Origin of the sequence: Herbidospora galbida, from assembly GCF_005233835.1 — a bacterium.
GTDB classification, from domain to species: domain Bacteria; phylum Actinomycetota; class Actinomycetes; order Streptosporangiales; family Streptosporangiaceae; genus Herbidospora; species Herbidospora galbida.
The window spans coordinates 331,273-388,243 of sequence record NZ_SZQA01000002.1 but is presented as its reverse complement, the minus strand read 5'-3'; the positions used below and the strand labels follow the sequence as shown (position 1 = coordinate 388,243).

49 protein-coding genes (2 of these 49 running past the window's edge) are annotated in these 56,971 nt (G+C 70.7%); 19 read left to right on the top strand and 30 right to left on the bottom strand.

Annotated elements, in window-relative coordinates:
- Window positions 1-229, top strand: the 3' portion of a protein-coding gene (locus tag FDA94_RS04810) for a hypothetical protein (RefSeq protein WP_137245772.1). Its footprint begins 143 nt before the window's first position; the window shows 229 of its 372 coding nt (coding positions 144-372); the start codon falls outside the window, past its left edge; its stop codon occupies window positions 227-229.
- On the opposite strand, the gene FDA94_RS04805 is transcribed toward FDA94_RS04810, so the two are convergent.
- The 4 genes from FDA94_RS04805 to FDA94_RS04790 form a co-directional block, all read right to left on the bottom strand.
- Window positions 226-2,085: a serine/threonine-protein kinase gene (locus tag FDA94_RS04805; protein WP_170990782.1), complete on the bottom strand. Its 1,860-nt coding sequence runs from the start codon at window positions 2,083-2,085 to the stop codon at window positions 226-228. The genes FDA94_RS04810 and FDA94_RS04805 overlap by 4 nt on opposite strands.
- A gap of 101 nt (window positions 2,086-2,186) precedes the next feature.
- Window positions 2,187-3,401: an NADP-dependent isocitrate dehydrogenase gene (locus FDA94_RS04800; RefSeq protein ID WP_137245770.1), complete on the bottom strand. Its 1,215-nt coding sequence runs from the start codon at window positions 3,399-3,401 to the stop codon at window positions 2,187-2,189.
- A gap of 67 nt (window positions 3,402-3,468) precedes the next feature.
- A complete protein-coding gene (locus FDA94_RS04795) occupies window positions 3,469-3,783 on the bottom strand; it encodes a DUF3017 domain-containing protein (RefSeq protein WP_137245769.1) in 315 nt (104 codons plus the stop codon).
- Window positions 3,784-3,893: 110 nt separating this feature from the next.
- A complete protein-coding gene (locus tag FDA94_RS04790) occupies window positions 3,894-5,015 on the bottom strand; it encodes a citrate/2-methylcitrate synthase (protein WP_137245768.1) in 1,122 nt (373 codons plus the stop codon).
- 181 nt (window positions 5,016-5,196) lie between these two features.
- Between FDA94_RS04790 and FDA94_RS04785 the strand changes: the two genes are divergently transcribed.
- The gene (locus FDA94_RS04785) at window positions 5,197-5,859 is read left to right on the top strand and encodes an FHA domain-containing protein (RefSeq protein WP_062344906.1); all 663 of its coding nucleotides are present in this window, start codon (window positions 5,197-5,199) and stop codon (window positions 5,857-5,859) included.
- A gap of 57 nt (window positions 5,860-5,916) precedes the next feature.
- On the opposite strand, the gene FDA94_RS04780 is transcribed toward FDA94_RS04785, so the two are convergent.
- The 3 genes from FDA94_RS04780 to purN are packed head-to-tail and all read right to left on the bottom strand — an operon-like array spanning window position 5,917 to window position 8,960.
- Window positions 5,917-6,777, bottom strand: coding sequence for a bifunctional methylenetetrahydrofolate dehydrogenase/methenyltetrahydrofolate cyclohydrolase (locus FDA94_RS04780; protein ID WP_137245767.1), 861 nt, complete (start codon window positions 6,775-6,777; stop codon window positions 5,917-5,919).
- A gap of 10 nt (window positions 6,778-6,787) precedes the next feature.
- Window positions 6,788-8,329, bottom strand: coding sequence for a bifunctional phosphoribosylaminoimidazolecarboxamide formyltransferase/IMP cyclohydrolase (purH, locus tag FDA94_RS04775; protein ID WP_137245766.1), 1,542 nt, complete (start codon window positions 8,327-8,329; stop codon window positions 6,788-6,790).
- 22 nt (window positions 8,330-8,351) lie between these two features.
- A complete protein-coding gene (gene purN / locus FDA94_RS04770; RefSeq protein ID WP_137245765.1) occupies window positions 8,352-8,960 on the bottom strand; it encodes a phosphoribosylglycinamide formyltransferase in 609 nt (202 codons plus the stop codon).
- Window positions 8,961-9,055: 95 nt separating this feature from the next.
- Between purN and FDA94_RS04765 the strand changes: the two genes are divergently transcribed.
- On the top strand, window positions 9,056-9,457 hold the full coding sequence (locus FDA94_RS04765; RefSeq protein WP_137245764.1) for a hypothetical protein: 402 nt from the start codon (window positions 9,056-9,058) through the stop codon (window positions 9,455-9,457).
- Here FDA94_RS04765 and FDA94_RS04760 read toward each other — a convergent pair.
- The 4 genes from FDA94_RS04760 to icmB form a co-directional block, all read right to left on the bottom strand.
- Window positions 9,454-10,989, bottom strand: a complete 1,536-nt coding sequence (locus FDA94_RS04760; protein ID WP_137245763.1) for a cell division protein PerM — start codon at window positions 10,987-10,989, stop codon at window positions 9,454-9,456. The genes FDA94_RS04765 and FDA94_RS04760 overlap by 4 nt on opposite strands.
- 177 nt (window positions 10,990-11,166) lie before the next feature.
- Window positions 11,167-12,042, bottom strand: a complete 876-nt coding sequence (gene sucD / locus FDA94_RS04755; protein ID WP_137245762.1) for a succinate--CoA ligase subunit alpha — start codon at window positions 12,040-12,042, stop codon at window positions 11,167-11,169.
- On the bottom strand, window positions 12,042-13,223 hold the full coding sequence (gene sucC / locus FDA94_RS04750; RefSeq protein ID WP_137245761.1) for an ADP-forming succinate--CoA ligase subunit beta: 1,182 nt from the start codon (window positions 13,221-13,223) through the stop codon (window positions 12,042-12,044). The genes sucD and sucC overlap by 1 nt, the downstream gene beginning before the upstream one ends.
- A 203-nt stretch (window positions 13,224-13,426) precedes the next feature.
- Window positions 13,427-13,828 (bottom strand): coenzyme B12-dependent isobutyryl CoA mutase small subunit, encoded by a 402-nt coding sequence (icmB, locus tag FDA94_RS04745; protein ID WP_137245760.1) that lies wholly within the window; start codon window positions 13,826-13,828, stop codon window positions 13,427-13,429.
- 182 nt (window positions 13,829-14,010) lie between these two features.
- Between icmB and FDA94_RS04740 the strand changes: the two genes are divergently transcribed.
- Window positions 14,011-14,844 (top strand): hypothetical protein, encoded by an 834-nt coding sequence (locus FDA94_RS04740; RefSeq protein WP_137245759.1) that lies wholly within the window; start codon window positions 14,011-14,013, stop codon window positions 14,842-14,844.
- Between the two features lie 3 nt (window positions 14,845-14,847).
- Here FDA94_RS04740 and FDA94_RS04735 read toward each other — a convergent pair whose 3' ends face one another.
- Together FDA94_RS04735 and pcrA are read right to left on the bottom strand one after the other, a co-directional pair.
- Complete coding sequence (locus FDA94_RS04735; protein WP_137245758.1) at window positions 14,848-15,771, bottom strand: amidohydrolase family protein; 924 nt, start codon at window positions 15,769-15,771, stop codon at window positions 14,848-14,850.
- Window positions 15,772-15,836: 65 nt separating this feature from the next.
- Window positions 15,837-18,053 (bottom strand): DNA helicase PcrA, encoded by a 2,217-nt coding sequence (pcrA, locus tag FDA94_RS04730; RefSeq protein ID WP_246059518.1) that lies wholly within the window; start codon window positions 18,051-18,053, stop codon window positions 15,837-15,839.
- 75 nt (window positions 18,054-18,128) lie between these two features.
- Between pcrA and FDA94_RS04725 the strand changes: the two genes are divergently transcribed.
- Window positions 18,129-18,848: a PIG-L deacetylase family protein gene (locus tag FDA94_RS04725; RefSeq protein ID WP_137245757.1), complete on the top strand. Its 720-nt coding sequence runs from the start codon at window positions 18,129-18,131 to the stop codon at window positions 18,846-18,848.
- Here the strand turns inward: FDA94_RS04725 and FDA94_RS04720 are convergent.
- From FDA94_RS04720 to FDA94_RS04700, 5 genes are read right to left on the bottom strand one after another with little or no spacing between them, the layout of a single operon-like run.
- On the bottom strand, window positions 18,837-19,538 hold the full coding sequence (locus tag FDA94_RS04720) for a CPBP family intramembrane glutamic endopeptidase (protein WP_246059516.1): 702 nt from the start codon (window positions 19,536-19,538) through the stop codon (window positions 18,837-18,839). The genes FDA94_RS04725 and FDA94_RS04720 overlap by 12 nt on opposite strands.
- Window positions 19,539-19,597: 59 nt before the next feature.
- Window positions 19,598-20,323, bottom strand: coding sequence for a neutral zinc metallopeptidase (locus tag FDA94_RS04715; RefSeq protein WP_246059515.1), 726 nt, complete (start codon window positions 20,321-20,323; stop codon window positions 19,598-19,600).
- 51 nt (window positions 20,324-20,374) lie between these two features.
- Window positions 20,375-21,832, bottom strand: coding sequence for a glutamate-cysteine ligase family protein (locus FDA94_RS04710; RefSeq protein WP_137245756.1), 1,458 nt, complete (start codon window positions 21,830-21,832; stop codon window positions 20,375-20,377).
- 27 nt (window positions 21,833-21,859) lie between these two features.
- Window positions 21,860-22,498 (bottom strand): response regulator, encoded by a 639-nt coding sequence (locus FDA94_RS04705; protein ID WP_030451408.1) that lies wholly within the window; start codon window positions 22,496-22,498, stop codon window positions 21,860-21,862.
- Entirely contained in the window at window positions 22,495-23,640 is a 1,146-nt protein-coding gene (locus FDA94_RS04700; protein WP_246059513.1) for an ATP-binding protein, read from the bottom strand. Before FDA94_RS04700 ends, FDA94_RS04705 begins: the two co-directional genes overlap by 4 nt.
- A 158-nt stretch (window positions 23,641-23,798) precedes the next feature.
- Here FDA94_RS04700 and FDA94_RS04695 point away from each other — a divergent pair, with 158 nt between their 5' ends.
- The 5 genes from FDA94_RS04695 to FDA94_RS04675 all read left to right on the top strand — a co-directional run bounded on the left by FDA94_RS04695 (window position 23,799) and on the right by FDA94_RS04675 (window position 30,062).
- The gene (locus FDA94_RS04695; protein ID WP_170990781.1) at window positions 23,799-25,274 is read left to right on the top strand and encodes a PspC domain-containing protein; all 1,476 of its coding nucleotides are present in this window, start codon (window positions 23,799-23,801) and stop codon (window positions 25,272-25,274) included.
- A complete protein-coding gene (locus FDA94_RS04690) occupies window positions 25,264-25,476 on the top strand; it encodes a hypothetical protein (protein WP_137245753.1) in 213 nt (70 codons plus the stop codon). Before FDA94_RS04695 ends, FDA94_RS04690 begins: the two co-directional genes overlap by 11 nt.
- Before the next feature lie 90 nt (window positions 25,477-25,566).
- Window positions 25,567-26,181, top strand: coding sequence for an SRPBCC domain-containing protein (locus tag FDA94_RS04685; protein ID WP_137245752.1), 615 nt, complete (start codon window positions 25,567-25,569; stop codon window positions 26,179-26,181).
- 111 nt (window positions 26,182-26,292) lie between these two features.
- Window positions 26,293-29,007 (top strand): CDP-glycerol:glycerophosphate glycerophosphotransferase, encoded by a 2,715-nt coding sequence (locus FDA94_RS04680; protein ID WP_246059511.1) that lies wholly within the window; start codon window positions 26,293-26,295, stop codon window positions 29,005-29,007.
- On the top strand, window positions 29,004-30,062 hold the full coding sequence (locus tag FDA94_RS04675; protein WP_137245750.1) for a glycosyltransferase: 1,059 nt from the start codon (window positions 29,004-29,006) through the stop codon (window positions 30,060-30,062). The genes FDA94_RS04680 and FDA94_RS04675 overlap by 4 nt, the downstream gene beginning before the upstream one ends.
- A gap of 40 nt (window positions 30,063-30,102) precedes the next feature.
- On the opposite strand, the gene FDA94_RS04670 is transcribed toward FDA94_RS04675, so the two are convergent.
- The 3 genes from FDA94_RS04670 to FDA94_RS04660 are packed head-to-tail and all read right to left on the bottom strand — an operon-like array spanning window position 30,103 to window position 32,987.
- On the bottom strand, window positions 30,103-31,149 hold the full coding sequence (locus tag FDA94_RS04670; RefSeq protein WP_137245749.1) for a sulfotransferase family protein: 1,047 nt from the start codon (window positions 31,147-31,149) through the stop codon (window positions 30,103-30,105).
- Between the two features lie 4 nt (window positions 31,150-31,153).
- On the bottom strand, window positions 31,154-32,155 hold the full coding sequence (locus FDA94_RS04665) for a sulfotransferase family protein (RefSeq protein ID WP_137245748.1): 1,002 nt from the start codon (window positions 32,153-32,155) through the stop codon (window positions 31,154-31,156).
- On the bottom strand, window positions 32,148-32,987 hold the full coding sequence (locus tag FDA94_RS04660; RefSeq protein WP_137245747.1) for a CDP-alcohol phosphatidyltransferase family protein: 840 nt from the start codon (window positions 32,985-32,987) through the stop codon (window positions 32,148-32,150). Before FDA94_RS04660 ends, FDA94_RS04665 begins: the two co-directional genes overlap by 8 nt.
- A gap of 229 nt (window positions 32,988-33,216) precedes the next feature.
- Between FDA94_RS04660 and FDA94_RS04655 the strand changes: the two genes are divergently transcribed.
- Window positions 33,217-34,674, top strand: coding sequence for a stealth family protein (locus FDA94_RS04655; protein WP_170990780.1), 1,458 nt, complete (start codon window positions 33,217-33,219; stop codon window positions 34,672-34,674).
- Here FDA94_RS04655 and FDA94_RS04650 read toward each other — a convergent pair.
- The 3 genes from FDA94_RS04650 to FDA94_RS04640 are packed head-to-tail and all read right to left on the bottom strand — an operon-like array spanning window position 34,671 to window position 39,822.
- Window positions 34,671-37,589: a bifunctional glycosyltransferase/CDP-glycerol:glycerophosphate glycerophosphotransferase gene (locus tag FDA94_RS04650; protein WP_137245745.1), complete on the bottom strand. Its 2,919-nt coding sequence runs from the start codon at window positions 37,587-37,589 to the stop codon at window positions 34,671-34,673. The genes FDA94_RS04655 and FDA94_RS04650 overlap by 4 nt on opposite strands.
- Window positions 37,586-38,878 (bottom strand): alpha-2,8-polysialyltransferase family protein, encoded by a 1,293-nt coding sequence (locus FDA94_RS04645; protein ID WP_246059510.1) that lies wholly within the window; start codon window positions 38,876-38,878, stop codon window positions 37,586-37,588. Before FDA94_RS04645 ends, FDA94_RS04650 begins: the two co-directional genes overlap by 4 nt.
- Complete coding sequence (locus FDA94_RS04640; RefSeq protein ID WP_137245744.1) at window positions 38,875-39,822, bottom strand: glycosyltransferase family 2 protein; 948 nt, start codon at window positions 39,820-39,822, stop codon at window positions 38,875-38,877. The genes FDA94_RS04645 and FDA94_RS04640 overlap by 4 nt, the downstream gene beginning before the upstream one ends.
- Window positions 39,823-40,018: 196 nt before the next feature.
- On the opposite strand from FDA94_RS04640, the gene dprE1 reads away from it, so the two are divergent.
- The 3 genes from dprE1 to FDA94_RS04625 all read left to right on the top strand — a co-directional run bounded on the left by dprE1 (window position 40,019) and on the right by FDA94_RS04625 (window position 42,939).
- On the top strand, window positions 40,019-41,323 hold the full coding sequence (gene dprE1 / locus FDA94_RS04635) for an FAD-binding protein (protein ID WP_137245743.1): 1,305 nt from the start codon (window positions 40,019-40,021) through the stop codon (window positions 41,321-41,323).
- On the top strand, window positions 41,320-42,054 hold the full coding sequence (gene dprE2, locus FDA94_RS04630) for a decaprenylphospho-beta-D-erythro-pentofuranosid-2-ulose 2-reductase (RefSeq protein ID WP_137245742.1): 735 nt from the start codon (window positions 41,320-41,322) through the stop codon (window positions 42,052-42,054). The genes dprE1 and dprE2 overlap by 4 nt, the downstream gene beginning before the upstream one ends.
- Window positions 42,055-42,123: 69 nt before the next feature.
- Window positions 42,124-42,939 carry a polysaccharide deacetylase family protein gene (locus tag FDA94_RS04625; protein WP_137245741.1) on the top strand — a complete coding sequence of 272 codons (816 nt, stop codon included), beginning with the start codon at window positions 42,124-42,126 and terminating at the stop codon, window positions 42,937-42,939.
- On the opposite strand, the gene FDA94_RS04620 is transcribed toward FDA94_RS04625, so the two are convergent.
- Genes FDA94_RS04620 through FDA94_RS04610 form a run of 3 tightly spaced genes read right to left on the bottom strand, consistent with a single transcriptional unit; the run spans window position 42,822 to window position 47,247 of the window.
- Window positions 42,822-44,078: an acyltransferase family protein gene (locus tag FDA94_RS04620; protein ID WP_246059509.1), complete on the bottom strand. Its 1,257-nt coding sequence runs from the start codon at window positions 44,076-44,078 to the stop codon at window positions 42,822-42,824. The genes FDA94_RS04625 and FDA94_RS04620 overlap by 118 nt on opposite strands.
- Window positions 44,079-44,103: 25 nt before the next feature.
- A complete protein-coding gene (guaA, locus tag FDA94_RS04615; protein ID WP_137245739.1) occupies window positions 44,104-45,651 on the bottom strand; it encodes a glutamine-hydrolyzing GMP synthase in 1,548 nt (515 codons plus the stop codon).
- Window positions 45,652-45,690: 39 nt separating this feature from the next.
- On the bottom strand, window positions 45,691-47,247 hold the full coding sequence (locus FDA94_RS04610; RefSeq protein ID WP_137245738.1) for a succinic semialdehyde dehydrogenase: 1,557 nt from the start codon (window positions 47,245-47,247) through the stop codon (window positions 45,691-45,693).
- 98 nt (window positions 47,248-47,345) lie between these two features.
- Between FDA94_RS04610 and FDA94_RS04605 the strand changes: the two genes are divergently transcribed.
- Both FDA94_RS04605 and FDA94_RS04600 read left to right on the top strand, forming a co-directional pair.
- The gene (locus FDA94_RS04605; RefSeq protein WP_170990779.1) at window positions 47,346-49,238 is read left to right on the top strand and encodes a protein kinase domain-containing protein; all 1,893 of its coding nucleotides are present in this window, start codon (window positions 47,346-47,348) and stop codon (window positions 49,236-49,238) included.
- Between the two features lie 38 nt (window positions 49,239-49,276).
- A complete protein-coding gene (locus FDA94_RS04600) occupies window positions 49,277-51,367 on the top strand; it encodes a beta-propeller domain-containing protein (RefSeq protein ID WP_137245736.1) in 2,091 nt (696 codons plus the stop codon).
- Here FDA94_RS04600 and FDA94_RS04595 read toward each other — a convergent pair.
- Together FDA94_RS04595 and FDA94_RS04590 are read right to left on the bottom strand one after the other, a co-directional pair.
- Complete coding sequence (locus FDA94_RS04595; RefSeq protein ID WP_137245735.1) at window positions 51,364-53,106, bottom strand: glycerol-3-phosphate dehydrogenase/oxidase; 1,743 nt, start codon at window positions 53,104-53,106, stop codon at window positions 51,364-51,366. The two genes, FDA94_RS04600 and FDA94_RS04595, sit on opposite strands and share 4 nt — an antisense overlap.
- A 107-nt stretch (window positions 53,107-53,213) precedes the next feature.
- Window positions 53,214-53,939, bottom strand: coding sequence for a MerR family transcriptional regulator (locus FDA94_RS04590; RefSeq protein WP_137245734.1), 726 nt, complete (start codon window positions 53,937-53,939; stop codon window positions 53,214-53,216).
- 57 nt (window positions 53,940-53,996) lie between these two features.
- Between FDA94_RS04590 and FDA94_RS04585 the strand changes: the two genes are divergently transcribed.
- On the top strand, window positions 53,997-54,455 hold the full coding sequence (locus tag FDA94_RS04585; protein WP_137245733.1) for a DUF6194 family protein: 459 nt from the start codon (window positions 53,997-53,999) through the stop codon (window positions 54,453-54,455).
- 7 nt (window positions 54,456-54,462) lie between these two features.
- Here FDA94_RS04585 and FDA94_RS04580 read toward each other — a convergent pair whose 3' ends face one another.
- Window positions 54,463-55,872, bottom strand: a complete 1,410-nt coding sequence (locus tag FDA94_RS04580) for a WGR domain-containing protein (RefSeq protein WP_137245732.1) — start codon at window positions 55,870-55,872, stop codon at window positions 54,463-54,465.
- Between the two features lie 130 nt (window positions 55,873-56,002).
- On the opposite strand from FDA94_RS04580, the gene FDA94_RS04575 reads away from it, so the two are divergent.
- On the top strand, window positions 56,003-56,566 hold the full coding sequence (locus FDA94_RS04575; RefSeq protein WP_137245731.1) for a dihydrofolate reductase family protein: 564 nt from the start codon (window positions 56,003-56,005) through the stop codon (window positions 56,564-56,566).
- A gap of 27 nt (window positions 56,567-56,593) precedes the next feature.
- Window positions 56,594-56,971 carry the 5' portion of an SIS domain-containing protein gene (locus FDA94_RS04570; protein ID WP_137245730.1) on the top strand. It continues 486 nt past the right edge of the window, so only the first 378 of its 864 coding nucleotides appear in the window; it begins with the start codon at window positions 56,594-56,596; the stop codon falls past the right edge of the window.

The following is a 56,971-nucleotide window of genomic DNA, read 5'->3' as shown; positions in this document are numbered from 1 at the left end:
GTGGGAGAAGGCGCTCGGCCTGCTGGTGTGGCCGCTGGGCGTGCTGTGGGTGTACGTCGTCCCGCTCGTCCTGTTCAACTGCGAGACCGTCGTGGTCGACGGCACGCCGTTCCGGACCACCTGCCCCGACCACGCCGAGTGGCTGACGCCGACGGTGATGGGGGCGGCGTTCGCGCTGGAGATCCTGGTGATGATCGTCCTGCTGCTGCGGCCGAGGCGACGGGGTTAACGGCAGGGCACCTTGACCGGGATGCTGCGGTCGGGGGTGAAGACGGCGTTGCCGAAGAACTCGGCCAGCAGGCTGCGGGCCGTGCCGGAGTCGAAGAGCTTGACGATGGCGTGGCGGACCGCCTCGCAGGTCTCGAAGTCGCCCTTCGGCACCCCGACGGAGTAGCGGGCCGAGCCGACGCCCAGACCGAGCACCCGGTATTTCACCGCCTCCCGGTTGGCGAACCCGGCGAGCATGATGTCGTCGCCGGGAAAGGCGTCGACCAGACGGGTGCGCAGCATGTCCATGCAGTGGCCCGCGTCGGTGCCCTTGACCGCCTCCATGGCGATCCCCTGGCCGGCGAGCCACTTCTGGATCTCCGTCGCGTTGGTGCCGGGCCGCACGCACAGCCGCTTGCCCCGCAGGTCGGCGGCTGACCTGATGTTCGAGTCGTCGGCCACCAGCACGTCGTTGCGGGCCTGGTAGTAGGGCCCCGCGAGGGTGGCCCAGTCGTTCCTGGACGTCTCCCAGGCGTAGGTCGCCACCACCAGGTCGACCGCCCCGCTGGTCAGCGCCTGCACCCGGTTGTACGCCGTCACCTCCCGGACCTCCACGCTCTTCGCGCCGAGCTCCTTGGCGAGGTAGCGGCCGACCTCGACCTCGAACCCCGTCGGCGGCTCGTCGCCGGGGCCGAACCCGACGCCGGGCAGGTCGCCCTTGACCCCGATCGTCAGCTTCCCCGTCCGTCTGGCCTTCTCCAGCACCGACGCGTAGGGAGCCGAACGGCTCGGGGCGGGACTCGCCTTCGTGGCGGCGTCGGGCGAGTTGACCATCAGGGTCACCACGACCGCGACCCCGCCGAGCACCAGCGCGGCGGCGGCCGCCATGGAGGCCGGCAGCCACCACTTCTTCGCCCGCTTCGACGGCGGCTTCTGGGGCGGCGGCACCCGGAACGCCCGGGTCTCGTCGTCGACGTCCTTGCCTGCGACGTCCTTCACGACGGGGAAGGGGCCGGTCTCGGGGTTGGCCACCAGGGCGCCCTGGGTCATCACCACGGTCGAGGCGTCGCCGGTCTCGGGGTGGCCGAGCAGCCGCAGCAGGATCTGCCCCGCCGTCGGACGGTCGGCCGGCCGCTTGCTCACACTCGCCGCCACCACGCCGCGCAGCGGTTCGGGCAGCGGGGTCAGGTCGATGTCGTGGTTGAGGATCCGGTTCAGCACCGCCGCGATCGATTTCGCCCCGAACGCGGCCTGCCCGGTGGCGGCGTAGGCGATCGTCGCGCCCCACGCGAACACGTCGGTGTAGGCGCCGACGTCGTCTCCGGAGACCTGCTCGGGCGCCATGTACGCCGGTGTGCCGATCGCCCGGCTGGTGATGGTGCCCGTGGAGTCGAGGATGCGGGAGATGCCGAAGTCGACCACCCGGGGCCCGTCGGTGGCGAGCAGCACGTTGTCGGGCTTGAAGTCGCGGTGGATGATGCCCGCCTGGTGGATGGCGGTCAGCGCGGTCGCGGTGCCGACGGCGAGCCGTTCGAGGTCGTCGCCGCTCATCGGGCCCGACCGGTCGATCTGCTCGCGCAGCGACGGGCCGTCGATGTACTCGCTGGCGATGTAGGGGGTGTCGCCTTCGAGGTCGGCGGCGATCACCCGGGCCGTGCAGAAACTGGCCACGCGCTCGGCGGCCCGGAGCTCCCGCGCGAAGCGGGAGCGGGCCATCGCGTCGCCGCTGAACTTGACGTGCAGCAGTTTCACCGCGGCCCGCTCACCCGAAGGATCGGTGCCGAGGTAGACGGTCCCCTGGCCGCCCTCGCCGATCCGCCCGGACAGGGTGAAGGGACCGAGCTGTTTCGGGTCCCCCGACCCGAGCGGCTCGATCATGAATGTTTCCCACCGTTTAGTCATTGATTGGCCAGGCTGACTTTACGGCAAACACAAGAGCCGCCCACCGGGGAAAGGCGAGCGGCTCAAGGGGGTGTACGTCAGGCCATCTTCTTCTGGAGGTTCTCGTCGAGGGTGGCCAGGAAGTCCTGGGTGGTCAGCCACTCGGCGTCGCCGCCGACCAGCAGCGCCAGGTCCTTGGTCATCTTGCCGCTCTCGACGGTCTCGACGCAGACCTCTTCGAGCTTCGTGGCGAAGTCGACGACCTCGGGCTGGTTGTCGAGCTTGCCGCGGTGCTGCAGGCCACGGGTCCAGGCGAAGATCGACGCGATCGGGTTGGTCGACGTCGGCTTGCCCTGCTGGTGCTGCCGGAAGTGGCGGGTCACCGTGCCGTGGGCGGCCTCGGCCTCGACGGTCTGGCCGTCGGGGGTCATCAGCACCGAGGTCATCAGGCCGAGCGACCCGAAGCCCTGCGCCACCGTGTCCGACTGGACGTCGCCGTCGTAGTTCTTGCACGCCCAGACGTAGCCGCCCTCCCACTTGAGGGACGCCGCCACCATGTCGTCGATCAGCCGGTGCTCGTAGGTGATCCCGGCCGCCTCGAAGTCGGCCTTGAACTCGCTCTCGAACACCTCGGCGAAGATGTCCTTGAACCGGCCGTCGTAGGCCTTCAGGATCGTGTTCTTCGTCGACAGGTAGACCGGGTAGTTGCGGGCCAGGCCGTAGCGCATGGACGACCGGGCGAAGTCACGGATCGACTCGTCGAGGTTGTACATGGCCAGCGCGACGCCGCCGCCGGGGAAGTCGAAGACGTTGAGCTCGATCGGCTCGCTGCCGTCCTTCGGGGTGAAGGTCAGGGTCAGCGTGCCCTCGCCCGGGACCTTGAGGTCGGTGGCGCGGTACTGGTCGCCGAACGCGTGACGGCCGACGATGATCGGCTTGGTCCAGCCGGGCACCAGGCGCGGCACGTTCGACATGATGATCGGCTCACGGAAGATGACGCCGCCGAGGATGTTGCGGATCGTCCCGTTCGGGGACTTCCACATCTTCTTCAGGCCGAACTCCTCGACACGGGCCTCGTCGGGGGTGATCGTGGCGCACTTGACGCCGACGCCGTACTGCTTGATCGCGTTCGCGGCGTCGATGGTGACCTGGTCGTCGGTGGCGTCACGGTGCTCGATGCCGAGGTCGAAGTACTTGAGGTCGACGTCGAGGTAGGGCAGGATCAGCTGGTCCTTGATGAACTGCCAGATGATCCGGGTCATCTCGTCGCCGTCAAGCTCGACGACCGGACCCGCTACCTTGATCTTGGGCATTCGTGGGGTTCCCCTTCTGAACGAACATTTGCCCCGAAGTCGGGCATGGCCTGCGTCCTTTTTGAGGTCACTGGCCGACGAGGCTATCGGACGGCCGTGCCTGGTCGACGATGAGGTCGGAGGGATGGAGGTCGACCTCCAGCAGGACCCCGGCCGCCACCATCAGCAGCCCGAACACGGTGAGGGTGAGGGTGTCGGTGAGGCGCGACCGGACCGACAGGCCGCCGGAGTGACGCCGGGGCAGCAGCAGTCGCAGCACCGCGCCCGCGAGAAAGGCGGCGCCGAGCACGACGCCGCCCAACCAGGGTTCCGGGAGCACGGCGATGAGGATCAGCCCGGTGGCCGCGCCCGCGGCCACCATGACGTAGGCCCCCCAGGCCATGCGCCTCGCGTTGGTGTTGATGGTCGGTTCCGTCTCTGGTCAGGTGCGGGCATATGTGGGCAGGTTCACATCGCGAGCCACGGCCGGCCTTCGGCCGTCCGCGTCTCGCTCTACCGCTCGTCGATGTGGACCCACTTCTGGTCGCGCGCGCCGATGTACTCGCTGTCCGGGCGGATCAGCCGGTTGTCGGCGTGCTGCTCGATGACGTGGGCGGTCCACCCCGCCATCCGGCTGACCGAGAACACCGGGGTGAACAGGTCGGTCGGGATGCCGAGGAAGTGGTAGACCGTCGCGGCGTAGAAGTCGACGTTGGGATAGAGGCCCTTCTCCGCGAAGACGACCTCCTCCATCTCCTTCGACATCCGATAGTAGGTGTCGTCGCCGGACGCTTCGCCCAGCTCCTCCGACATGCGGCGCAGGTGGGTGGCCCGGGGGTCCTCGGTCTTGTAGACCCGGTGGCCGAACCCCATGATCTTCTCGCCGCCGGCCAGCTTCGCCCGCACCGCGTCGGCGACGCCGGTGGGGTCGAGCGTCTCCAGGGTGCGCATCACCTGCTCGTTGGCGCCGCCGTGCAGCGGCCCCTTGAGGGTGCCGATGGCGGCGACCACGGCCGAGTGCATGTCCGACAGGGTGGCCGCGCAGACCCGGGCGGCGAACGTCGAGGCGTTCATCGTGTGGTCGGCGTGCAGCACCAGGCACTCGTCGAAGATCTCGACTTCCCGGGGCGTCGGCTCCTTGCCGGTGATCTGGCGCAGGAAGTTGGCCGCGATCGACTTGTCGGGATCGGGCTCGGGGGCCTCCACGCCCCGGCGGGCCGCGTGGAAGCGGGCCACCAGGATCGGCTGCAGCGCCGTCAGCCGGGCCGCCTTGCGCAGGTTCGCGTCGGCGGCGTTGGAGTCCTTGTCGGGATCGTCGGCGCTGGTCAGTGAGAGCAGCGTGCGCAGGGCCTCCATGGGCTCCTGCTTCTCGGCGATCTCCACGACGTTCTGCTCGACGAGACTGCCGAGCGCGCGCCCCCGCACGAGTTCCGCGCCGTATTCGGCGAGCTGGTCGCGGTTCGGGAGGGTGCCGTGCTGGAGAAGGTGGGCGGTTTCCTCGAATGTCGTACGGCCGGCCAGGTCGTGGATGTCGTATCCGCGGTAGAACAACAGACCGGCCTTGCCGTCGATGTCGCTGAGCGCTGTTGACGCGGCGACGACATCGGCGAGGCCTTTGGTGGGCTTGTCTGCCATGAGTGTTTCCTCCGCTTATCTACCGCGAAAGTCTACCCGTGAGCTGGTTAAGCACCCCTCCAGAGGCCTAGACCAATTAGGCGCCGGATCTGGTCAAGGCAAAGGCGATTCCCGATCCCCACGTTTGGGTAAGCCGCAGCTGATGTGAAAGTAACGGCGGGCTACCTGGGGAGGAACTGCCGTGGAGGGGCCGTTCATACGGATTGAGGACACCGGCGAGGTGGTGCCCTTGCGCCCCGAGATCACCACGATCGGCCGGGGCCGAGGCGCCGACATCCGGCTGACAGACCCGAGCGTGTCGCGTTTACACGCCGAGTTCGTCAGGCGGGGACCTTACCTGTATGTCGTTGACCTGGGCTTGTCCCGCAACGGCACACGGGTGAACGGCAGGCCGATCGCGCGGAGGGTCCTCGACGACGGCGACGTCGTCTCGTTCGGGGCCGCCCGTGCGCGCGTCGGCGGGATACCACGCGAAGACCTGGCGCCAGAGGTCGAGTTGCGGCGGGCCGCCGCACCCGAGCTCACCCGGCGTGAGGTCGACGTGCTGACGTCGCTCTGTCGGCCGGCGCTCTCGGACGAAGCGTTCGTGGCGCCCGCGACCGCTCGCGAGATCGCCGACGACCTGGTCGTCACGGAGGCCGCGGTGAAGCAGCACCTGCTGCGGCTCTACCAGAAGTTCCGCATTCCCGAGGGCACCAACCGGCGCACCCGCCTCGCCAACGAGGTGGTCGCGCTCGGGCTGGTCCGCCCGACCCCGGTCGTCCCGCCACAACGGGCGACCGAGGGAGGCGGAACTCCGGCGCATCCCGCCTCGGCGCCCGCTGCCGGGCGCCGGGCGAGCTGATGACCGGGCTGATGACCGGCTGACGGGTCGCGGAGCTCGGCGAGGGGTCTCCGCTTTCTAGCTCAGCAGACCCGCGTCCCGCTCCGCGGCCTCGACCACGTTGGTCAGCAGCAGGGCGCGGGTCATCGGTCCGACACCGCCGGGATTGGGCGCGACCCACCCGGCGACTTCGGCGACGTCGGGCGCGACGTCGCCGGCGATCTTTCCGTCGACCCGCGACACACCGACGTCCAGCACGGCCGCACCCGGCTTCACCATCTCGGCGGTGATGAGCCCGGGCACCCCGGCCGCCGCGACGACGATGTCGGCCCGCCGCACGTGGTCGGCCAGGTCACGCGTTCCGGTGTGGCACAGGGTGACGGTGGCGTTCTCGGTCCGGCGGGTGAGCAGCAGGCCCAGCGGACGGCCGACCGTGATGCCCCGGCCGATCACCACCACCTCGGCGCCGTTGATCGGCACGTCGTACTCCCGCAGGAGGTCGACGATGCCGCGCGGGGTGCAGGGCAGCGGCGCGTCCACCATGTGGACCAACCGGCCCAGGTTGACCGGGTGGAGGCCGTCGGCGTCCTTGGCCGGGTCGACCCGCTCCAGCAGCGCCATCGTGTCGAGGTGCCGCGGCAGCGGCAGCTGGACGATGTAGCCGTTGCACGCGGGGTCGGCGTTGAGCTCGTCGATGACGTCCTCGACCTGGCCGAGGGTCGCGTCGGCGGGCAGCTCGCGCTGGATCGAGTTGATGCCGACCTCGGCGCAGTCGCGGTGCTTGCTGGCGACGTAGATGTGGCTGGCCGGGTCGTCGCCGACCAGGACCGTGCCCAGCCCCGGCGTGACGCCCGCCTCGGCGAGCTTGCCGACGCGCAGCGCCAAGTCGAGCTTGATCTTGGCCGCGGTGGCCTTGCCGTCGAGAATCCCTGCGCTCATGTCTGGCCCCTTAGTGGAAGAAGTGGCGGGTGCCGGTGAAGTAGAGGCTCACCCCGGCGGCCTGCGCCGCCGCGATGACCTCGTCGTCACGGATCGAGCCGCCCGGCTCCACGATCGCGGTCACGCCGCCGTCGACCAGCACCTGCAGGCCGTCGGCGAACGGGAAGAACGCGTCGGACGCGGCCACCGAGCCGGCCGCCCGCTCCCCGGCCCGCGTGACCGCCAGGCGCGCCGAGTCGACCCTGTTGACCTGGCCCATGCCGACGCCGACCGAGGCGCCGTCGCTGGCCAGCAGGATCGCGTTCGACTTGACCGAACGAACGGCCTTCCAGGCGAACTCCAGATCGGCCAGCGTCTCGGCGGAGACCGCCGGACCGGCCTTCAGTTCCCACCCTGCGACGCCGTCACCGGGCGCGTCGACGCGGTCGACGGTCTGCACCAGCAGCCCCCCGTCGATGCGCCGGAACTCGGCGGCGTTCCGGGGGCCCTGCGGGCAGGCCAGCAGCCGGAGGTTCTTCTTCTCCTTCAGCACGGTCAGGGCGTCGGCCGCGAACGACGGCGCCACGACCACCTCGGTGAAGATGGGCGCGATCTGCTCGGCCAGCTCCCTGGTGACTTCGCGGTTGACCGCGATGACACCGCCGTAGGCCGAGACCGGGTCGCACTCATGGGCCTTGCGGTGAGCCTCGACAACGTCGTCGCCCACGGCGATGCCACACGGGTTGGCGTGCTTGATGATCGCGACGGCCGGGGCGTCGAAGTCCCAGGCCGAGCGCCAGGCGGCATCGGCGTCGACGTAGTTGTTGTAGGACATCTCCTTGCCGTGCAGCTGCTGGGCGCCCGCCAGGCCGCCCGAGCCCGTCGAGTAGAGGGCGGCGCGCTGGTGGGGATTCTCACCGTAACGCAGCACGTCTTTGAGGTTCCAGTCGGCTCCCATGAACGTCGGCCACTCGCCCTCGGGGGCGTAGACGTTGGCGAACCACGAGGCCACGGCCACGTCGTAGCTGGCCGTGTGGGCGTAGGCGGTGGCGGCCAGCCGGCGGCGCTCGGTGACGGTGAAACCGCCCTCGTCGATCGCGGCCAGCACCGAGGGGTAGGAGCGCGGGTCGACGACCACGGCGACCGTGCCGTGGTTCTTGGCGGCGGCGCGGATCATCGCCGGGCCGCCGATGTCGATCTTCTCGACGCAGTCGGCGTCGGAGGCGCCCGAGGCGACCGTCTCGCGGAACGGATAGAGGTTGACCACACAGAGCTGGAACGGCTCGATCTCCAGCTCTTCGAGCTGGGTGACGTGATCGGGGTTGGCGCCGTCGGCCAGCAGCCCGGCGTGCACGCGCGGGTGGAGGGTCTTCACTCGGCCGTCGAGGCACTCGGGGAAGCCCGTCAGCGACTCGACCTTCGTGACCGGGATGCCGTAGGCGGCGATGGCGGCGGCCGTGCCGCCGGTCGAGACGATCTCCACACCCGCCGCTTCGAGGCCTCGCGCGAGGTCTTCCAGGCCGGTCTTGTCGTAAACCGTGATCAGCGCGCGCCGGATGGCGATCCGAGTCACTGTGTAGCCTCCTGTGTTCTGTTCAGAGGGTCGTGCCGAGGCGCACCGTGCGCCCGGAGACCCGCCAGCCCTCGCGGGCCATCCGCCCGACCACCTCGACCAGCAGCCCGCGCTCGACGCCCTTGATCCGCTCGTGCAGCGTCGCCTCGTCGTCGCCGTCTTCGACCGGCACCGCCGTCTGGGCGATCACCGGGCCGGTGTCGACCCCGTCGTCGACGAGGTGGACGGTGCAGCCGGTGACCTTCACCCCGTAGGCGAGCGCGTCGCGTACGGCGTGGGCGCCGGGAAAGGCCGGGAGGAGCGCCGGGTGGGTGTTGACCACCGTGAACCGCGACAGCACGGCCGGACCGAGGATCTTCATGAACCCGGCCGACACCACCAGATCGGGTTTGTACTCGGCGATCTTCTCGGCCAGGGCGGAATCCCACGCCTCGCGGGCCGTATGATCACTTACCCGCTCGACGAAGGTGGGCAGGCCGGCGCGTTCGGCGCGGGCCAGCCCCTCGATCGCCGGACGGTCGGCCCCGACGGCCACGACGGTCGCTCCGTAGGCCGGATCTGCCGCCACGTCGAGAAGGGCTTGTAGGTTGGTCCCCGAACCCGAGACGAGGACCACGAGCCGGGAAGACAGAGCGGTCTCCTTCGGGGAAGTGAACGGGTGCGTGACAAAGGGTATCGGTCACGCCGTCGTGCGGCGTGAAGGCCCTATCAGCAAGGCGGGAGATCGTGACCACACCACTGCAGACGGCCGCGGAGATGGGCGGGCGCCGGGCGCTGGCCCTCGCTCTCATGGCGCTGATCTTCACATTGTTCGTGCCGACGATGGGCCTGGCCCTGTCGGTGTTCGGCCTCATCGTGGGCGTCCGCGACCTGCGGACCCTCAAGAAGGGCGGCCAGTCGACCGGGATGGCGACCGGCGCGTTGGTCATCTCCACGCTGGCCTTCCTGCTCGGCGGGGTCACCACGGCCGTGCAGGTCTACCTGGGGACCGAGCTGACGGCGTACACGGAGTGCCTGAAGGGCGCCGGCACCGTCACGGCGCAGACCGAGTGCTCCACCCAGCTGAAGACGGCGCTGGAGGCCAAGCTGGGCATGCCCTGGCCGGCGAACATGCCGCTGCCCGGCTAGTCGTTCTTGCTGTTCAGATAGGTGACGTGGGCGCCGGTCGGATCGTCGATCGGCTCCTCGTCGTCGTCGGGCCTGATCGGCGTTGAGCGTTTGCGGGCGAAGGTCTCGACGGCGTGGTCGTCGGGCTCGACGTCGCGGATCACCGGGATCGGGATGGTGTCGGCCTCGGTGGCGTCCATCCAGTGGCCGGGCAGGGGCTCCTTCTTGGCCTTGCGCTTCTTCTTGACCTTGGTGACGACCTCGGCGATCGGCTGCTGCGCGGGCGTGTGTGAGATCAGCCACCAGTTGGCCAGCCCGGCCGAGATGCCCGCCGCCACGCCCACTTCGAGCATGACCGAGAAGGCGACCTCCCAGGCCGAGGGGCCGACGGCGGCCATGCGGGCGCCGCCCAGCGGGCCGCCCGACAGCGCCGCCAGCAGCCCGGCGACCGCGCCGGAGCTCACTCCGCAGACGAACCCCCACAGCGGCGCCGCCTCCAGCGACGGCGTGGGCGCGATGCGGGCGACCACCACCCCGGCCACCGCCCCGGCCGCGAACGGGACGGCCACCACGGCCATCAGCCACGGCGGCACCGGGCCCGACTCGGGCAGCGCGCCCAGCAGCGGCAGCGACGGGATCGCGCCCAGCTTCACCCCGGTCGGCGCGACCAGCGTGCCGGCCCCGATGGCGAACCCGGGTCCGGTGATGTACGCCATCCCCCAGATCCCCGCGTTGAACAGGTAGAGCACCTCGACCAGCGCCAGCAGCGCCCCGCCCACCAGCCCGGGGCTGAGCGCGTCGGTGAGGGCCCTGATCTCGCCGAACTTCACCGCGATCATGCCGAGCACCAGCAGCAGCCCGGCCGCCAGCATCAGCGACACGGCCACGAAGGTGCCCACCACGACCGAGCGCAGCCGTTCGGGCAGCAGCCGGACCATCGCCCGCCACGGCCCGATCGTGCGGGCCACCGCCACCGAACCGGCCAGGAACGCCAGCAGCAGGTGGCTGATCAGGGCCTCGGCCACGAACGGCTGGGTCACCTCGTTGCGCGCCACCAGCGCGATCATCCCGGCCAGCAGGGCGTAGGGCGCGGCCAGCGAGATGCCGGCGCGGGCGATCAGGATGAGCTGGGCCTTGCGGCGGGCGTTCGCCAGGTCTTTGGACGAGCCCTTCGGCAGCCGCGCGGGCAGCCGCAGCCGCAGGTCGGCGTCTCTGGCCATCCACAGCCCGGCCCGGTAGAGCAGGGTGCCCGGCAGGATCATCAGGCCCAGCGGGAGCAGGCCCACCCGGCCGCCGCCCGGGATCTCGAACCCGGCGTGGTGGGCGGCCAGCCACAGCTGGCAGGCGGTCCGGAACACCCCCGGCAGCCCCGCGCCAAACGTGCCGCGCGGCGCCGCGATCCAGCCGATCAGCGTCAGCGTGGTGAGAACCGCCAGGCCGATGCCGAGCGTGCCCGCCGCGGCCAGCATTCCGGAGACCGGCAGCGGACGCCGGTCGTCGTCGCCGAAGACGGCCCGGGGGACTGTCCGAATCTGGTCGAGAAGCGCCGTCACAGTAGCCGATGCTCTCAAGGGCGGGCCGTAACAGGGTCACGCCGCGCCGAAGGGCCGTCCCGTTTGTCCTTACGAAAACGAGAACCCCGGCGCTTGGCGCCGGGGTTCTCGGGCGCGAGACGCGGACGGCCGAAGGCCGGCTGTGGCTCGCGCTTGGAATCTGCCTGAACAACAGGACTAGCGGTTCTGCATGATCTCCCGCATCAGGCGGGCGGTCTCGCTGGGGGTCTTGCCGACGCGGACGCCGACCTTCTCCAGCGCTTCTTTCTTCGCCTGGGCGGTGCCGGCCGAACCCGACACGATGGCGCCGGCGTGGCCCATCGTCTTGCCCTCGGGGGCGGTGAATCCGGCGACGTAGGCCACGACGGGCTTGGTCACGTTCTTCTCGATGTAGGCCGCCGCGCGCTCCTCGGCGTCGCCGCCGATCTCGCCGATCATGACGATGGCGTCGGTGCCCGGGTCGTCCTGGAACGCCTGGAGGGCGTCGATGTGGGTGGTGCCGATGACCGGGTCACCGCCGATGCCGACCGCCGTCGAGAAGCCGAAGTCGCGCAGCTCGTACATGAGCTGGTAGGTCAGCGTGCCCGACTTCGAGACCAGGCCGATGCGGCCCGGGGTGGTGATGTCGGCGGGGATGATGCCGGCGTTGGAGGCGCCGGGCGAGGCGATGCCGGGGCAGTTCGGGCCGATGATCCGGGTCTTGTTGCCCTTGGCGGTGGCATAGGCCCAGAACTCGGTCGTGTCGTGGATCGGCACGCCCTCGGTGATGACGACCGCGAGCGGGATCTCGGCGTCGATCGCCTCCTTCACCGCGCCGGCGGTGAAGGCCGGCGGCACGAAGATGACGCTGACGTCGGCCTTGGTCTTCTCCATCGCCTCGGCGACGGTCGCGAACACCGGCAGGCCCTCGTGGGTGGTGCCCGCCTTGCGCGGGTTCACGCCGCCGACGACGTTGGCGCCGGAGGCCAGCATCCGCAGGGTGTGCTTGGTGCCCTCGGACCCCGTGATGCCCTGGACGATGATTCGGCTTTTCTCGGTGAGCCAGATGGCCATTACGCACCTACCGCGGCGAGTTCGGCGGCGCGCTTGGCCGCGTCGTCCATGGTGTCGACCAGTTCGACGCCCGGGAGGGCGGCGTTCTGCAGGATCTCGCGGCCCAGCGCCGCGTTGTTGCCGTCGAGGCGGACCACGAGCGGGCGGGTGACCGCCTCGCCCCGGTCGCCCAGCAGCTTGAAGGCGCTGACGATGCCGTCGGCGACCGCGTCGCAGGCGGTGATGCCGCCGAAGACGTTCACGAACACCGACTTCACGGCCGGGTCGGACAGGATGATCTCCAGCCCGTTGGCCATCACCTCGGCCGAGGCGCCGCCGCCGATGTCGAGGAAGTTGGCCGGCTTCGGCGAGCCGGGGAACTGCTCGCCGGCGTAGGCGACCACGTCGAGGGTGGACATGACCAGACCGGCGCCGTTGCCGATGATGCCGACGTTGCCGTCGAGCTTCACGTAGTTGAGGTGCTTCTCCTTGGCCCGCGCCTCGAGCGGGTCTTCGGCCGCCTTGTCGACGAAGACCTCGTGGTCCTTCTGGCGGAAGTCGGCGTTGGCGTCGAGCGTGACCTTGCCGTCGAGCGCCTTCACCTGGCCGTCGGCCGTGAGGATCAGCGGGTTGACCTCGACGAGCGAGGCGTCTTCGTCGACGAAGACCGCCCACAGGCGCTCGATGAGCTCGGCGGCCCCGTCGAGCGACTTCTCGGGCAGCCCGCCGGCCTGGGCGATCTCACGCGCCCGCGCCCGGTCGATCCCGTCGATCGGGTTGACCGGGACCTTCGCCACCTTCTCGGGGGCGGTGTGCGCGACCTCTTCGATGTCCATGCCGCCGGCGGCGGAGCAGATCGCGAGGAAGGTACGGTTCGCGCGGTCGAGCAGGAAGGAGAAGTAGTACTCCTCCGCGATGGCGCTCGCCTCTTCGATCAGGACCTTGTGGACCGTGTGGCCCTTGATGTCCATGCCGAGGATGGCCTTGGCCTTCGCCTCGGCGTCGTTCGCGTCGTCGGCCACCTTCACGCCGCCGGCCTTGCCACGGCCACCGGTCTTGACCTGGGCCTTGACCACGACCCGCCCGGTCAGTTGTTCGGCCGCCGCCCGTGCTTCAGCCACGGTGTGCGCGACGATTCCGCGCGGCACCGGGATGCCGTACGCGGCGAAGAGCTCCTTCGCCTGATGTTCGAACAGGTCCACGAGGGTCCGTCCCTTTGAATGTCGAGGGCGCCACTGGACAGGGCGCCGTCGTCCTGCCTGGCATTTCCGCGCAGAAAGCCTAGCCCCAGGCCGTGCGTGGCGCGGTCATAGGGGGGCGTTTGGGGGTTGCCGACTTTACCGTTATGTACTAGACGTCCGGGATGGGGGTGTGCGGGCTCCCGGATACGTACCGAATGGGCGACTCAGACGGAGGCGGGGATCGTCGCCTTCACCCACTCGACGATCTCTTCGGTGGTCGCGCCGGGGGTGAAGATGCCGGCCACGCCCATGCTCTGCAGCTCGGGGATGTCCTCCTCGGGGATGATGCCGCCGCCGAAGACGACGATGTCGGTGGCGTCCTGTTCACGGAGGAGTTCCATCACCTTCGCGAAGAGGGTCATGTGGGCGCCGGAGAGGATCGACAGCCCGATCGCGGCGGCGTCCTCCTGGATGGCGGTGCGGACGATCTGCTCCGGGGTCTGGTGCAGACCTGTGTAGACGACTTCCATGCCCGCGTCACGCAGGGCGCGGGCGACGACCTTCACCCCGCGGTCGTGACCGTCGAGCCCGGGTTTGGCGACGACGATCCTGATCCTGGATTCCATGGTTCGCACTGTAACCCGGCTGCCCGGACGTCTCGGTGGAGCCTCGGCCTGACGGGCTTTGTTGGTGTTTCGAGTGTGAACTTTGTGAAAAGACGCGATAAGTGATCGATTTGAGATAAACGGTCCGGCAGAATCCTCCCCGCCCCCTATCCCATATAGGGACTTATCCGGAGGAACCCCCAATGAGGCGAATCCTCGCCATTGCGGCGTGCACCGCGGCGATCACAGCGGTCGGCGCGGCGCCCGCGCAGGCCGCCCCCAACCCCGTCGCGGCGCTCAAGACGCAGTACAAGACCGGGTACGGAGTGAAGTACTCCGACACGTTCCGCCGGGGCACGGCGATCTTCAGCCGGCGGACGGGGACGTTCCAGTTCGGCCGGGCCGGCGTGACCGCCTCCGACATCAGCAGCAGGTTCCCGCTCAAGGCCGCCGACATGGCGGCGTTGCCGGAACATCTGCGGGCCGTGCTGAAACCGGAACGGGTCATCAAGATCGGCGCCACCGCTTACATCAAGGGTGGCTTCCTGGCCACCTTCCTGCCCGGGGACAAGACGTGGCTGCGCTTCCCCGGCGGCCCGGCGGCAGGCGTGCCCGGCGTCTTCGGCCAGCTCATCAACCCCCTTGAGGCCACCACGCTGCAGCGACTCCTGCAGAAGAGCAACCGGGTCGGTTCGGTGTACGTCGGCAAGATCACCCTTGGCGAACTCTGGACCAGCTCGAAGTGGCTGCAGGGGTTCGGCGCCTTCGGTGGCCCATCGCCGGCCCAGAAGAGGGCCGCGCTGTCCTTCAAGCTCTACGTGAACGCGAAGGGCCTGGTGACCCGCATCGTCACCACCACCAAGGCCTCGACGGTCGGCCTGACCGGCCCTGCGGTCTCGGCCGACAGCCGGTTCGTCTCATGGGGTACGAAGGTGTCGGTCAAGCCGCCGGCCGACGGAGTCGTGGACCGCGACGACGTCGACTTCCAGGGCCTCGACTTCCGGCGGGCCAAGCCGGTGGGCCGCGTAGCGGCCTGAACCTCAGCGGTCGAGCAGCCGGCGGGCGTTGGCCGTGGTCAGCGCCCGCCAGGTCGCGTCGACCGACGCCACCTGAGCCGCCACCGCCGGAGGCGGCGTGAAGCAGTAGTCGCTGCCGTAGAGGACCCGCTCGGCGCCGAAGGCCTTCTCCAAGGCGGGCACCTGCCGGGGGAAGGGCGTTCCGGCGATGTCGAACCACAGCTTCCCGACCTGCTCGACGACCGACGCGTCATCGGGCGAGCCGCCGAAGAAGGCGGTCCGGAACAGCTCCATGCGGTCGGACAGCAGCGGCAGGGTCCCGCCGCCGTGGGTGAAGATCCACCTGATGCCCGGATGCCGGGTCAGGACACCCGTGAACACCAGGTCGGAGACGGTCCGGGTGGTGTCGAAGATGAACTCCAGCATCGGCCTCGGCCGCCCGATGGCGACCTGCTCGTGGTTCACCGGCGAGGTCGGGTGGACGAACACCACCGCCCGCCGCCGGTCGAGCTCCTCCCACAGCGGCTCGTAGGCCGGGTCGCCGAGATAGCGGCCGTGGGCGTTGCTCATCAGGGCCACCCCGTCGCCGCCCAGCTCGTCGAGGGCGTGGGCGAGCTCGGCCAGCGCCCCCTCGACGTCGGGCAGGGGCAGCGAGGCGAAGTGGCCGAAGCGGTCGGGGCGCCTTCTGGCCAGGTCGGCGGCGTACTCGTTGACCTGCCGCGAGAGCTTCCGGGCCGCCACGTCGTCGCCGAAGTGGGTGCCGGGCGAGGAGACGGACAGGAACGACTTCTGGATGCCGTTGACGTCCATCAGGCTCAAGTGGTCTTCGGGCGTCCAGGCCGGCCATCGGGGCATGCCGTCGGGGGTGACGTGCCCCGCTTCGGTGGCGGCGGCGATGTAGTCACCGGTCACGAAGTGGGCGTGCACGTCGATCAGTTCGCCGGCCATGTGATCCTCGTCTCTCGGGTGTACGCGTCAGGAAATATCGCATTTCGCACTCCCGGATCTTGCTTTTACAGCTTTTCGAGGCTCTTCGCGTAGTGCGTCATGAGGGTCTTCACGCCCGCGCTGCCAAAGTCGATCTTCGCCCGGGTCTTCTCGTCTTCGCCCTCGACCTCGAGCACCGTGCCCAGCCCGAACTGGTCGTGGGTCACGCGGTCGCCCGCGGTGAACCGGACGGCGGGCTTGCCGCCGCCGCGGCTCGCGAGCGGGCGGGTCTCGCGCTTGGTCGCGGCGCCCCACGCGTTCTTCTTCGGGTCGTTGCGCCACTCGACCAGGTCGTGGGGGACCTCGGCGAGGAAGCGGGAGGCCGGGTTGAAGGAGGGGGCGCCCCACGCGGTGCGGACGGCGGCGCGGGACAGGTAGAGGCGCTTCTCGGCGCGGGTGATGCCCACGTAGGCGAGGCGGCGCTCCTCCTCGAGTTCCTTCGGGTCGCTCAGGGATCGCATGTGGGGGAAGACGCCGTCTTCCATCGCGGTCAGGAAGACCACGGGGAACTCCAGGCCCTTGGCGGTGTGGAGGGTCATCAGGGTCACCACGCCGCCGCTCTCGCCGTCGGGGTCGGGGATCGAGTCGGCGTCGGCGACCAGGGAGACCTGCTCCAGGAAGTCGACCAGGGTGCCCTCGGGGTTGGCCGCCTCGAACTCGGAGGCGACCGAGATCAGCTCGTTGAGGTTCTCGATGCGGCTCTCGTCTTGCGGGTCGCCGGAGGTCTCGAGCTCGGTGCGGTAGCCGGTCGAGGTCAGGATCTCCTCGGCCAGGTCGGAGATCGGCAGTTCCTTCGCCCGCAGATCGTCGAGCAGGGTCACGAACTCGCGGATCTGGTTGAGCGAGCGGGTCGCGATGCCGTGGGCCTCCTCGGCGCGGCGCAGGCCCTCCCAGAAGGAGATCCGCTCCCTGGACGCGAACGCCTCGACCATCGACTCGGCGCGGTCGCCGATGCCGCGCTTGGGCACGTTGAGGATGCGGCGCAGCGAGACCGTGTCACTCGGGTTCGCCAGCACGCGCAGGTAGGCCAGCAGGTCTTTGACCTCTTTGCGCTCGTAGAAGCGCACGCCGCCGACGACCCGGTAGGGCAGGCCGGTGCGGATGAAGATCTCTTCGAAGACGCGGGAGGCCGAGTTGGTGCGGTAAAAGACCGCGACCTGGCCGGGGGTGACGCCCTCGTCGTCGGAGAGGCGGTCGACCTCTTGGGCGACGAAGGTGGCCTCGTCGTGCTCGTTGTCGGCGACGTAGCCGATGATCTTGGGGCCGGCGCCCTGGTCGGACCAGAGGTTCTTGGGCTTGCGGCTCTCGTTGCGGGAGATGACCGCGTTGGCGGCGTTGAGGATCGTCTGGGTGGAGCGGTAGTTCTGCTCCAGCAGGATCGTCTTGGCCGACGGGTAGTCGCGCTCGAACTCCAGGATGTTGCGGATCGAGGCGCCGCGGAAGGCGTAGATCGACTGGTCGGCGTCGCCGACCACCACGAGCTCGGCGGGGGCGATCGCGTCTTCGCCGGCCGGCTTCAGCGGCTCGACGCCGACGAGCTCCCTGACCAGCGTGTACTGCGCGTGGTTGGTGTCTTGGTATTCGTCGACCATGACGTGGCGGAACCGGCGCCGGTAGTGTTCGGCGACCTCGGGGAAGAGCTGGAACAGCGTGACCGCGAGCATGATCAGGTCGTCGAAGTCCATCGCGCCGGCCTCGGTGAGGCGGCGCTGGTAGGTGCGGTAGGCCTCGGCTAGCGTCTTCTCGAGGTGGGTCTGCGCCTTGTCGGCGGCGGTCTCGTAGTCGATCAGCTCGTTCTTCATGTTGCTGACCTGGGCGGAGAACGACCTCGGCGGGTAGCGCTTGGGGTCGAGGTCCATCTCGCGGCAGACCAGGGCCATCAGCCGCTGGGAGTCGGCCTGGTCGTAGATGGAGAAGCTGGTGGTGAAGCCCAGGCGCTTGGCCTCGCGGCGCAGGATGCGGACGCAGGCGCTGTGGAAGGTCATCACCCACATGGCCTTGGAGCGCGGGCCGATCAGCTTGTCGACCCGGTCTTTCATCTCGCGGGCGGCCTTGTTGGTGAAGGTGATCGCGAGGATCTCGCCCGGGTGGACGTCGCGCTCGGCCAGCAGGTAGGCGATGCGATGGGTCAGAACCCTGGTCTTGCCGGACCCGGCTCCCGCGACGATGAGGAGCGGGCCGCCCTGGTGGACGACGGCCTCCTTCTGCTGGGGGTTGAGGCCGTCAAGCAAGGGATGGGTCACCCGTCTAGCGTAGGGCCGCGCAGCGACAGTTCGCTCAAGTGAACGAACATCGGCAATCGACTTCTTGGAGGACCCATGTTGGACGCCGCGGAGATCCGGACCGTGCTGGTGGTGACCGCCCACCCCGACGACATCGACTTCGGCGGCGCGGGCACCGTGGCCTCGCTCACCGACCGGGGCGTCCAGGTCGTCTACCTCCTGGCCACCTCGGGCGACGCCGGGGGCTTCGACCGGGCCGTCGACGGCGTGGGCATGGCCGAGCTCCGCCGCGCCGAACAGGCCGCCGCCGCCAAGCAGGTCGGGGTGACCGACATCCGCCACCTCGGCTATCCCGACGGGGCCGTCGAGGCGACCCTGGGGCTGCGCAAGGACATCACCCGGGTGATCCGCCAGGTCCGGCCCGACCTGGTGATCACCTCGACGCCGGAGCGCAACTACGTGCGGCTGGGCCCGACCCACCCCGACCACCGCGCGGTCGGCTCGGCCACCCTCGACGCGGTCTACCCCGACGCCCGCAACCCCTACGCCTTCCCCGACCTGCTCACCGAGGAGGGCCTGGAGGCCTGGACGGTCCGGGAGGTCTGGATGATCGGCTCCCCCACCCCGAACCACTGGGTCGACGTGACCGCGACGCTCGACCGCAAGCTCGCCGCCCTGCGCGCCCACGAGTCGCAGACCGGCCACATGGACGACATGGAGGGCTTCGTCAAGGGCTTCCTGTCGGCCAACGCGCAGGCCGGGGGGCTGCCGGAGGGGACGTACGCGGAGTCGTTCCACGTGATGTCAACCGGCTGAGCGGCGGATCCTCCTGGCGTCCATCCGGCGGGCCCCCCGGGCCGCGACGAAGCCGAGCGAGTTGGTCGCCAGGTGCAGCAGCGCGGGGGCGAGCAGGCCTCCGCGCCGGCGCAGTTCGTGGAAGCCCAGGCCGGCCAGGGTCGTGGTGGCGACGGTCCCGGCGACCAGGCGGGGGGTGCCCGCCCTGGCGGCGGCCGGGTTGGCGCGGGCCATGTCGAGGGCGGGCAGCACGTGCCACAGCCCGAACAGCAGGTTGGAGGCCACCGAGGCGGTCCGGGGCTTGAACGAGTGGCCGAAGAGCTCCGGGAGCACACCCCGGAAGGCGACCTCCTCCAGCAGGACCGTCCCGACCGGCACCTGCAGCAGCGCCTCCTCGAACAGCCGGGCCCTGGTCAGGGCCAGCGCCCGTTCGTCCATGAACAGGCGGCGCGTCGGGGGCAGCAGCACGCCGCCGGTGTAGCCGGCCGCCACGGCGGCGGCCAGGCCGCCGCCGATCAGCGCGCCCTTGACGGGTGAGGCGAAGCCGAGGTCACGGGCCCCCGTCCCGGCCCGGCGGGCGATCAGGAGCAGCGCGCCCGTCGCCACCGCCGAGGTCAGCGGCGCGTAGCGGCGGGCCACCGTGTTGTTGAGGACGTTGGCCACGGCCAGCACCCCCACCGCCGCCCCGAGCGCCGCCCCCGGTCGCCGCACCCGTCGCCGTCGGGCCTGTCCACTCGCCATCGCGTGAGCCATCAGGTAGGTCTGCCCTTTCAGCAGGCCCCGACGCCACTTTCGAGGCCCCGCGCGAAGTTGAGCTGCCGCTGCTGCGCGGTCCCGTGCGCGCCCGGCTCCCACCACGCGTCGGTCGGGTCGCCGGCGTTCTCCAGGTTCGCCATCAGCTCGGCGTCGTCGCCCTCCTGCGCCTGCAGCCGCTTGCCGTCGATCAGGCCCTTGAGGGTCCCGCCGGCGTAGCAGTCGGCCTGGAGCTCGGCCTGGACGGAGAACTCGAAGTTCGACATCAGCTGGTTCTGCACGGAGTGCCCGAACTCGTGGGGGATCACGACGTAGACGGCGCCGTCGCCGAGCTGGTCGTACAGGCCCTGCAGCCAGGTCGCGTCGTAGGCGATGAAGTGGCCGTCGGGGCAGTAGAAGGCGTTGTTCGGCACGGAGGGCTGCCCCCCGCAGTCGGGGCCGTCGTCGCCGTTGTACTCCACGAACCGGGTGATCGGCTGGTAGGTGCCGCCGGAGGCGGTGAACTGCTCGGTCCAGAACTCCTCGGTCAGGCACCGGGCCAGGCGGACGTCCTCGGAGAAGTTCTCGCCCTTGACGTCGCAGTCGGAGGCCGGAGGGTCGGTGGGCGGGTCGAGGTCGGTCTCGATCTGGTCGGGCGTGGTCACCTCGGGAGCCGCTCCGGCTCCGGGATCGGGGGCGGTCACGGAGCCGCACGACATGGTCAGGGCCAAGAGGGAGATCGCCAGGAGCCTGCGTAATTGCACGCCCTCATCCTGCACGCCCAAAGGCGGATATTTCTTGAGAAGCCCGGAGTTCTAGCCCCACTGGTGAACGGGTTCGTTGGTGTGCATGTTGGCCATGTACTCCAGCGTCATCCGGCGCAGTCCCTCGTGGCCGCCGCCGTGTTCGCGCACCTTGCGGACCTGCCACGTCGCGCCGGTCACCCCGGTCAGGCAGCGCTGCTCGACGATGCCGAGCAGGCGGTCGCGGCACTTGGGGTCGCAGCCCCACAGGTTCAGGCCGTCGTGCGCCAGCGGCAGCAGGCGGCGCAGGATCAGCTCGGAGGCGGTGACCTCGCCCAGGCCGGGCCAGTAGAGGCGGGCGTCGATGCCGTGCCGGGCCGCGGCCCGCAGGTTGTCGGACGCGGCCGAGAACGACATCTGCGTCCAGACAGGGCGTTCGGCGAAGGGCAGCACCCGCATCAGGCCGTAGTAGAAGGCCGCGTTGGCCAGGATGTCGGCCACCGACGGGCCGGCCGGCAGCACCCGGTTCTCGACGCGCAGGTGGGGGAGGCCGCCGGAGATGTCGTACACGGGGCGGTTCCAGCGGTAGACCGTGCCGTTGTGCAGGGTCAGCTCACTGAGTGTGGGCACTCCCCCGGCCTCCAGGACCATCGCCGGGTCTTCGTCGTCGCAGATCGGCAGCAGCGCCGGGAAGTAGCGGGCGTTCTCCTCGAACAGGTCGAAGACCGAGGTGATCCACCGGTCGCCGAACCAGACGCGCGGGCGCACGCCCTGGGCCTTGAGCTCGTCGGGGCGGGTGTCGGTGGCCTGCTCGAACAGGCTCAGCCGGGTCTCGCGCCAGAGCTCCTTGCCGAACAGGTAGGGCGAGTTGGCGGCCACGGCGACCTGCGGCCCGGCGATGGCCTGGGCGGCGTTCCAGTGGGCGGCGAAGTTCCGCGGGCTGACCTGGAGGTGCAGCTGGACGCTGGTGCAGGCCGCCTCGGGGGTGATGCTGTCGGCGTAGGTGTGCAGGCGCTCCACGCCGTCGATCGCGATGCGCAGGTCTTCGCCCCGGGCGGCGAAGATCTGCTCGTTCAGCAGCTTGTAGCGCGGGTTGGCCGACAGCGTGGCCTCGGAGAGGTCGCTCTCCTTCAGCGTCGGCAGGATGCCGACCAGAACCATGTGGCCGCCGACCGTCCGGGCCTGTTCCTCGGCGTGGTTCAGGCTGTTGCGGACGGTCTGCTCCAGCTCGACCAGGCCGGACCCGCCCAGCTCCCGGGGCTCGACGTTGATCTCGACGTTGAACTGGCCCAGCTCGGTGTCCCAGTCGGGCGCCGAGATCGCGTCGAGGACCTCGGCGTTCTTCATCGCCGGCTCGCCCTGGTCGTCGACCAGGTTCAGCTCGATCTCCAGCCCGGCCAGCGGCCGCTCGGCGTCGAACCGGGCCTCGCCGAGCATGCGGGCGAGCACGTCGAGCGAGCGCTTCAGCTTGTCGCGGTAGCGCCGCCGGTCGTCGCGGCTGAACTGCGTCGCGGGTACGTCACGCCCCATTTGTGAAGCGTGTCACACCCGGCGCTCTCAGACCAGTCGGCGTGCGGTGGCCCAGCGGGACAACTCGTGGCGGTTGGACAGCTGGAGCTTGCGCAGCACCGAGGAGACGTGGGTCTCCACGGTCTTCACGCTGATGAAGAGCTCCTTGGCGATCTCCTTGTACGCGTACCCGCGCGCGATCAGCCGGAGCACCTCCCGCTCACGCTGCGTGAGGGAGTCGAGCTCGGGATCGATGGGCGGGGCCTCGGTCGAGGCGAACGCGTCGAGCACGAACCCGGCCAGGCGGGGCGAGAAGACCGCGTCGCCGTCGGCCACGCGGGTGATCGCGTCGGTCAGCTCGGCGCCGCTGATCGTCTTGGTCACATAGCCCCGGGCGCCGCCCCGGATGACGCCGATGACGTCTTCTGCGGCGTCGGAGACCGACAGGGCCAGGAACCGGACCTGCGCCCCGGAGCCCAGCACCCGGCGCAGGACCTCGACCCCGCCGCCACCGGGCATGTGCACGTCGAGCAGGACCACGTCGGGTTCGAGCTCGGCGATCGTGGCCACGGCCGACTCCACGTCCTCGGCCTCGCCGACCACCTGGATGGAGGGGCCGAGCTCGGCCCGTACACCCGACCGGAACAGCCGGTGGTCGTCCACGATCAGCACTCTTACCGTTTTCATGGGGTGGTCCTCTTCATCGTCAGCGTGATCTCGGTGCCCTCGCCGGGGGCCGTCTTGACGCGGGCCGTGCCGCCGAAGCGCTCCATCCGGCCGATGATCGACTGGCGGATGCCCATGCGGTCGTCCGGTACGTCGTCAAGCACGAACCCCTTCCCGCGATCCCGGACGAAAACGGTGGCCTCGCCGGGTTCGACCTCAAGGTAAACCGATACCACGGGCGATTCGGAATACTTCGCCGCGTTGACCATCGACTGCCGGGTCGCGTGGACCATCGCCCGCAGGCCGTCGTCGAGGTCGCAGTCGCCCACGCAGACGATCTCGATCGGGACGCCGTGGGCGTCCTCCTCCTCGGCCGCGGCCCGCCGGACGGCGGCGGCGAGGGTGGCGTCGGCGTCCTGTTTCGGCATGTAGAGCCAGTTGCGCAGGTCGCGCTCCTGGCTGCGGGCCAGGCGGGTGACCTCGCGCGGGTCGTGGGCGGCGCGCTGGATCAGGGTCAGGGTGTGCAGCACCGAGTCGTGGACGTGCGCGGCGACCTCGGCGCGCTCCTCCTGCCGGATCCTCTCGGTACGCTCCCGCTGCAGCTCCCGCCACAGCCCGGCCAGCCACGGCGCGGCGATCAGCGCGACGCCGCCGAGCACGACCGCGGTGAACACGAGCCCGGTGCTGGCCTGGGCGAGCTGGTCCTGCGCCGCGAGGAACCCGATGACGCCGACGCCGACGAGCAGCAGGCCGATGCCCGACCGCACCCAGGTGGCGCGCACCCGGCCGACGGTCGAGGTCATCCACTTCTGCCGCCGGCCCGGCTCGGCCTGCTGCCACAGGATGAGGGAGCCGATCCCGCCGACGGCGATCGGCCACATGGCCAGGCCGCCGGCCGCCGCCCCGCTGACCAGGGCGAGCGCCCCGAACGCGAACCCGAGCAGGCCGTAGGCGGCCACCTGGCCCCAGTCGCGGCTGCCGTGCGGGTGCTCGGTCTGCTCGGTGGCGGTGAACATCCACAGCGCGGCGTACGCCACCACCCCGACCCCGTCGAGGATCGTGAGCAGCACGAACGCCAGCCGCAGCACGACCGGGTCGAGGCGCAGCTGAGCCGCGGCCCCTTGGGCGACTCCGGCGACCACGCGCCCCGCCCGGGGCCTCATCAATCTGGGGGACGCCTCGGCGGCGCCAGGGTTATCCGACATTGCTCCTGCATCGTCACATGTCGTCTCGCGCGTACGCATCAGGGCGAGTCCCTGAGACGGCTTTCAGGGACGTCCCCGATGGCGGTCATCCCAGGAAAACGGACAGGATGGGCACCATGACCGAGGCACCACCCGAGGAGATCCAGCTCGCCCGTTCGTCCGACGGGCGCATGCTCGTCGGCGTCTGCGGCGGCATGGGCAGGTTCACGGGCATGGACCCGGTGCTGTTCCGCGTCGGTTTCGCGGTGCTGCTGCTGGGGTCGGGCATCGGCTTGTTCCTCTACATCGCGGCCTTCCTGCTGATGCGCGAGCCGGGCGGGGGGCCCGGCTACGTGGAGCAGTGGACGCGCAGGATATTCGACCCCGAGACCGTGATGGCCCTGCTCGTGGCGGTCTTCACGCTCGGCTTGATCATCAACCTGGCCTCGGGCGGCATCGACCGGGGGACGATCGTGGTGGGGGTGCTGCTGGCGATCGCGCTGCTGGCGGCCCACGCGCGGGGGGTCGACGTGCTCGGGCTGATCACGTCGATTCCCGAACGGCTGTCCGGGCGGCGGGGCACCACCAAGATGGAGTCGGTGCCCGCCGCCGCCCCGACGATCACGGTGGCGGGTTTCACCACGGGGGCGACGGGCGGCAACCTCCGGGAGACGGTGCGGGAGTCCTTCCGCGAGTCCTACCGGATGTCGTTCGGCCGCTACCCGTCGACGAGCTCGGCCGACGACGGCCCCGAGGCACGGGAGCCGGCGCCCGAGGCGCAGGCGCCCACCCGTGACTATCCGCCGCCCCCTCCCCGCCCGAAGGCGCCCGACGGTTATCGCCGGTTGTCCGACCTGGCCTATGAGGCGAGGCAGGCGGCCTACGCGGCCGGCGACGCGTTCGCGCCGCACGGTCCGTTCGCCAAGAGGGCGCCGGCGCCACCGCCGCCGCCACCGCCCGTCAGAGCGCCCAAGGCGCCCAAGGCGCCGAAGGTCAAGAAGCGCAGGTCCTTCGTCGGCGTCCTGACATTCGTGCTCGCAATGATCGTTGGAGGGGTCATGGTCGCCGTGCAGCAGCCCGGGACCGAATCGGTGAGTCTGCCGATGGTCGGCGGGGCGGTGCTGGCCGTCATCGGAGGGGGTCTGCTCGTCGCCGCCTGGTTCGGGCGGGGGGCCGGGCTGATCGCGCTCGGCGTGATCGTCGCGGTGGCCCTGGTGGTCGGCACGTCGGTCACCGGCATTCCGAAGAGGGTCGGCAGCTACGCGTGGCACCCGACGACCGTCGCGACCGCCCAACGCACCTACGCCGTCGACGTCGGGGCGGGCGAACTCGACCTGACCGACCTCGAACTCGCGCCCGGCTCCCGGATCAGGTTCGACGCCTCGGTGTCGCTGGGACAGCTCACGGTGGTCGTGCCACCCGACGCCGTCATCGAGGTGCACGGGACCACCCGCCTGGGCGACGTCAAGATCGACCACCACGTCAGCGACGGCACCGACGTCTCGATCAGCCGGGTCCTCAACCCCGTGACCAGCCCCGACGGCCTGGCGGCCACGATCGAGCTCTACGTCTCGGCGGGCGTCGGCGACGTGGAGGTGCGCCGTGGCGCCTGACGTGCCGGAGCGCAACGACCGGAAGAGGGGCCACCGGACCGACTGGATGGCGCTGTTGTGCGGCCTGCTGTTCGTGGGGGTCGGGGTGCGCTATCTGACCGACCCGACGCCCGATCCGGCGATCATCGGGCCCATCCTCATCGGGGGTCTGGGACTGGCGGGAATCGCGGGCATCCTGGCCAAGGTGATCCGGAAGCGGTGACCCGGGGGTTGATCTGGGACTTCGCAGGCGTACGTTCGGAGTTTGGCGGTAGTTGTCTCCGGAGCGGCTTTGAGAGAACGGAGTCGAGCCATGCGATTCGAGCACGAGTTCACCGTGCCGGTCCCGGTCGACCAGGCGTGGTCGGTCCTCCTCGACGTTGAACGGCTGGCCCCCTGCCTCCCCGGCGCCACACTCGACTCCGTCGAGGGCGACACGGCCACCGGGAGGATGCGGGTCAGGGTCGGCCCGCTCACGGTCGACCACCGGGGCACCGTCCGGATCGCGAGCGCCGACAAGGACGCCCGGAGCGTCGAGGTGGTCGTCGAGGGCGTCCACGCGACCGGCGCCACCGACGCGGCCGTGGCGGCCCGCCTGGTGGACGACGTCGCGGGCACCCGGGTCACGCTCGTGACGACGTGCGCGACCGACCTTCCGCAGCCGGTCCTCGACGACATCGGCGCCCGCTTCGCCGCCAACCTGGCCGCCCTGATGGAGGGGCGGCCGCATCTGACGGTGGTCCCCGATCCCATCCACGAGTTCCACCCGTCGGGCACGCTGCGCACCTCCCGGACGGCCGAGGAGGAGGCGTTCGACCTGCGGGAGGCCGCCGGGGCGTCTCTGGTCAAGCGGCTGGCCCCGGTGGTGGGCGGGCTCGGCGCGATGGGACTGATCGTTTACGTCGTCCGGCGGTGGGGTCGCCGGTAAGTCGTGGGCAAAAGATGACTACAGAGGGCAATCGTCCGATTTCGTCAGGGAACATCCCATATCAGTGATTTTCATCTGATGTGGGGGGTGGGTATGGCGGCCCGACCGGCTGTGACTGTGGTCGTGATCACCTACAACGACGCGGCCCGCCTCCCGAGGGCCGTCCACTCCCTCTACGCCCAGACCCTCCGCGACCTCGAGATCATCGTCGTCGACGACGCCAGCACCGACGACACCGCCGACGTGGCCGGCCGTTTCCCGGGGGTGCGCTACATCCGGCTTGAACGGAACTCCGGCGGCTCCGGCGCGCCGCGCAACGCCGGGCTCGACGCGGCGCGGGCGCCCTACGTCATGTTCCTCGACAGCGACGACGAACTGCCCAGGCACGCGTGCAAGGCGCTGCTGACGGAGATCGAGCGGACCGGCGCCGACTTCGTGGCGGGCCAGATCATGCGCCACTACGAGGCCGGCGGGACGAGCGCGCCCTACTACCCGGAGCTGTTCGCGCGCAGACGCGTGGTCGAGGGCATCCGGGCCGAACCCGGCCTGTTCCTCGACGGCTTCTCGACCAACAAGATCTACGACGTCGACTTCCTGCGCCGCCACGACCTGCGCTTCCGCGAGGACCTGCACTACGAGGACCACGTCTTCACCGCCCGCCTCTACGCCCGCGCCGAACGGTTCGCGGTGGTGCCCTGGCCCGTCTACCTGTGGCACCGGGCGGCCGGCGAGAACCCGTCGATCTCGCTGAGCCTGCGCGACGTCGCCAACGCGCGGGCCCGGGTCTCGGCCGCCGAGAGCGCCGACCAGGCGCTGCGCGACGCCGGGATGGGCGACCTGGTCGCCCATCGCCAGGCCCGGTTCGTCCAGCACGACCTGCGGGTCTACCTGAACGCGCTGCCGAGGTTCGACGCGGTGTGGGCCAAGGAGATGGCCGCCGTGGTGCGCCCCTACCTGGAGCGCCTGGAGGAGGGCGTACTGGAGCGGGCCGACCCGATGACGCGGGTCTGCGGCGAGCTGGTGCTGCGCGACCGGGTCGAGGACCTGTGCGTGGCCGCCCGCAGCCTGACCGGCCCGAAGGCGCCGCCCCGGCACGCGGTCAGGGTCGACGGCCTGACCTACTGGGGCACCGAACCCGACCCGGCCTTCGAGATCACCGCGATGCGGCTGGCCGAGCTCCCCTTTTCCGAGGCCCGGCTGCGCAACGAGGTCACCGAGATCTCCGCGAGCGGCTCGGTTCTGTCGATGTCGATCACCACCTACGACCCGTTCGGCATCGTCGGGCTCGACACCGTGGCCGACCTCATCGCCAAGAAGCACCGGATCCGGCTGATGCCGCGCCGCCAGCCCGACGGGACGATCCAGACCGAGGTCGCCCTCGACCTGGCCACGATCCCGCCGGGCCGCAGCTGCGCCTACGAACCGCGCCTGGGCTTCACCCGCCCGCTCGACGGCCACACCACCAGCGACCCGCTGCTGGTCGGCGCGGGCCTGGAGCCGCTGGCGCTGAAGACCAAGGGGTACGAGATCACCGCCCGCCCCTTCGGCGACACCGCGACGCTGCGGCTGCACTGGCGCAGGACCGGCCTGCTCCGGACCCTCGCGCGGCGGCCGTCCATCCGGCCGCACGCCCTGCGGGCCGCCGGGCTGCCGATGCGGCTGCGCAGGCGGCTGGCCGTCAGAGACGTGAAGCTGGCCGTCTACAAGGTGCTGATCCGCGTCGTCCCGCGCAAGAAGGACCTGGTCCTGTTCGAGGCCGACTGCGGCCGGGGCTACACCGGCCACCCGCGCTACATCCACGAGGAGCTGGTCCGCCGAGGGTCGCACCTGCGCGCCGTCTGGTCGCGCTCCTCGGGCGCGTTCCCCGGGCACGTGACGACGGTCCGCCGGATGAGCTGGCGGCACATCTGGACCATGGCCCGCGCCGGCTGGTGGGTCGACAGCCACGGCATGCCGCTGGGCTTCCCGAAGCCGCGCGGCACCCGCTACCTGCAGACCTGGCACGGCCAGGGCGTCAAGTCGATCGGCCTGGACGCCCCCGACCTGCGCGGCGACTTCCCCGGCCCGCGCGAGGAGTGGCGCGCGAACGTGGCCCGCTGGGACGCCCTGGTCTCCCCCGGCGCCGAGTTCGAACGCACCTTCGTGCCCTCGAACGAGTACGCCGGCCCGATCCTGCGCCACGGCTCGCCGCGCTGCGACGTGCTGTTCCACGGCGACCCCGAGGCGGCGGCGCGGGTGCGCAGGACTTTGGAGATCCCCGCCGCCAAGAAGATCGTCGTGTACGCGCCCACCTACCGGGACCACTCCCCGGGCGCCTCGGTCCGCGCCGACCTGCGCGCACTGGCCGCCGAACTGGGCGACGAGTGGATCCTGGTGCTGCGCACCCACCCGATCGAGAAACACGTGATCCCGCAGGACCTGCGCTGGTTCGCCCGCCAGGCCGGCGGCTATCCCGAGGTCAACGACCTGCTGCTGGCCGCCGACGTGCTGGTGACCGACTACTCGTCGCTGATGTGCGACTTCGCCGTGACCGGCAAGCCGATGGTCTTCCTCGTCGATGACTGGGAGACCTACCGGAAGACCGAACGCGGCAGCTGTTACGACCTGCCCGAGATCGCCCCCGGCCCCTGCGTCACCACGACGCGGGACCTGGCCGCCGCCATCCGCGACCCGTGGAGCCCCGAACGCTACGCGGCCTTCCGCCGGACGTGGTGCGCCGAGGAGCGCGGCCACGCGGCGGCCCGGGTGGTGGACGCGTTCTTCGAGGGCGTGACGCCCGAGATGCCGGTCGCCGTGATCCCGCAGCCGACGGAGGCCGCCCTGTGAACACCGTCTCCTTCGCCTGCCTGGACGCCGACGCGCTCGGCGGCATGCAGCGCGTCACCCACACGCTGGCCCAGGGCCTGGCCCGGCGCGGCTACGACGTCCACGTGATCGGCCTGCACGCGTCGGCCGACCCGGTGACGTACATCGAAGACCCGGCCTACGGCCACCACGAACTCAACCCCGGCCCGCGCTGGCGCTTCGGCGCGACGAAACGCGCCCGCCGGCTCTTGGACGCGATCGCCCCCGGCCTGCTCGTGATGACCTCACCAGGGGTGGTGACCCGCCTGTCGGGCCACCTGGGCGGCCACCGGGGCATCGGCCAGTACCACGGCTCGTTCGCCCACGCCCGGGGGACCTGGCATCTCGGCGCGGTCAAGGCCCACTACGGCGACCTCGACCAGGCCGTCTTCCTGAGCGAGGACGACGCGTGGCGCTTCTCGGAGGCGGCGCTGCTGCCCAACACCTGGCACATCCCGAATCCGCTGGCCGGCTGGCCCCACCGCCCCTCTCCGCTGCGGAAGCCCCGGATCCTGGGCGTGGGCCGCCTGACCGGCGTGAAACGCTTCGACCGCCTGATCTCGGCCTTCGCCCGAGCGGGCCGCCCCGACTGGGAACTCCACCTCATCGGCGACGGCCCCGACACCGACCGCCTGATGTTCCACGCGGTGACCGAGGGCGTGTCGCACCAGGTCATGTTCCGCGGCCGGATCCCGGCGGGCGAGATGCCGACCGAATACCGCGCGGCCTCATTGGTGGCCCTGTCGAGCGACCACGAGGGCTTCCCCCTGGTCTTGGGCGAGGCGGCGGCCTTCGGCATCCCGGCCATCGCCTTCGACGTGTCGGGCGGCGTCAGGACCCTGATCGACGACGGCGTGACGGGGGTCCTGGTCCCGCCGGGCGACGTGACCGCCCTGGCCACGGCCCTGACGGAACTGATGGACGACGAACCGAGACGCGCCGAGATGGGCGCCGCCGCACGGGCCCACGCGGACGCCTTCCGCCTGGAACCCGTCCTCGACCAGTGGGAACTCCTCTTCGCCCACCTCAGCCGCTGAACGCGGAAACGCCCCGCCGGGAAGGGCGGAGCGTTTCCGATCAGGACGATTCGACCAGTTGCTGTTGCGGCAGGGGCGGGAGACCGGCCAGTTTTCGCTGGCCCGAGGTCAGCAGGGCCGGGATCGGGCCCGGTTCCCACAAGCGGATCAGGCGTTCGCGGCCCGTGCGTTTCAGCCGGGCGCCGCGTCTCTTGGCCGCCGTCGTCCGGAAGGCCGTCCGGTGGGTGCGGGCCGCCCTGGGGGCGCCGCTCAGGTCGTAGCCGTGGGCCTCCAGGCGGGAGCCCAGGACGGTCTCGCACAGCGAGATCTGCCAGGGTTCCAGCCTGCTCGACCAGCTGCCGCTGCGGGCCGTCGTGACGGCCGTGTGGGTGTTGGCGTGCCAGACCTTGTGGGCCGGCACGGCCACCTGGGCGACGTGCCGGGGCTCGCACATCGCCGGGTCGTAGTCCTCGCCGATGAAGCCGCACAGGCGCTTCAAGGACAGTTCCGGGTCGGCCGTCAGGTCCTCGTACCGGAGTTCGTAGTAGGAACCGGCGGGGAGGTGGGCGGCGTGGTGGCGGCCGAAGTCGATCGCCTCGGCCCAGTTCGCGATCGCGTGGTAGACGTCCAGTTTGTACCAGGGCATCTCCATCAGCGACGCCACGCAGTCGCGGCCGTCGCGGACCAGGTGGATGAACTGGGCGTCCGGGAACAGGCGCAGCAGCATGCCCACGTGCTTGAAGTAGCTCGGGCGCTTGTCGCCCCACCTCGGCTTGCCGAAGCGGGCCGCGTAGTCGCGGAACACCGTGCCCAGGACCGAGCCGAGGCTGCCGGGGGCCTCGACCGCGTGCCGGACGTACTCGGCGCGGTCGAGGCCCAGTTCGCGGAACTTGGTGTCCCGGCCTCCGGCCACCCATTCGGCCAGGCGGCGCCGGTTGTCGGGGCGCCGCATGTCGCCGTGGTCGCGGCGTGCGTGGTAGGCCTGGATCATGAAGCGGGTCTCCGGCGGGACCGCGATCCGCGGGTGACTGTGCAGCATGAGCTGCAGCATCGTGGTGCCCGAGCGGGGGCAGCCGATGACGAAGACCGGCCTGTCCGGGGTCTCCATGGGGTCAGGAGCCCAGCCCGGACAGCTCTCGCTGACCGTCGGTGAGCTGCGCGGCGACCGGGCCGGCCTCGCGGAAGCGGTTGAACCACTCGGTCACGGCCCGCTTGCGGTAGCGGCGCTTCCAGTAGGCGGCCGTCTTCTCGTACTGGGCCACGTGCTTGCGCTCGGCCTTCGGGGCGCCCGACAGCTCGTAGCCGTAGGCGGTGAGGCGCTCGCCCATCACGGTCTCGCAGAGCGAGATCTCCCACGGCTCCAGGCGGGTCGCCCACGTGCCCTGGCGCGCGGTGGTGACCTCGCCTCGGGTGTTCTCGTGCCACGACTTGTGCGACGGGATCGTGTCGGCGACCTTCGACGGCTCCGTCATCGCCGGGTGGAACTCCTCACCCAGGAACGCGCACAGCTTCTTCAGTTCGAGCTCGGGGTCGGCCGTCAGGTCCTCGTACCGCATCTCGTAGTAGCTGTCGGGGCCGAGGCCGCACTTGCGGCCGAAGTCGATGGCCTCGCACCAGCGGTTGACCGCCTGGTAGATGTCCTCCTTGAACCAGGGCATCTCCTTCAGCGACGAGACGCAGTCGCGGCCGTCCCGGACGATGTGGATGATCTGGCAGTCGGGGAACATCGCGATGAGCGCGTCCATGTGCTTGATGTACGGCGGCCGTTTGTCGCCCCAGCGCGGCTTGCCGTGCTGCTCGCCGAACATCTTGTAGACCAGGCCGACGACCGAGCCCAGCGAGCCGGGCCCGGCCACGGCGCGCTCGATGAACTCGTGCTTGTCGATGCCCAGGTCGCCGAACTGGGTGCGGTGGCCGCCGGTGACCCACTGCGCCATCTCGCGGCGGCGCTCGGGGTTGCGCAGGTCGCCGAAGCGGCGGCGCTTGAGGTAGGCCTGCACGAGGATGCGCGTCTCCGGCGGGATCGCGATGCGCGGGTGAGCGTGCAGCATGAGCTGGAGGAGCGTGGTTCCCGAGCGGGGGCACGCGACGATGAAGATCGGCCGATCAGACAAGCACTTTCACCCTTTCCGGTACGACCCGGTCGGCCTCACGGGCCGCCAGCCAGGTGCGGTAGACGAGAGCGGCCTCGAACGCGGCCAGCAGCGCGCCCGTGGCGAGCGCGGTCCAGAGCATCGCGGCCGCCCCGAGCAGGGGCGCGACGACGAAGATCGCCGCGTGGAACTCGATGCCGCTCATGAGATGGGTCCGGACGCGGTGCCGCCCGAGGAACAGGCGGAACCGGTCGAACCAGGGGAATCTGCGGCGGAAGGCCGACTGGAGATCGACGACGGAGTCGTCGCGGACGTCGGCCAGCGGGTCGGCCAGCAGGACGTCCTCGACGAACACGGGGTCGCCGCCGGTCGCGGCGCGCACCCGGTCGCGCGAGGCCTCCCTGACCCTGAGGAGCTGGGGCCCGTTGACGTACCGGAACAGGTCCAGGACCACGATCCCGGCGGCCAGCCACAGGGCCTCAAGGGTGCCCTCGCCGGCGGCGAAGCCGAACGCGCATCCCGCCACGCGCACCCGGTCGCCCACGTAGTCGAGCCAGAGGCCGAACGAGGTCCCGCTGCCCTTCAGCCGGGCGATCTTGCCGTCCATGCAGTCGACGGTGAAGCTCAGGTAGAACAGCGCCGCGCCCGCGGCCAGTTCACCGGCCGCGAAGCAGGCGGCCGAGGCGACGCCGAGCAGCATCGACAGGCCGGTCAGCCCGTTGGGCGTGATCGAGGTGTGGTTGGCGGTCAGGAGCGCGAGCCGGCACGCGACCGGGTCGACCGCGAAGACGGTCCACCAGGAGTCCCGTGGCTTGCGCGTCGCCAGTATGTCGTCGAGCGTGAAGCCCCCCATGAACGTAAGAATGACTACGTTCGGTAGTCGGCAACGGCTTCTTCTGGGCTCCCCAGAGCATCTCGTTGCCACTTCTTGACCATTGCCCTGACGTGGGCAAAGCCCCCGCCAACGCGCTCAGGCGTCCGGTAGGGTCGCCGCATTCTTCGGGGGGAGAGCCATGCCGGTGTCTACGTTGTACCGTCAGCTTCACAGCCGCCTGACAGCGCGCGAGCCGATGCCGCCCAGGGTGGCTCTGATCAGGCAGGACGCCAGTCCCGCGCAGGCTTCGCGGGAGACGTTCGACCTGATCTGCCGATCACTGTCCGGATCGGCGATTCCGTTCTTCTGTGTACGGCCCATGCGCGGCCGTCCACCGGTCATCGCGGTGCGCACGACGTACCGGCAGAGGGCCATCACGTCGCTGTCCCGTCACGGGCTCTACGGCGCGCGGTTGCCGGGAGGCCGGCACAAGGTCAACGAGCTGGGCAAGATCCGGCAGTTGCGCCGCAACGACATGGCCGACGCCAAGGCGGTCCGCCTGTGGCTCTACTACGCGAGCCCGTCGCGCACGCTCACGCTCGGGCCCGAGTCGGGCGTCGACCTGGAGTTCTGGCAGCGTGAGGGCGAGCTGCTGGTGGCGCCTCGGCCCAACCGCGTGTGCGAGGCGGTGCCCGTGCACGAGGAGACCGTCGACGCGCCCGAGTCGCTGTTCAACCGGCTGGTGTCGGAGTCGGCGCGGGTCTATCCGACGCGCCCGGAGTTCGCGCGGCGGCTGGTCGACGACGTCGACTTCCCGATCGACGCGGTCTACACCTGGGTCGACGGCAACGACCCGGAGTGGCGGGCCCGCAAGGAGCTGGCGCTGACCGGCGGCCTGAGCGACCTGGCCACGAGCGAGGCCCGGTTCGTCAGCCGCGACGAGCTGCGCTACTCGCTGCGCTCGCTGCTGACGTACGCGCCCTGGATCAGGAACATCTTCATCGTCACCGACCGGCAGAAGCCGTCGTGGCTGGTCGAGGACGACCGGATCCGGATCGTCGACCACAGCGAGATCTTCTCCGACGCGTCGGCGCTGCCGGTGTTCAACAGCCACGCGATCGAGTCGCGGCTGCACCACATCGAGGGCCTGTCGGAGCACTTCCTCTACCTGAACGACGACTTCTTCCTGGGCAAGGTGCTCTACCCGGAGACGTTCTTCGAGGGCAACGGCATCACCCGGTTCTTCCCGTCGATCGCGCAGGTCCCGTTCACGCTGAACGAGGACAACCCCGTCCACCAGGCCGGCATGAACAACCGCCGGATGCTGGAGGAGCTGTGCGGGCGCACGCTGACGCAGAAGATGAAGCACGTGCCCTACGCGCTGCGCCGATCGCTGCTGTTCGAGCTGGAGGAGCGCTTCCCGGCCGAGTTCAAGACGGTCTCGGCCAGCCGGTTCCGGCGGGCGAGCGACATCTCGACCGCGTCGTCGCTGGCCCACTACTACGGCTATCTGACGGGCCGGGCGCTGCCGGGCCAGATCGACTACACCTACGTCGACCTGGCGCTGCCGAAGACCCCGGCGAAGCTGCGCCGCATGCTGGCCAACCGTGAGCACGACGCGTTCTGCCTGAACGACACGGCGCCGACGACAGCGGACCAGGACTCCGCCCTGGCCCGCTTCCTCGACGCCTACTACCCGACGCCCACGCCGTTCGAGGCCCTCTAAAGAGAGCCGCTGAGCAGCAGGTCGACCACCCGGGACGACGCCCTCCCGTCGTCCCACGGGCAGAACTTCTGCCGGAACGTCCGGTAGGCCGCGGGCACCGCGGCCTCCCTGATGGCGTCGATGGTCTCGTCGGTGGTCCTGGTCAGCGGCCCCGGCGCCTCGGCGGTGAAGTCGAAGTAGAAGCCGCGCAGCGTGTCGCGATAGCGCTCCAGGTCGTAGGTGAAGAACACCATCGGCTTGCCGGTGCAGGCGAAGTCGAACATGGCCGAGGAGTAGTCGGTGACCAGCACGTCGGCCGCCAGGTACAGGTCGGCGATCTCGGGGTAGCCGGTCACGTCGATCGCCGGGGCCTTGATCTTCGGCCGGTCGGTGATCAGGTGGTGCGCTCTGACCAGCACGACGTGGTCCTTCAGCGCGAACTGCATGCGGGCCAGGTCGAGCTCCATCGACAGGCGGCGCTTCTTGCCCCGGTGGAGGTCGTCGCGCCACGTGGGGGCGTACAGGACCACCTTCTTGCCCGGCGGGACGCCCAGCCGCCTCCTGATCGCCGCCGAGCGGTCGGCGAACAGCAGGTCGTTGCGGGGGTAGCCGGTCGACAGGACCACGCCCCGGTAGCCGAACGCGCGCCGCATGATGGGCGTCGAGAACGGGTTCGGGGAGATCAGCAGGTCCCACTGCGGCACGTCGCGGGCCATCCAGTCGAGCAGCTCGGTGCGCCGGAACGGCAGGTCGCGCAGGTCGTGGCCGAGCTTCTTGAGCGGCGTGCCGTGCCAGGTCTGCAGGTAGGTCTGGCCGGGCGGCTTGGTGTACCAGTTCGGCTGGGTGCGGTTGCCGACCAGGTAGCGCGCCGTCGCCAGCGCGTGTTCATGCTCCTTGGAGCCGTGCAGGACGACCCGGGAGTCCTCCGGCGTCTCGAACGAGCCGTCGCGGGTGACCCAGACGTACTCCAGCGGCAGGTCCCGCGACCGCATCTCCTCGAAGATCGCGCGCGGGTTGCAGGAGGCCAGCCGGCCGCCGTAGGCGTCGAAGACGACGGTCTCCCTGATGGGATTCCGCTTGAAGTGCCGCACGGTCCCCCGAAGGCGGCGTTCGGCGAACCGGCCCCGTTCGTCGTCCTCCAGCGCGGGCTGCACGACCACCAGGACCTCCCCTTCGAGTTCGGTACGGAACGACACCAGGTGCACGCCGATCCGGCGCGGAGACGGCGACACCCCCACGCGCAGGCGAAGGGGTGTGCCGTCGGTCTTCCTGATGCGCCAGACGCCCACCCTGGCGGGCGGGGTGATGAGGACGCGGCCGTCCTCGCCGGGCCGGTGGGTGGTCTTCTGGAACACCAGCGGCTGGACCTTCCGGGTCCGCACCGCGATCCGGTCACCGCTCCACTCGATCCAGGCGTGGCCCCGGTCCTTCACCCGCCGCCGCAGCACCAGCCCCTCTTCGGTCAGGCTCGGCTGGTGGCCTCCCCCGGCCGGATAGCGCCGGTATCCGGTGTCCGGATGGGCCTCCGGCACGCCCTTCCTGACGACCTCGCCGTCGGTCACCGAGCAGTGCAGGTTCCACCGTCCGCGCGGCACGTCGGCCAGGTCGATCGACGCCTCGAACCCGGCGTCGTCGTGGCAGGTCGCCGACTGGCCGGAGTCGGCTGTGGCGTCCATCCGGGTGACCCGTTTCACCGCCAGCGGCAGCCGGACGCCCTCCCGCTGGAACCACAGGTCGATGACTCCGCGCGAGCTGTCCAGATGGGTGATGTAGGCGTAGCCCCGGGCGGTCAGCACGCTTCCGTCCATCTGCACGCCGTCCACGACCGCCTTCAGCTGGAAGTCGACGCCGGGGTCGTACACCGAGTCGGGGATGCCCTTCGCCGGGTCGCGCAGGAACGGGTAGTCCATGAACCAGCGGCGGCGCTTGAACCAGCCGTGCCGCACCGCGCCGGCGTCGCCGAGCGACGCGCGGCGGAACATCCGGACCTCCCGCAGTTCGGGCACCATCCGGTTGGCGGCCAGATGCAGCTCCAGCCGCCTGATCGACGGCTGCTTGGCGATGGCCTTCGGGTGCAGCACGCCCAGGGTCTCGGCCAGCGAGTCGAGCAGCGCCTCCTGGTCGGCGCCCTCGGCCGTCTCCAGCGACTCCAGCAGGAACGCCAGGTCGAACTCGGTGACCAGCAGGTCGTGCCGGGCCCACAGGCGGGGCGCGTGCTCGTTCAGGAACTCCGACACGTCGCGCATCGAGGCCAGCCGGTCGAGCACGTTGGCCGGCTCGGTCCGCCGCTGCGAGATCGAGCCGGTCCGGACCCGCCAGTGGTAGACGACCTCTTCGAGCACGTCGGTCGAGCGCGACAGCACGTGGGCCGGGATGGTGACCGGCGAGTCCTCGTAGTTCCGGGCGGGGAACTCGAAGCCGTGCCGGTCCCAGAACTCGCGCCGGAAGACCTTGTTCCAGATGGTCCGGTCGGCGAGCAGCGCGTGCCGGCGGCGGATGTGGGTGCCGGTGGCCGAGGTGGCGAACGCCTCGGCGTGCCCGGCCGAGGGCCGCAACTTGCCGCTCACGATCCGTTTCACGTTCCCGCAGGCCAGGTCCGACCCGGTGGCCTCCAGGCTGCCGACGAGGGAGGCGTAGGCGGTGCGCGGCAGGGTGTCGTCGCCGTCGGCGAAGGCCAGGTAGGTGCCCCGGGCCGCCCGCGCCCCCGCGTTGCGGGCCGGCCCGAGGCCCCGGTTCTCCTGTTGGATCAGGGTGAACCGGGGGTCGGCGGCGGCCTTCGCCTTGGCGATGACCGCGCTGCCGTCGGTGGAGCCGTCGTCGACCAGCACGTACTCGATGCTCTTGAGCCGCTGCTTGGCCAGCGAGTTGAGGCAGCGCGGCAGGAACTCGGCGACGTCGTGGAAGGGCACCACGACCGAGAGCGTCGGCCGGTTCATCGCGTCACCAGCCGGCGCGCGTACCGCAGCGCCCGCCGCCACAGCGACGGCCTGGGGGCCTTCTTGATCAGCCCGTACTGGGTCAGGCGGCGGCGCGGGAAGTAGCGCCAGCGCAGGTCCTTGCGCAGTTCCCGGACGACCGCCTCGGCGCTGGCCCGCAGGTGGGGCATCCGCTTGCGCTGGGCGCAGTAGACGACCCCCTCGACCAGCCGGGGCAGCAGGTCGGGCTCGACCGGGGCCGGGACCAGCGCACCGGTCCGGGTCAGCTCGGGCACGCTCGCGTCCACGATCGTCAGCGCCACCCGGTTGCTGTTCTCGTACGGCTTCAGCCGCTCCAGCACGCGCGGGCAGCCGACCGTGGCGACCGGGATGCCGAAGTAGTGCCGGGCGGTGATCAGGCCGGTCGAGAAGGTGCCGACGACCAGGTCGGGACGGTAGGCGGCGAAGCACGTCTCGGCCGGCACCGACTCGGGCACCACGGTGAGCTGCACGCCCAGTTCGTCGGCCAGCGCCTTCATGCCGCGCACCTGGCGGCGGCCGGCCGACGGGTGCGGCTTGAACCGGATCGTGGTGAAGCCGCGGGCGACGACGCCGTGCAGCATCGCCTCGTGGATGGCCGTCTCCTCGTCCCACGAGATGATCCCGGCGTCGGACATGTACTGGCTGAGCAGCAGCGCCCCGCCGCGCCCGCCGACCGGCGTGACCGCGCTGACCTTGCCGACGATGTCGCGGAAGGCCACGTCGGGCACCGCGACCGCCGGGACCTTGTGCTCCGACAGCATCAGCGGCCGCATGCCCTCGATCAGGTCGAGGTAGAGCAGCCGCTCCACGCGCGCCCCCAGGTCGCCGGGGATCGGGTCGCGGGTCGGGCCGTAGCTCATCAGGCCCTCGGAGTAGACCGTGATCGGGCAGCCGGAGAAGATCTCCACCAGCCCGCGCGCCGGGTAGGCGCCGATCGACTCGACGATCAGCTCGTCGGGGGCGTGCCCGTCGAGCAGCCGCTGGGTGAGCAGCCGCCGCAGCAGCGGGCCCTGCTCGGGCCGGACCCGGACGCGGACGGGGTGGTAGGGGGCGATCAGCTCGTTCCAGAAGTGCACGTGGTCGAACCGGTCGCCGATCGCCTCGAAGGCGGGCGTCCGGTGCAGGGGGGAGATCAGCTCGGGTACGGCGACGTTGCTCGACACGAGCAGCACGCGCCGCCCGGCCGGGCCGAACAGACCGGCGTCGATGGCCGCGGCCAGCGTCATCGCCCCGAACAACGTCGAACAGTAGAAAAGCTGGGTTTTCACGGAAGGAACCTCCTGAGCAGCTTCTCGCGGGCGTGGCCCAGCGTCGGCAGGACCACCGCGAGGGCGTCCGGCGGGACTTCCCGCAGGGCGGCGGTGGCCCGGTTGTCGAAGGTGGCCGCGACGTCGGGGCGCAGCCGCCGGCGCAGCTTGTGGTGGTAGGCGATCAGCGCGCACAGGTTGTGCGTCGCCTTGCGGACGAGCTCCGGGTCGTCTCCGTCGAGTTCGTGGATGACGCCGAGGTAGGCGTCGAGGAAGTGGAGTTGCCGTTCGTCGCCGACCTGGGTGAGCGAGGCCTTGAGGCCGCGCCGGTAGAACACGCCGGTCAGCGAGGCGACGGCGTAGGTGGCGGCGTGGAGGTGGAGGCGCCACACCCAGGCCCGGTCCTCGGCGGTGGCCAGGGCGGGGTCGAACGTGAGCAGCCCCTGGTCGGAGAGGGAACGCCGGTAGATCCCGGCCCACGGGACCGGGTAGTCGACCATGCCGAGGCGGCCCATGCCGGTGATGCCCTCACGGCCCGGGAAGACGACCCCGCGCCGCTGTTCGGGCGCCCGGCGCACCTCTCGGGTGGTGCCGGTCACCCGTACGTGGTCGACCCGGACGAAGTCGCAGCCGAGCCGTTCGATGGCGGTGACGAGCTGGGGAAGGTAGCCGGGGGCGTACCAGTCGTCGCCGTCGAGATAGGTGACGTACGTCCCGCTCGCCGCCGCCAGGCCCACGTTGCGGGCCGCCGAGACGCCGGAGGAGGCGTCCCGGCCGATGACGGTCAGCCCCGGCAGGTCGCCTCGGAAGCTCTCGGCGATCTCCCGGGTCGCGTCGGCCGAGCCGTCGTCGACGACGATGAACTCGAAGTCGGCCCGCGCGTTGGCGCGCAGGGAGGTCAGGGCGTCGGCGATGTGGCGTTCGCCGTCCCTGACGGGAACGATCACCGAGAGGGTGGCGGCCATCCGGGGCAACTCCAACGGGCGGAACGGTGTGGATTACAGGGCGGTTACCCCGCAACCCTGCCGGTTACGGTGAGTCACGACCGATCTCTTGACCCATCCTTGAGGCGCAGGTCACCCGCCCGTGGCGGGTGCGTGCTCGCCCTTCCCCCGAATGCCGGGATAACGTGACGCGATCGGTCAATCACGGAGAGAGTCGATGGCGAACAAGACGATCCTCACCGGCTGGGGCCGTACCTCCCCGAGCGTCGCCGAGTTGCTGCGGCCCGGCGCTGAGGCGGAGCTGACCCCGCTGGTGCTGGCCCCTGGCGAGCGCGGGGTGATCGCGCGCGGTCTCGGCCGCAGCTACGGCGATCCGGCGCAGAACGCGGGCGGGCTGGTGCTCGACATGACCGGCCTCGCCGCGATCGGGCCGGTCCGCGACGGCTACGTGACGGTCGAGGCGGGGGTGAGCCTGCACCGGCTGATGCGCGAACTGGTGCCCGAGGGCTGGTTCCCGCCGGTCACCCCGGCGACCCGGCAGGTGACCGTGGGCGGGGCCGTCGCGGCCGACATCCACGGCCGCAACCACCACGCCGACGGCTCCTTCGGCAGCCACGTCACCGCCCTCGACCTGCTCGGCGCCGACGGCGTGACCCGTACGCTCACCCCCGCCGACCCCGACTTCTGGGTCACCGTCGGCGGCATGGGCCTGACCGGGGTGATCACCAAGGCGACGATCCGGCTCACCCCGATCGAGACCTCCCGCATGATCGTGAACACCTGGAAGTGCCACGACCTCGAATCGGTGATGATCCGGCTGACCCAGGCCGACCTCGCCCACCGCTACACCACCGCCTGGGTCGACTGCCTGTCGCGGCAGGGCCGGGGCGTCGTCGAGGGCGCCGACCACGCGCGGCAGGGCGCGGCCCGGTCGTTCCGGGCCCGCGGGTTCGAGGCCTCCCCCGGCTTCCTGCCGGTCGGGCTGCTCAACCGCCACACCATGGGCCTGGTCAACCGCGGCGTCTACGCCACCACGAAACGCGAATCGGTGCAGGTCAGGCCGCTGGCGTCGTTCTTCCACCCGCTCGACAGGGTGGGCCACTGGAACCGCCTCTACGGGCCGCGCGGGCTGGTGCAATACCAGTTCGTGGTGCCGATGGGCGCCGAGCAGACCCTCGTGAAGATCGTCGAACGGATCAGGCGCAGCCACGCCGCGTCGTTTCAGACCTCGCTCAAGCGGTTCGGGCCGGGCAGCGGCGGCTGGCTGTCGTTCCCGACGCCCGGGTGGTCGCTGGCGCTCGACTTCCCGACCACCACCAAAGGGCTGGCCTGGCTGCTCGACCGGCTCGACGAGCTGGTGGCGGAGGCGGGCGGGCGGGTCTATCTGGCCAAGGACTCGCGGCTGCGGCCCGAACTGCTGCCGGTGATGTATCCGGGGCTGGCCGCCTTCCGGGAGCGCCGGCGCGAGCTCGATCCGCGTCTGGTCTTCCAGTCAGATCTCGCCAGGAGGTTGTCACTGTGAAGAACGCGTTCGGCGAACCGCAGAGCCTGCTGATCGTCGGCGGGGCCTCCGACATCGCGATGGCGACCGCGATGCGGCTGGTCCGCCGCCGGGTCCGCCGGGTGATCCTGGCCGGGCGGCCCTCGCCCGCCCGCGACGCCGCGGCGGTGCGGCTGGCCGAGGCGGGCGCGACCGTCGAGACGGCCGACTTCGACGCCTTCCGGGTCGAGGAGCACGCCAAGGTGCTCGGCGACGTGTTCGCCGAAGGCGACGTCGACGTGGCGCTGGTGGCCTGCGGCCTGCTCGGCGACGCCGACCTCGACCCGCTGAAGGCGGCCGACGTCGCGATGGTCAACTACGTCGGGGCGATGACCGCCGCGATCGTGTGCGCCGGCGCGATGCGCCGGCAGACCCACGGCGCGCTCGTGGTCTTCTCCTCGGTCTCGGCGGGCCGCCCGTCCCCGTCCGATTTCCTGTACGCCTCCGCCAAGTCGGGCCTCGACGCCTTCGCCCGCGGCCTGACAGAGGCGCTGCGCGGGTCGGGCGTGCACGTGATGGTGGTCCGGCCCGGGTTCGTCCGCAGCCGCCTGACCAGGGGCGTCACCCCGCCGGCCATCGCGACCAGCCCCGAGACGGTGGCCGGCGCGATCCTCGACGGCCTGCGCGCGAAGTCGGAGATCGTCTGGGTGCCGGGGATCCTCGGCCAGCTGACCCGGCTGCCGGTTTCGATCGTCCGCCGCATAACCGGATGAGACGAGCTCAGAAAACTCTCAATAACAGGCGTTACGCTTCGGGCTTGAGTGATCCCCGAGGAGTTTGTGATGCGCCGTCTGATCCCCGCCCTCGCCGCCTTAGCGTTGGTGGTGACCCTGCCCGCCGCACCCGCCGCGGCGGCGCCTGAGAAGGCCCCCAAAAAGCCGTTCTGCGCCACCCACAAGTGCCTGGCGCTGACCTTCGACGACGGCCCGGGGCCCTATACGACCAGATTGCTGGCGACGCTCAAGAAGTACGACGCCAAGGCCACCTTCTTCGTGATCGGCCGCGAGGTGAACAAGCACCAGACGCTGCTGAAGAACATCGCCAAGGCCGGCCACCAGATCGGCAACCACACGTGGTCGCACCCGTGGCTGACCGAGCTGACCCGCACCGAGGTCTACGACCAGGTCAACGAGACCCACAAGCTGATCAAGAAGGTCACCGGCAAGGCCCCGACGGTGATGCGCGCCCCCGGCGGCCTCACCGACGACACGGTGCGCGAGATCGCCGCCAAGTTCGGCATGGTGCTGATCCCCGGCACCACCTCGACCGGCGACTGGGTCGCGGAGAACCGCCAGGTCGGCCTGCTGACCGCCAAGGCCCTCGAAGTGGCCGGGCGCGGCGAGGTCATCCTGATGCACGAGACCGTCAAGCAGACGGTCGACTCGATGCCGAAGGTGCTGGCCACGCTGAAGAAGCAGGGCTACCACTTCGTCACGGCCTCGACCCTGCTCGAAGGGGTCAAACTGACGCCCGGCCAGTCCTACCCCGCGCCGCCGCCCGCCCCCGAGGGCAAGGACGACGACGGCGTCGACGACGACGGCCAGCTGCTCGAAGACGAGGACGACCCGTTCGGCGGCCAGCCCGCCGGCGAGGTCTGACGCCTGCGCACGAGGCGCCTGCCCAGTCGCTGGGCGGGCGCCTCGACCCATGTGTAGGTCGCCCAGCTGACCAGCAGCAGCACGACCAGATAGCCGGCGGCCAGCAGCGCGCGTTCCCACACCGGCTTGGACATCATGTGGCCGAACAGGATCGGCACCATCCGCAGGATCGGGTGGTGGACGAGGTAGACCGAGTAGCTGATCAGCCCGAGCCAGACGAACACCCTGGGCAGCGCGCGGTGCCGTAGCGCCCGCCCGGCCCAGAAGGTGGCCCCGGCCAGCACCAGCGTGGTGATCCACACGGGCGGCTGCACCCACCACCAGCCCGCCGCGACGGCCCACGCCGGGCTGATCGCGACCAGGGCGGCGGCGGCGAACACCGGCCAGAGCGGCCCGGTGCCCTTCTCCCAGCGGTAGATCGCGGTCCCGGTGAACATCATCGCGAGGATCGCCGCCCCGAACCACGGCACGTACGACGACCCGACCAGCAGCACCAGCGCCATCGCCCCGAGGACCAGCGCGGCGGCCGTCTGGAACCGCCCGCTGAACAGGCCGGCCATGCCGACCGCGAACACGATCCCCGACACGACGGCCGGCCACGGCCCCGGCAGCCACGGCGCCCCGATCACGAGCCCGGCGACCACCGCGAGCGCGCCGAAGGCGACGGCGTACCACCCGCTGAACCGGTGGACGCCCTTCACGAACAGGGCCGTCACGACGAGGTAGAACACCATCTCGTACGACAGCGTCCACATCGGATCGGCCAGCCCGCCCACGTGGACCACGTCGAGCAGCATCGACAGGTGCCCGAACACCCCGGAGGCGTCGCGCGGCACCTGCTCCCTGATCGGCACCCACAGCCCGACCAGCAGCGCGATCGCGCACACCAGGAGGTAGAGCGGGTAGAGCCGGAACAGCCGGCTGGTCCAGAACGCCCGCACGTCTCCCCGCCCCTCCAGCGAGGCGGGGATGATGTAGCCGCTGACCAGGAAGAACACGACCACGCCGTACATGCCGATGTTCATGAAGGTCGGCCGGAGCGGCGGATAGACCCACGGAAGCAGGTGTTCGGCCACCACTGCGAGCGCGCCAATGCCGCGCAACGCGTCAAGCCAGGCCAGGCGGTTAGACGTGGTCACCGGGGCCAATCTACCCCGACCGCGACTATTCCCACTCGATGGTGCCCGGCGGCTTGCTCGTGACGTCGAGGGTCACGCGGTTGATCTCGCGGACCTCGTTGGTGATCCGGGTCGAGATGCGGGCCAGCACGTCGTAGGGCACCCGCGACCAGTCGGCCGTCATGGCGTCTTCGGAGCTCACCGGCCGCAGCACGACCGGGTGGCCGTAGGTGCGGCCGTCGCCCTGCACGCCCACCGACCGCACGTCGGCCAGCAGCACCACCGGGCACTGCCAGATGTCGCGGTCGAGCCCGGCGCGGGTCAGCTCCTCACGGGCGATCGCGTCGGCCTCGCGCAGGATCTCAAGTCGCTCCTGGGTAACCTCGCCGATGATCCGGATGCCGAGCCCCGGCCCCGGGAACGGCTGCCGCCACACCATCGCGGCCGGCAGCCCGAGCTGCTCGCCCGCCCGCCGCACCTCGTCTTTGAACAGCGCGCGCAGCGGCTCGACCAGGGCGAACTGAAGATCGTCGGGCAGGCCGCCGACGTTGTGGTGGCTCTTGATGTTGGCGGTGCCGGTGCCGCCGCCCGACTCGACCACGTCGGGGTAGAGGGTGCCCTGCACCAGGAAGTCGACCGGCCCGTCGGCCAGGATCGCGCGCTGCTCGTCTTCGAAGACCCGGATGAACTCCCGGCCGATGATCTTGCGCTTCTCCTCGGGGTCGGTCACCCCCGACAGCGCCTTGAGGAATCGCTCGGCCGCGTCGACGACCCGCAGCTTGACCCCGGTGATCTCGACGAAGTCGCGCTCGACCTGCTCGGCCTCACCCTTGCGCAGCAGCCCGTGGTCGACGAACACACAGGTCAGCCGGTCGCCGATGGCCCGCTGCACGATCGCGGCGGCGACCGCGGAGTCGACCCCGCCCGACAGGGCGCAGATGGCCCGCCCGTCGCCGATCTTCGCCTTGACCGCGTCGACGGCGTCTTCGACGATGTTCAGCATCGTCCAGCTCGGCCGGCACCCGGCGGCGTCGAGGAACGCCTTCAGCACCTTCTGCCCATGGTCGGTGTGCATGACCTCGGGGTGGAACTGAACGCCGTAGAAGCCCCGCGCGGGGTCTTCGAACCCGGCGACCGGCGTCTCGGTCGTGGACGCGGTGACCGTGAACCCCTCGGGCGCGGTCGCGACCGAGTCGCCGTGGGACATCCAGACCTGCTGGGAGACCGGCAGCGTGTCGAACAGGCGGCCCGGCTCGACGACGGTCAGGTCGGTGCGGCCGTATTCGGCGACCCCGGTCTTGGCGACCGTGCCGCCGAGGGCCTGGGCCATGACCTGGAAGCCGTAGCAGATGCCGAACGTCGGCACCCCGGTCTCGAACAGCCCCACGGGGGCGGCCGGGGCGCCCTCGGCGTAGACCGAGGAGGGCCCGCCCGACAGGATGATCGCCTTGGGCTTCTTGGCCAGCATCTCCGCCACCGGCATCGTCGAGGGGACGATCTCGGAGTAGACCTGGCATTCACGTACCCGGCGCGCGATCAGCTGCGCGTATTGCGCCCCGAAGTCGACGACCAGGACCGTGTCGAACTCTGACACAGGAGGACTCCCTGAAGATGAACCGGCGGTCTGGCCAGTCTACTTAAGGTGCAGCCGCTTCATCGCCTTGAGCAGGGTGACCAGGGTGTCCGCATATGTCTCGTAAGGCATGCCGAGGATGGGGTCGAAGCCCAGCCAGGCCGCCTGGGAGGAGATCGTCTGGCTCTCGGTGAACTTGGTCAGTCCCTCGTCGCCGTGCCGACGGCCCAGGCCGGAGTTCTTCATCCCGCCCATCGGGGAGTCGAACGACCCGTACGCCGAGGCGTAGCCCTCGTTGACGTTGACCGTGCCGGCCTTGATCCGGGAGGCCAGGGCGCGGCCCTTGGCCGGGTCGCCGGTCCAGACGGACGCGTTGAGGCCGTAGGTCGTGTCGTTGGCCAGTTCCAGCGCCTCGGCCATGTGCCGGAAGCGGTAGAGGGCCACGACGGGGCCGAAGGTCTCGGCGCGGCAGAGGGCCATGTCGTCGGTGACGTTCTCGAGGATGGTCGGCTCGTAGAAGAACGGGCCCAGGTCGGGGCGGGCCCTGCCGCCGGTGACGACCTTGGCGCCCTTCTCGACGGCGTCGTCGACGTGGGCGGTGACGGCGTCGAGCTGGCGCTGGGAGGTGAGGGAGCCCATCTGGGTGGCCCAGTCGTGGCCGGGGCCGATGTTCATGTTCCCGACGGCGCGGGCGAACCGCTCGGTGAAGGCGTCGTAGGCGGCGTCGTGGACGTAGAGGCGCTCGATCGAGACGCAGAGCTGGCCGGCGTTGGTGAAGCAGGCCCTGATCGCGCCGGCGGCGGCGCGGTCGACGTCGGCGTCGTCCAAGACGATCATGGGGTTCTTGCCGCCGAGCTCCAGGGAGCAGCCGATGAGCCGCTTGGCGGCGGCCTCCGCGACCACCCGGCCGGCGCGGGTCGAGCCGGTGAAGGCGACGTAGTCGGCGTCGTCGATCAGGGGTTCGCCGATGTCGGCCGGGTCGCCGACGACGACCTGCCAGATCTCCGGCGGCATGCCGAGCTCGGTGAGCAGGTCGATCGTCCACAGGGTGGACAGGGGCGTCTGGGTGTCGGGTTTGTGGACGACCGCGTTACCGGCGATCAGCGCCGGCACGACGTCGCTCACGCCCAGTGACAGGGGATAGTTCCACGGGCTGATGAAGGCCACGACGCCGCGCGGGTGGCGTACCTCGACGGTCCGGGTGGCCAGCGGGAACGGGCCCCGGCGGGCGCGCGGGGCGAGCAGGCCGGGGGCCTTGCGCACGTAGTGGAGGCTGCTCGCGGCGACGTCGAGGACCTCCTCGTAGGCGTGCCGGCGGGCCTTGCCGGTCTCCCACTGGATGACGTCGAGCAGGTCGGCGCGGCGGTCGAGGATCGCGTCGTGCAGCCGCTCGAAGGGCCGGACGCGGTCTTTGACGGGCAGTTCGGCCCAGGCCTCCTGGGCCTCCCGTGCCTGCCGGTACGCCCGGCGCACGTCGTCGGCCGACGAGATCGGCACCTCGGCCAGCGGCGCCCCGGTGAAGGGCGCGACCACGGTCCGCGTCTTGCCCTCCGACGTGACGTGACGCAGGAGTCGGTCGAGCAGCGCGGGGTCGGGTACCCGGAGTTCACCAGCCATACTCGCGAGACTATTCGGGAGCGAGGCTCATGACTACCGGCCGGTACGGTCAATTCGCAATGCCCGCCCGACCCAGGTCATGGGCCACAATTCGAGTCATGGCGACTCCCTTACGCCCGTCCGACCCTTCCGTGCTCGGCGGCTACCGGCTGGAGTCGGTCCTCGGAGAGGGCGGTCAGGGCATCGTCTACCTCGGGGCCGGTCCCGGCGGCGACCGCGTGGCGATCAAGTGGCTGCGGCCCGATCTCGCGCAGGACCAGGCGATGGTCCGGCGGTTTCTGCAGGAGGTCAGCACGGCCAAGCGGGTGGCGCCGTTCTGCACCGCCCAGGTGATCGACGTGGGCGCCGAAGACCAGCGGCCCTACATCGTGAGCGAGTACATCGAGGGCGAGTCGCTGGCCCAGGCGATCCCGCGGAGCGGGCCGCGTACGGGCAGTTCGCTGCACCGGCTGGCGATCGGCACCGCGACGGCGCTGGCGGCCATCCACCAGGCCGGGATCGTCCACCGCGACTTCAAGCCGCCGAACGTGATCCTCGGGTCCGACGGCCCCCGGGTGATCGACTTCGGCATCAGCAAGGCCCTGGGCAGCCACACCGCGCTGACCTCGACGATGATCGGCACCCCCGCCTACATGGCCCCCGAGCAGCTCGCCGGGGGTCCGGTCGGGCCGGCCGCCGACCTGTTCTCGTGGGCGGGCACGATCGCCTACGCCGCGACCGGGCGGGCGCCGTTCGGCAACGACACCATGCCGGCGGTGATCAACCGGGTGCTGCGGATGCCGCCCGACCTGGGCGACGTCCCGCAGCCGCTCCGGGGCATCCTGCTCGACTGCCTGAACAAGAACCCGGCGCTGCGCCCGGCCGCGCGCGAGGTGATCGACCGGCTGCTGGTCAGCGATCCGGCGTCGGCGCGGGCGACGGTCCCGCAGGCGTTCCGGGAGAAGCGGAGGTTCCCCACGCTGGCCGTGGTCACGGTGGCGACCGCGCTGACGGTGATCGCGGCGATCGGCGGCGTGTGGGCGGCGACCACGAACGACGCCCCTCCCCCGGCCCCCGCCACGACCTCGGCGGCGCCGCCTCCGGCGTCCCCCAGCCCCCAGGCGCCGGTCACCATCGACATGGACGACACCACGGCGGTGGCGCTGGAGCGGCCGGCGGACCCGGCGTACCTGTCGATCTTCTGGGTCGATCGGGAGAAGTGGGACGCCTACGTGCGCGAACCCGGCAAGGCGACCTTCACCCGCCACTCCTACGTCGACGCCGCCCCGAGCCCGACCGCCGACCGGCTGGCCGGGATCCCCTGGGAGTACGACGCCGACGACCTCGACTCGCTGAAGATCACCAACGTGGCGAGCGGCGCCACCGTGACCGTCCAGACGGTCGCCAAGCCGCTCACCACCAACTACGTCCACTGGTCGCCCGAAGGCGACCGCGTCCTGCTGACCATGCGCGAGAAGGTCGGCGAGAAGACGACGACCAAGGGCTTCGTCCTGGTCGACGTGCCGACCGAGACGGCCCGGATCGTGAAGGTGCCCGGCCTGACCGAGGACGCCGCGTTCGCCTGGACCGGCGACGGCGACACGGTGGCCGCGATCGTCGCCGACAAGACGACCCGCGCCCCCCACCTCTACGACCTGCAGGGCAAGGAGCTGAAGACCCTGCCGGAGATCGGCGGCGGCCTCACCGACGCGCGCGACCTGTTCACCGCCGGAGGCGGTGCGTTCGTGGCCACCTGCGCCGGCAAGACGGTGACCCTGTGCGTCTGGGACACCGCGACCGGCGCGGTGCTCGACGAGTTCGAGTCGGGCTGCGACACCGTGCTCGGCTGGTGGGACACCACCCACATCTTCTGCACCGCCACCGGAGACGACGACGAGGACGCGGTGGTGGTCACCGACCTCGACGGCGCCGAGACCCAGACGCTGATCAGGGCGACCGACGCGGCGATGGACAAGCTCTACTTCCGCAACGGCTACCTGCGGCGGGATTAGCGTCCGAACCGAGGCGGCCCGCGATCCGTCTTGGGGGCATGACCACCTCGATTCGCGTGGCGGGCGCCATCGCGATTGCCCTGCTGGCGACGGCCTGCACGCCGGGCGCCGCCCCGTCACCCGATCCGGTGACGCCCATCGACCTGACGTCGAACATCAAGCTGGTCGCCTTCGACGACTGCGACAGCATGCTCGAAGGGCTGCGCGCGGCCGCGGTCGAGCACGCCCAGAGCTTCCAGGTGATGCCCATGGCGGAGGCGGCCGACAGCGCCGCCAGGTCCACCACGGGCGCCGGCAACCAGACCCATTCGACGACCAACGTCCACGAGGCGGGGGTCGACGAGCCCGACCTGGTCAAGACCGACGGCGAGCGCGTCATCACGGTCAACCGGGGCGTGCTGCGGGTGCTCGACGCGGCGTCCGGCAAGGTGACCGGCACGCTGCGGCTGGTCGCCGAGGAGCAGTCGTGGGCCGAGGCGAACCTGCTCGTGGCCGGCGACCGGGCGCTGGTGCTGTTCAACAACGGCGGGTACGTCCCGGCCGCCACCGCCCGCGCGGCGGTCCGGCCCGAGATGCTGGCCTCGCCGCGCTACGTCATGGTCGACCTGGCCGGTACGCCCAAGGTGCTCGGCAGCATGTCCCCCGCCAACGCCATCCACGTCGACGCGCGCATGGTCGGGACCACGGTCCGGATCGTGGTGCGCAGCGAGCCGCAGGTGCCGATGCCCCAGTACGACGGCGCCCAGACCCAGAAGGAGATGCTGGAGGCGGTCAAGGAGACCTACCGGAAGGCGCCCCTCGACGCCTGGCTGCCCAAGTACGAGATCGAGTCGAACGGCCAGACCTCGCAGGGCGCGGTGAAGTGCGAGAACGTCAGCCACCCGGCCGAGTTCACGGGCCGGTCGCTGGTGACCGTACACACCCTCGACCTGAACGGCTCCTTCGGCACGACCGAGCCGATCAGCGTCGCGGCCGACGGCGACACCGTCTACGGCACCCAGGGCAGCCTCTACGTGACGAGCAACCCGCTCTGGTGGGGCGGATTCTTCCCGATGCCGATCGCGGTGGACGTCGAGCCGATGCCGATCGCCGAGGCGGCCCCCGCGACCCCGGTGGCGCCCTCGCCCGACCCCGACATGCCGACCCAGATCCCCGACCCGGGCAAGGTCGCGCCCGAGGCGCAGCCGACGCCGAGCGACGCCGAGAAGGTCGGCCCCACGGCCGAGGTCGTCAGCCCCTCCCCTTCCGGGAACGACGACACCGTGCCGGAGGTCGTGCCGGTGGCCGAGCGCACCGAGATCCACCGGTTCGACGTCACCGGCGCCGGCGCCCCCCGTTACGTCGCCTCCGGCTCGGTCCCCGGGCGGCTGCTGAACCAGTACTCGATGTCGGAGCACGAGGGCCACCTGCGCATCGCCACCACCACGACCCCGCGGGCCCAGGACGAGAAGTCGGAGAGCGGCGTCTACGTGCTGAAGGCCGACACCCTCGCCGAGACCGGTCAGGTGACGGGCCTGGGCAAGGGTGAGCGCATCTACTCGGTGCGGTTCATCGGCCCGGTCGGCTACATGGTCACCTTCCGCCAGGTCGACCCGCTCTACACCCTCGACCTGCGCGACCCGCAGGCCCCGAAGGTCACCGGCGAGCTGAAGATCACCGGCTTCTCGGCGTACCTGCACCCGGCGGGCGACGGCAGGCTCATCGGCGTCGGCCAGGAGGCCAACACCAAGGGCCAGACCCAGGGCACCCAGGTCTCGCTGTTCGACGTCCGCGACCCGGGGGCCCCGGCGGTGCTGTCGCGCTACCACCAGGAGGACTCGGCCACCCAGGCCGAATGGGACCCGCACGCCTTCCTCTACTGGCCGCAGGACGGCCTGGCCCTGATCCCGCTGGCCACCTGGGGGGCCGACTACTACGACGGCTCGCAGGCGCTCGTCCTGAAGATCGGCGACACGATCGAGAAGGCCGGCGTGATCACCCATCCGAAGCCGGGCGACCCGAACCTGCCGCTCGACCCGTCGATCAGGCGCAGCATGATCATGGGCGACACCGTCTGGACCTTCTCCGACCTCGGCGTCAAGATCAGCGACAAGGCGAGCCTGGCCGACCGGGCCTGGGTGAAGTTCTAGACGGGTTTGCGGTCGGGCGCGGCCACCGGGACGATCTCGGGAGCGCCGATGGTGATCGCGTCGGCCTCCTGGTCGGTGTCGGTCTCCTGGGCGGCGCGCTCGGCCTCGATCCGCTTGGTGTAGTACTCCACCTCACGTTTGACCTGGTCGTCGTCCCAGCCCAACGGCCCCGCGAGGAGCTGGGCGACCTCCTCGGCGACGGCCAGGCCGCGGTGGAAGGTCTCGATGGAGATGTGGGTGCGCCGGCTGAGCACGTCGTTGAGGTGCCGGGCGCCCTCGTGGGTGGCGGCGTAGACGATCTCGGCCCGGAGGTGGTCGTCGGCGCCGGTCAGCGGCCGGGCCAGGCCGGGGTCGTCTTCGATGAGGGCCAGCACCTCGTCCATCATCGAGCCGTAGCGCTGGAGCAGGTGCTCGATGCGGGCGACGTGCAGGCCCGACTGCTGGGCCAGCCGGTAGCGGGAGTTCCAGCGGGCCTGGTAGCCCTCGGCCCCGACGAGCGGGACGGTGTCGGTGCACGAGGGCGGCACCCGGGTGGCCAGGCCGTGGACCACCGCGTCGACGGCGTCGGCGGCCATCTTGCGGTAGGTGGTGAACTTGCCGCCCGCGACCAGCACCAGCCCCGGCACCGGGTGGGCGACGACGTGTTCGCGCGACAGCTTGGACGTCTGCTCCGACTCGCCGCGCAGCAGGGGCCGCAGGCCGGCGTACACGCCCTCGACGTCGTCTCTGGTCAGCGGGACCGCCAGCACCTCGTTGACGTGGTCGAGGACGTAGTCGATGTCGGTCCGGGAGGCGGCCGGGTGGGCCAGGTCGAGGGTCCAGGCGGTGTCGGTGGTGCCGATGATCCAGTGACGCCCCCACGGGATCACGAAGAGCACCGACTTCTCGGTGCGCAGGATGACCCCGGTCAGCGAGTGGATGCGGTCGCGCGGTACCAGGAGGTGGACGCCCTTGGACGCCTTGACGTGGATCTGCCCGCGCCCGCCGACGAGTTCCTGGATGTCGTCGGTCCAGACCCCGGTGGCGTTGACGACCTGCCGGGCCCGGATGTCGATCTCCTCGCCGGTCTCCAGGTCGCGGACCCGTACGCCGGTGACCCGCTCCCCCTCCCGCAGGAAGCCCACCACCTGGCTGCGGGAGGCGACGTGGGCGCCGTAGGTCGCGGCGGTGCGCAGCAGGGTCATGACGTAGCGGGCGTCGTCGACCTGGGCGTCCCAGTACTGGACGGCCCCCTTGAACGCGGTCTTCCGCAGCGCCGGGGCCAGCCGCAGCGCGCGGGTGCGCGACAGGTGCCGGTGCCCCGGGACGCCCCGGGTGAACCCGAACGAGAACCCCAGCGAGTCGTAGAGCACCAGGCCCGCGCCGACGTAGGGCCGCTCCCAGCCCGTGTGGGTGAGCGGGAACAGGAAGGGCACCGGCCGCACCAGGTGGGGGGCGATTCGCTGGAGCAGCAGCGCCCGCTCCTGGAGCGCCTCTCTGACCAGGTCGAAGTTGAGCTGTTCGAGATAGCGCAGCCCGCCGTGGATCAGCTTCGAGGAGCGCGACGAGGTGCCCGAGGCGTAGTCGCGCGCCTCCACGAGCCCCACGGTGAGCCCCCGCGTGGCGGCGTCGAGCGCCACCCCCGCGCCCACCACGCCGCCCCCGACCACCACGACGTCGAGCTCCTGCGCGGCCATCTGCGACAGGGCCGCGTGGCGTTCCGCGGGCCCGAGCCGCCCCGTCCCCATAAGCGCGGTCATGGGTTCAACTCTCCCTTTGTACGGCTATGCGCCTACCCCTGTCGTTCCTACCCATCCTGTCAGGATCGGCAGCACGACCGACGACCGCATGGCACCGAGCGCGGTGTTCACCCAGCCACCGAGAGTGACGTCAGGGCCAGGAGTCCGGACGCCGCCTGGAGCAGGGCGCGCGAACGCGAGTCGATGTCCGCGTCCCGCGCCCGCAGAGCGGCGGCGATGTCGGAGGCGCGGCCCTGCCTGCGCAGAGCCGGCATGAGCGCACGCAGCGGCGGGAGGCGATAGCCGGCCAGGCGCAGTTGGTGCACGATCCGCGCGTCCCGGACATCGGCCGGGGTGTAGACGCGGGCTCGTCCGCGACCTGCTCTCGTGGGGGTGAGCAGTCCTTGACGTTCCCAATACCGCAGCGTCGAGGTGGGCACCGCCAGTGCGGAAGCCAGTTCGGAGATGGTCATGGCGTCGTGGGGCCGGGCGTCGTCAAGGGGTTCGGCTCCGATCGCGACGATCGCGGCTCTGGCCAGTCCGACGTCCCGCCGCTCGGTGTGCAGGCGGGCGTGTGCCATGTCGACGAGCGCGAGCAGGTCGCTCTCCGGGCCGGCGCGTGCGACGCGGATGAGCTTCTTCGCCTCCGCCGGCCCGACGCCTCCGGCGAGGACGACATAGGTCGCCGCCGCCAGCGCGTGGATCTCGGTCCACACGCGATATCCCGATGGAGTACGCGCGGGCGGTTCCAGCACCCCGTCGCGTTCGAGATTGCGCACCTGCTGCACGGAGCAGCCGGCCCGCCGGGCCACATCGGCGGTCCGCAACGGGCGATGGAGGGTTACCGTCGTCATCGTCGAGGCCTCACGATCGAAAGTCTCCACTATCGGTTCAATGTGACGCTAGAACACATGAACATGGACGACCTCATCGATCACGCGAAGACGCTCGACGCCGTACTCATCCTGCGACCGCGACCCGGCGACGGGTCACCCGAAGTCAGCTGGGGCGACGCGTTCATCTACTACGCGCCCGACGGGGTGATCCCGGCGACGCAGCCCTTCGCCACGATCGTGACGAAGGACTACCCCGACGAACCCGCCTCCGGCCTGGATCAGCCAGGCGCCTTCCGGCTCAACATCGCCGCGCCCAAGGCCGAGTTCGCGCGCGTCATCGGCTCATCGCCCCGAGACGTCATGAGCGCCGACCACGACGCCCATGCTCGCGACACATGGTTCCCCCATCCGGTCTACGGCGCGGCGGGCTGGTTGTCCGTCGTCAACCCCGCCACGCGGCTCCCGGAGGCGCTGAGCCTGCTCGACGCCGCGCACCAGGCCGCCCGCGACCGGCACCGGCGCCGGACGGCCTGAAGTCGGTTCAGACCAGGCGGCGGATGTCGCCGAAGGCGCGGTAGAACCCTCCGTTGCCCGACGGCCGGATGCCCTCGACCACGTAACGCGCCCCCGGCTCGCGGATCTCGCGCGGGAACTGGACGTTCCAGGCCTCGTAGCCGGGGCTGAGCACCCGGATCCGCAGCCGGCCGCCCTCGCTGAAGCACTCCACGAGCACGCCGTCGCCCGTGTCGGTCGTCGTCTCCACGGTCACCGACGGCTCGACTACGGGCAGCGAGGCGGCGATCTTGACGTCGCGGGCCTGCGGGACGGTGCCCTCGCGGGCCGCCGCGATGGCCTGCTCGGTCGCGTCGATGCAGGCCAGCGAGCCGTCGGTGGTCACGATGTAGAGGCGCTCGTCGAGGTACTGCATGGAGAACGCCGACCCGCAGCCGGTCGCCAGCTTCCACAGCCGGGTCCCGTCGGCGGAGAAGCAGTAGACCGACGAGGAGGAGTCGCCGGCGAAGACGTACTGGCCGCCGGGCGAGGTCGCGCACGAGTAGATCGCCGCGTCGCACCGGTAGACCGCCTCGACCGCGCCGTCGGCCTTGGCCAGCTTGTGCACGGTCCGGGAGGCGGTGCCGGCGTACACCGACTTCTCCTCCTGCCAGCCGAACAGCACGCCGTCGGCGGCGGTCTGGTACCAGGCCTGGTTGCCCTGGAGGTCATAGCGGGCCACGCCGCCGGAGTGCCCGTGGTAGACGGCGTCGCCGTCGCAGCGCACCATCCATCCGGAGCTGCCGCCGCCGGTGCGGGCCCAGAGAAACTCGTCCTCGTAGTCGATCGTGGTGATCCGCCCGGAGTCGTCGGAGACCCCGAGGACGCCGTCGGCGATGTCGAGCCAGTAGATGTCGACGTCGGAGGCGATCTCGTACGCCGCCCGCGGCACCTTCCCGCTCAGGTCGTAGACCTTGCCGTCGTCGCAGCCCGCGTAGATCCAGAAGTCGTCGGCGACGATGCACTTGACCCCGTCGGGCAGCTTGTAGCGCCCGGTCATCTCCCCTTCGGGGGTCAGCGTGTAGACCTGCCCGGCCTGGTTGCCGACCCAGCAGCGCTCCCGGTCGACGAAGATGCCGAACGCGGCCGAGCCGCTGGCGAAGCGCCACAGCACCGGCGCCTGCTTGGCGGTGGAGCGGGTGCTGGCGATCGCCCGCCGGGTGATCGAGCGGCGCTGCCGCACCCCCCTGACCGCCGGGGCGTAGCCCTTCTTGGTCTTCTCCGCGATCTTCTTGGCCGCGGCCGCCTGCGCCTTCTCCTCACTCGGGAAGTCGGTGACCTTGACCTGCCCGTTCTCTCCGATCCGGCCGTACGTGATGGTCACCCGCGTCCCCGAGACCACGGCCTCGTAGAACTTGTGCGCCCCGCCGCCTTCCTCGGACAGCTCCAGGTACGTCATATCCCCATTTCCTCCCTTTGATCAGTGATCGCGAGCGTAGGGGAAGTGACGGACATTTTTTCTTGGTACGGATGTAGAGAACCCGCAACCGGCTCCGACCCACTGGCGAAACCACGACTGAGGAGCGGACATGCGAGAGATCGTTTACTACGTCAACACGTCGGTCGACGGCTACATCGACGGCCCCGGCGCCTTCGACTGGGCCGAGATGGGCCCCGAGCTGTCGGCCTTCTCCGAGGCGCAGACCGACGCCACCGACATCCTGCTCTACGGCAGGGTCGTGTACGGCTGGATGGCCTCCTACTGGCCCACCGCCGACCAGGTCAGCGACCACCCGCACGACATCGCCTACGCCCCCAAGTGGCGGTCGAAGCCCAAGGTCGTCGTGTCCGACACCCTGACCGAGGTCCCCGACGACACCCGGATCATCCGGGGCGCCGACCTGGCCGCCGACCTGACCGCCCTGAAGGAGGAGGGCACGGGGAACATCATGCTGACCGGTGGCAACGCGCTGGCCTCGACGCTGGCCGGCCTGGGCCTGCTCGACGAGATCGTCACGGCCGTGCACCCGGTGATCCTCACCGGCGGCACCCCCCTGCTCAGCGGTGTGAAGGACCGCCTGAGGCTGCGTCTCATCGAGTCCCGGACCTGCGGCTCCGTGACCGTGCACCGCTACGCCCCCGCCGGTTCCTGAGGGACCCGCCTGGATAAAGTGCCGGTTGTGACGCACACCGAATCGGAAATCGCCTCACAACCGGCCCTCTGGGCGAGGGCCGCCGAACTGGCCGCGAACGCCCCGCTCCCCCAGCCGGGGGAACGGGTCGCCGTGGTCGGCTGCGGCACGTCCTGGTTCGTCGCCCAGGCGTACGCGGCCCTGCGGGAGTCCACCGGCCAGGGCGAGACCGACGCCTTCGCCGCCTCGGAGTTCCCGCTGGGCCGGGGCTACGACCGCGTCCTGGCGCTGACCCGGTCGGGCACGACGACCGAGGTCCTGGCCCTGCTGACCACCGTGGAGACCCCGACCGTGGCGATCACCGCCGACCCGGCCACGCCGGTGATGACGGCGGCGGGCGAGGTGATCGTGCTCGACTTCGCCGAC

What these genes read in the sequence shown, in the direction of transcription:
- FDA94_RS04805 (WP_170990782.1), bottom strand. Translation starts at nt 2,085, where the DNA reads ATGATCGAGCCGCTCGGGTCGGGGGACCCGAAACAGCTCGGTCCCTTC.
- FDA94_RS04800 (WP_137245770.1), bottom strand. Translation starts at nt 3,401, where the DNA reads ATGCCCAAGATCAAGGTAGCGGGTCCGGTCGTCGAGCTTGACGGCGAC.
- FDA94_RS04795 (WP_137245769.1), bottom strand. Translation starts at nt 3,783, where the DNA reads ATGGCCTGGGGGGCCTACGTCATGGTGGCCGCGGGCGCGGCCACCGGG.
- FDA94_RS04790 (WP_137245768.1), bottom strand. Translation starts at nt 5,015, where the DNA reads ATGGCAGACAAGCCCACCAAAGGCCTCGCCGATGTCGTCGCCGCGTCA.
- FDA94_RS04780 (WP_137245767.1), bottom strand. Translation starts at nt 6,777, where the DNA reads ATGAGCGCAGGGATTCTCGACGGCAAGGCCACCGCGGCCAAGATCAAG.
- sucD (WP_137245762.1), bottom strand. Translation starts at nt 12,042, where the DNA reads ATGGCCATCTGGCTCACCGAGAAAAGCCGAATCATCGTCCAGGGCATC.
- icmB (WP_137245760.1), bottom strand. Translation starts at nt 13,828, where the DNA reads ATGGAATCCAGGATCAGGATCGTCGTCGCCAAACCCGGGCTCGACGGT.
- FDA94_RS04740 (WP_137245759.1), top strand. Translation starts at nt 14,011, where the DNA reads ATGAGGCGAATCCTCGCCATTGCGGCGTGCACCGCGGCGATCACAGCG.
- FDA94_RS04735 (WP_137245758.1), bottom strand. Translation starts at nt 15,771, where the DNA reads ATGGCCGGCGAACTGATCGACGTGCACGCCCACTTCGTGACCGGTGAC.
- FDA94_RS04725 (WP_137245757.1), top strand. Translation starts at nt 18,129, where the DNA reads ATGTTGGACGCCGCGGAGATCCGGACCGTGCTGGTGGTGACCGCCCAC.
- FDA94_RS04710 (WP_137245756.1), bottom strand. Translation starts at nt 21,832, where the DNA reads ATGGGGCGTGACGTACCCGCGACGCAGTTCAGCCGCGACGACCGGCGG.
- FDA94_RS04705 (WP_030451408.1), bottom strand. Translation starts at nt 22,498, where the DNA reads ATGAAAACGGTAAGAGTGCTGATCGTGGACGACCACCGGCTGTTCCGG.
- FDA94_RS04700 (WP_246059513.1), bottom strand. Translation starts at nt 23,640, where the DNA reads ATGAGGCCCCGGGCGGGGCGCGTGGTCGCCGGAGTCGCCCAAGGGGCC.
- FDA94_RS04695 (WP_170990781.1), top strand. Translation starts at nt 23,799, where the DNA reads ATGACCGAGGCACCACCCGAGGAGATCCAGCTCGCCCGTTCGTCCGAC.
- FDA94_RS04685 (WP_137245752.1), top strand. Translation starts at nt 25,567, where the DNA reads ATGCGATTCGAGCACGAGTTCACCGTGCCGGTCCCGGTCGACCAGGCG.
- FDA94_RS04670 (WP_137245749.1), bottom strand. Translation starts at nt 31,149, where the DNA reads ATGGAGACCCCGGACAGGCCGGTCTTCGTCATCGGCTGCCCCCGCTCG.
- FDA94_RS04660 (WP_137245747.1), bottom strand. Translation starts at nt 32,987, where the DNA reads ATGGGGGGCTTCACGCTCGACGACATACTGGCGACGCGCAAGCCACGG.
- FDA94_RS04650 (WP_137245745.1), bottom strand. Translation starts at nt 37,589, where the DNA reads ATGAACCGGCCGACGCTCTCGGTCGTGGTGCCCTTCCACGACGTCGCC.
- FDA94_RS04640 (WP_137245744.1), bottom strand. Translation starts at nt 39,822, where the DNA reads ATGGCCGCCACCCTCTCGGTGATCGTTCCCGTCAGGGACGGCGAACGC.
- dprE1 (WP_137245743.1), top strand. Translation starts at nt 40,019, where the DNA reads ATGGCGAACAAGACGATCCTCACCGGCTGGGGCCGTACCTCCCCGAGC.
- FDA94_RS04625 (WP_137245741.1), top strand. Translation starts at nt 42,124, where the DNA reads ATGCGCCGTCTGATCCCCGCCCTCGCCGCCTTAGCGTTGGTGGTGACC.
- FDA94_RS04610 (WP_137245738.1), bottom strand. Translation starts at nt 47,247, where the DNA reads ATGGCTGGTGAACTCCGGGTACCCGACCCCGCGCTGCTCGACCGACTC.
- FDA94_RS04605 (WP_170990779.1), top strand. Translation starts at nt 47,346, where the DNA reads ATGGCGACTCCCTTACGCCCGTCCGACCCTTCCGTGCTCGGCGGCTAC.
- FDA94_RS04600 (WP_137245736.1), top strand. Translation starts at nt 49,277, where the DNA reads ATGACCACCTCGATTCGCGTGGCGGGCGCCATCGCGATTGCCCTGCTG.
- FDA94_RS04595 (WP_137245735.1), bottom strand. Translation starts at nt 53,106, where the DNA reads ATGACCGCGCTTATGGGGACGGGGCGGCTCGGGCCCGCGGAACGCCAC.
- FDA94_RS04590 (WP_137245734.1), bottom strand. Translation starts at nt 53,939, where the DNA reads ATGACGACGGTAACCCTCCATCGCCCGTTGCGGACCGCCGATGTGGCC.
- FDA94_RS04585 (WP_137245733.1), top strand. Translation starts at nt 53,997, where the DNA reads ATGAACATGGACGACCTCATCGATCACGCGAAGACGCTCGACGCCGTA.
- FDA94_RS04580 (WP_137245732.1), bottom strand. Translation starts at nt 55,872, where the DNA reads ATGACGTACCTGGAGCTGTCCGAGGAAGGCGGCGGGGCGCACAAGTTC.
- FDA94_RS04575 (WP_137245731.1), top strand. Translation starts at nt 56,003, where the DNA reads ATGCGAGAGATCGTTTACTACGTCAACACGTCGGTCGACGGCTACATC.